The sequence below is a fragment of the Streptomyces galbus genome (assembly GCF_005280195.1).
Classification (GTDB): Bacteria; Actinomycetota; Actinomycetes; order Streptomycetales; family Streptomycetaceae; genus Streptomyces; species Streptomyces galbus.
Map to the genome: position 1 here is coordinate 227375 of NZ_SZPR01000003.1, position 52830 is coordinate 280204.

At 72.8% G+C, this 52830-nt stretch carries 52 protein-coding genes, 1 tRNA gene and 1 pseudogene (1 of these 54 running past the window's edge); 25 read left to right on the top strand and 29 right to left on the bottom strand.

What is annotated here, in order from left to right; genetic code table 11:
• On the top strand, positions 1–300 hold the 3' end of the coding sequence (gene nicT, locus E4U92_RS02465) for a Nickel transporter NicT (protein ID WP_137298559.1). Its footprint begins 783 nt before the window's first position; only the last 300 of its 1083 coding nucleotides appear in the window; its start codon lies off the left edge, out of view; the stop codon is at positions 298–300.
• A 20-nt stretch (positions 301–320) separates the two neighbouring features.
• Here nicT and E4U92_RS02470 read toward each other — a convergent pair whose 3' ends face one another.
• Positions 321–1283, bottom strand: a complete 963-nt coding sequence (locus E4U92_RS02470) for a nucleoside hydrolase (protein WP_137298560.1) — start codon at positions 1281–1283, stop codon at positions 321–323.
• Positions 1284–1363: 80 nt separating this feature from the next.
• Between E4U92_RS02470 and E4U92_RS02475 the strand changes: the two genes are divergently transcribed.
• Positions 1364–3010: a glycoside hydrolase family 13 protein gene (locus tag E4U92_RS02475; RefSeq protein WP_137298561.1), complete on the top strand. Its 1647-nt coding sequence runs from the start codon at positions 1364–1366 to the stop codon at positions 3008–3010.
• 16 nt (positions 3011–3026) lie between these two features.
• On the opposite strand, the gene E4U92_RS02480 is transcribed toward E4U92_RS02475, so the two are convergent.
• Positions 3027–3761 carry a DUF4142 domain-containing protein gene (locus tag E4U92_RS02480; protein ID WP_137298613.1) on the bottom strand — a complete coding sequence of 245 codons (735 nt, stop codon included), beginning with the start codon at positions 3759–3761 and terminating at the stop codon, positions 3027–3029.
• 319 nt (positions 3762–4080) lie between these two features.
• On the opposite strand from E4U92_RS02480, the gene E4U92_RS02485 reads away from it, so the two are divergent.
• The 3 genes from E4U92_RS02485 (at position 4081) to E4U92_RS02495 (ending at position 7423) form a co-directional block, all read left to right on the top strand.
• Positions 4081–5064, top strand: coding sequence for a glycoside hydrolase family 26 protein (locus E4U92_RS02485; protein ID WP_137298562.1), 984 nt, complete (start codon positions 4081–4083; stop codon positions 5062–5064).
• Positions 5065–5184: 120 nt separating this feature from the next.
• Complete coding sequence (locus E4U92_RS37130) at positions 5185–5940, top strand: M23 family metallopeptidase (RefSeq protein WP_137298563.1); 756 nt, start codon at positions 5185–5187, stop codon at positions 5938–5940.
• A gap of 145 nt (positions 5941–6085) precedes the next feature.
• On the top strand, positions 6086–7423 hold the full coding sequence (locus E4U92_RS02495) for a COG1361 family protein (protein ID WP_174863651.1): 1338 nt from the start codon (positions 6086–6088) through the stop codon (positions 7421–7423).
• Between the two features lie 60 nt (positions 7424–7483).
• On the opposite strand, the gene E4U92_RS02500 is transcribed toward E4U92_RS02495, so the two are convergent.
• Complete coding sequence (locus E4U92_RS02500; RefSeq protein ID WP_229862776.1) at positions 7484–9142, bottom strand: lysyl oxidase family protein; 1659 nt, start codon at positions 9140–9142, stop codon at positions 7484–7486.
• Between the two features lie 291 nt (positions 9143–9433).
• Between E4U92_RS02500 and E4U92_RS02505 the strand changes: the two genes are divergently transcribed.
• Positions 9434–11563 (top strand): TerD family protein, encoded by a 2130-nt coding sequence (locus tag E4U92_RS02505; protein ID WP_174863655.1) that lies wholly within the window; start codon positions 9434–9436, stop codon positions 11561–11563.
• A gap of 96 nt (positions 11564–11659) precedes the next feature.
• Here the strand turns inward: E4U92_RS02505 and E4U92_RS02510 are convergent, their stop codons facing one another.
• The 4 genes from E4U92_RS02510 to E4U92_RS02525 form a co-directional block, all read right to left on the bottom strand.
• Positions 11660–13003, bottom strand: coding sequence for a hypothetical protein (locus tag E4U92_RS02510; RefSeq protein ID WP_137298566.1), 1344 nt, complete (start codon positions 13001–13003; stop codon positions 11660–11662).
• The gene (locus E4U92_RS02515) at positions 13000–13713 is read right to left on the bottom strand and encodes a class I SAM-dependent methyltransferase (RefSeq protein ID WP_137298615.1); all 714 of its coding nucleotides are present in this window, start codon (positions 13711–13713) and stop codon (positions 13000–13002) included. Before E4U92_RS02515 ends, E4U92_RS02510 begins: the two co-directional genes overlap by 4 nt.
• Before the next feature lie 64 nt (positions 13714–13777).
• Positions 13778–14470: a TIGR04282 family arsenosugar biosynthesis glycosyltransferase gene (locus E4U92_RS02520; RefSeq protein ID WP_137298567.1), complete on the bottom strand. Its 693-nt coding sequence runs from the start codon at positions 14468–14470 to the stop codon at positions 13778–13780.
• Positions 14467–15180 (bottom strand): glycosyltransferase family 2 protein, encoded by a 714-nt coding sequence (locus E4U92_RS02525; RefSeq protein WP_137298568.1) that lies wholly within the window; start codon positions 15178–15180, stop codon positions 14467–14469. Before E4U92_RS02525 ends, E4U92_RS02520 begins: the two co-directional genes overlap by 4 nt.
• 111 nt (positions 15181–15291) lie before the next feature.
• Between E4U92_RS02525 and E4U92_RS02530 the strand changes: the two genes are divergently transcribed.
• Together E4U92_RS02530 and E4U92_RS02535 are read left to right on the top strand one after the other, a co-directional pair.
• Entirely contained in the window at positions 15292–16131 is an 840-nt protein-coding gene (locus E4U92_RS02530) for a response regulator transcription factor (RefSeq protein ID WP_229862777.1), read from the top strand.
• 3 nt (positions 16132–16134) lie between these two features.
• A complete protein-coding gene (locus E4U92_RS02535) occupies positions 16135–17244 on the top strand; it encodes a sensor histidine kinase (RefSeq protein ID WP_137298569.1) in 1110 nt (369 codons plus the stop codon).
• Between the two features lie 15 nt (positions 17245–17259).
• Here the strand turns inward: E4U92_RS02535 and E4U92_RS02540 are convergent, their stop codons facing one another.
• The gene (locus E4U92_RS02540) at positions 17260–17565 is read right to left on the bottom strand and encodes a hypothetical protein (RefSeq protein WP_137298570.1); all 306 of its coding nucleotides are present in this window, start codon (positions 17563–17565) and stop codon (positions 17260–17262) included.
• Positions 17566–17657: 92 nt separating this feature from the next.
• Entirely contained in the window at positions 17658–19235 is a 1578-nt protein-coding gene (locus E4U92_RS02545; protein WP_137298571.1) for a CBM35 domain-containing protein, read from the bottom strand.
• A gap of 398 nt (positions 19236–19633) precedes the next feature.
• Here E4U92_RS02545 and E4U92_RS02550 point away from each other — a divergent pair, with 398 nt between their 5' ends.
• Both E4U92_RS02550 and E4U92_RS02555 read left to right on the top strand, forming a co-directional pair.
• Positions 19634–20083 carry a luciferase domain-containing protein gene (locus E4U92_RS02550; RefSeq protein WP_137298572.1) on the top strand — a complete coding sequence of 150 codons (450 nt, stop codon included), beginning with the start codon at positions 19634–19636 and terminating at the stop codon, positions 20081–20083.
• A gap of 103 nt (positions 20084–20186) precedes the next feature.
• Complete coding sequence (locus tag E4U92_RS02555) at positions 20187–20969, top strand: SDR family NAD(P)-dependent oxidoreductase (RefSeq protein WP_137298573.1); 783 nt, start codon at positions 20187–20189, stop codon at positions 20967–20969.
• A gap of 28 nt (positions 20970–20997) precedes the next feature.
• Here the strand turns inward: E4U92_RS02555 and E4U92_RS02560 are convergent, their stop codons facing one another.
• Entirely contained in the window at positions 20998–21996 is a 999-nt protein-coding gene (locus tag E4U92_RS02560) for an SCO2400 family protein (RefSeq protein ID WP_137298574.1), read from the bottom strand.
• 349 nt (positions 21997–22345) lie between these two features.
• Here E4U92_RS02560 and E4U92_RS02565 point away from each other — a divergent pair, with 349 nt between their 5' ends.
• The 3 genes from E4U92_RS02565 to E4U92_RS02575 all read left to right on the top strand — a co-directional run bounded on the left by E4U92_RS02565 (position 22346) and on the right by E4U92_RS02575 (position 24582).
• Positions 22346–23119, top strand: a complete 774-nt coding sequence (locus E4U92_RS02565; RefSeq protein WP_137298575.1) for a VOC family protein — start codon at positions 22346–22348, stop codon at positions 23117–23119.
• A gap of 64 nt (positions 23120–23183) precedes the next feature.
• A complete protein-coding gene (locus tag E4U92_RS02570; protein ID WP_137298576.1) occupies positions 23184–23921 on the top strand; it encodes a YqjF family protein in 738 nt (245 codons plus the stop codon).
• Positions 23869–24582 (top strand): hypothetical protein, encoded by a 714-nt coding sequence (locus E4U92_RS02575; protein ID WP_229862778.1) that lies wholly within the window; start codon positions 23869–23871, stop codon positions 24580–24582. The genes E4U92_RS02570 and E4U92_RS02575 overlap by 53 nt, the downstream gene beginning before the upstream one ends.
• 294 nt (positions 24583–24876) lie before the next feature.
• On the opposite strand, the gene E4U92_RS02580 is transcribed toward E4U92_RS02575, so the two are convergent.
• A complete protein-coding gene (locus tag E4U92_RS02580; protein ID WP_373311554.1) occupies positions 24877–25977 on the bottom strand; it encodes a carboxylate-amine ligase in 1101 nt (366 codons plus the stop codon).
• A 172-nt stretch (positions 25978–26149) separates the two neighbouring features.
• Here E4U92_RS02580 and sigJ point away from each other — a divergent pair, with 172 nt between their 5' ends.
• Together sigJ and E4U92_RS02590 are read left to right on the top strand one after the other, a co-directional pair.
• Positions 26150–27094, top strand: coding sequence for an RNA polymerase sigma factor SigJ (sigJ, locus tag E4U92_RS02585; protein ID WP_137298577.1), 945 nt, complete (start codon positions 26150–26152; stop codon positions 27092–27094).
• A gap of 121 nt (positions 27095–27215) precedes the next feature.
• On the top strand, positions 27216–28412 hold the full coding sequence (locus E4U92_RS02590; protein ID WP_137298578.1) for an NAD(P)/FAD-dependent oxidoreductase: 1197 nt from the start codon (positions 27216–27218) through the stop codon (positions 28410–28412).
• Positions 28413–28496: 84 nt separating this feature from the next.
• Here E4U92_RS02590 and E4U92_RS02595 read toward each other — a convergent pair whose 3' ends face one another.
• From E4U92_RS02595 to E4U92_RS02605, 3 genes are all read right to left on the bottom strand, one after another.
• A complete protein-coding gene (locus tag E4U92_RS02595) occupies positions 28497–28787 on the bottom strand; it encodes an SCO5918 family protein (protein ID WP_137298579.1) in 291 nt (96 codons plus the stop codon).
• Between the two features lie 82 nt (positions 28788–28869).
• Positions 28870–30375, bottom strand: a complete 1506-nt coding sequence (locus E4U92_RS02600) for a DEAD/DEAH box helicase (protein WP_137298580.1) — start codon at positions 30373–30375, stop codon at positions 28870–28872.
• 195 nt (positions 30376–30570) lie between these two features.
• A complete protein-coding gene (locus tag E4U92_RS02605) occupies positions 30571–30774 on the bottom strand; it encodes a cold-shock protein (protein WP_030379203.1) in 204 nt (67 codons plus the stop codon).
• Positions 30775–31346: 572 nt separating this feature from the next.
• Between E4U92_RS02605 and E4U92_RS02610 the strand changes: the two genes are divergently transcribed.
• Positions 31347–31787 carry a BlaI/MecI/CopY family transcriptional regulator gene (locus E4U92_RS02610; protein ID WP_137298581.1) on the top strand — a complete coding sequence of 147 codons (441 nt, stop codon included), beginning with the start codon at positions 31347–31349 and terminating at the stop codon, positions 31785–31787.
• A gap of 6 nt (positions 31788–31793) precedes the next feature.
• The gene (locus E4U92_RS02615; RefSeq protein WP_137298582.1) at positions 31794–32726 is read left to right on the top strand and encodes a M56 family metallopeptidase; all 933 of its coding nucleotides are present in this window, start codon (positions 31794–31796) and stop codon (positions 32724–32726) included.
• Between the two features lie 42 nt (positions 32727–32768).
• On the opposite strand, the gene E4U92_RS02620 is transcribed toward E4U92_RS02615, so the two are convergent.
• The 4 genes from E4U92_RS02620 to E4U92_RS02635 form a co-directional block, all read right to left on the bottom strand.
• Positions 32769–33224, bottom strand: coding sequence for a tellurite resistance TerB family protein (locus tag E4U92_RS02620; RefSeq protein ID WP_067242240.1), 456 nt, complete (start codon positions 33222–33224; stop codon positions 32769–32771).
• 117 nt (positions 33225–33341) lie between these two features.
• The gene (locus E4U92_RS02625) at positions 33342–34115 is read right to left on the bottom strand and encodes a polysaccharide deacetylase family protein (RefSeq protein WP_137298583.1); all 774 of its coding nucleotides are present in this window, start codon (positions 34113–34115) and stop codon (positions 33342–33344) included.
• A gap of 144 nt (positions 34116–34259) precedes the next feature.
• Entirely contained in the window at positions 34260–34790 is a 531-nt protein-coding gene (locus tag E4U92_RS02630) for a hypothetical protein (RefSeq protein ID WP_137298584.1), read from the bottom strand.
• A 70-nt stretch (positions 34791–34860) separates the two neighbouring features.
• Entirely contained in the window at positions 34861–36306 is a 1446-nt protein-coding gene (locus E4U92_RS02635) for a helix-turn-helix domain-containing protein (protein WP_137298585.1), read from the bottom strand.
• 188 nt (positions 36307–36494) lie between these two features.
• Between E4U92_RS02635 and E4U92_RS02640 the strand changes: the two genes are divergently transcribed.
• On the top strand, positions 36495–37259 hold the full coding sequence (locus tag E4U92_RS02640; protein ID WP_137298586.1) for a DUF4232 domain-containing protein: 765 nt from the start codon (positions 36495–36497) through the stop codon (positions 37257–37259).
• A 41-nt stretch (positions 37260–37300) separates the two neighbouring features.
• Here the strand turns inward: E4U92_RS02640 and E4U92_RS02645 are convergent, their stop codons facing one another.
• The 6 genes from E4U92_RS02645 to E4U92_RS35770 form a co-directional block, all read right to left on the bottom strand.
• Positions 37301–37666: a MerR family transcriptional regulator gene (locus E4U92_RS02645; RefSeq protein ID WP_137298587.1), complete on the bottom strand. Its 366-nt coding sequence runs from the start codon at positions 37664–37666 to the stop codon at positions 37301–37303.
• 497 nt (positions 37667–38163) lie between these two features.
• Entirely contained in the window at positions 38164–38361 is a 198-nt protein-coding gene (locus tag E4U92_RS02650; RefSeq protein ID WP_229862794.1) for a hypothetical protein, read from the bottom strand.
• 238 nt (positions 38362–38599) lie between these two features.
• Positions 38600–38803 (bottom strand): cold-shock protein, encoded by a 204-nt coding sequence (locus tag E4U92_RS02655; protein ID WP_067242263.1) that lies wholly within the window; start codon positions 38801–38803, stop codon positions 38600–38602.
• Positions 38804–39066: 263 nt separating this feature from the next.
• The gene (locus E4U92_RS02660; protein WP_137298588.1) at positions 39067–39291 is read right to left on the bottom strand and encodes a S1 domain-containing protein; all 225 of its coding nucleotides are present in this window, start codon (positions 39289–39291) and stop codon (positions 39067–39069) included.
• A 163-nt stretch (positions 39292–39454) separates the two neighbouring features.
• The gene (locus tag E4U92_RS02665) at positions 39455–40021 is read right to left on the bottom strand and encodes a Uma2 family endonuclease (RefSeq protein ID WP_137298589.1); all 567 of its coding nucleotides are present in this window, start codon (positions 40019–40021) and stop codon (positions 39455–39457) included.
• 193 nt (positions 40022–40214) lie between these two features.
• Positions 40215–40358: a hypothetical protein gene (locus tag E4U92_RS35770; RefSeq protein ID WP_168725017.1), complete on the bottom strand. Its 144-nt coding sequence runs from the start codon at positions 40356–40358 to the stop codon at positions 40215–40217.
• 186 nt (positions 40359–40544) lie between these two features.
• Here E4U92_RS35770 and E4U92_RS02670 point away from each other — a divergent pair, with 186 nt between their 5' ends.
• Positions 40545–43289, top strand: a complete 2745-nt coding sequence (locus tag E4U92_RS02670) for a tetratricopeptide repeat protein (protein ID WP_137298590.1) — start codon at positions 40545–40547, stop codon at positions 43287–43289.
• A gap of 664 nt (positions 43290–43953) precedes the next feature.
• Here the strand turns inward: E4U92_RS02670 and E4U92_RS02675 are convergent.
• Entirely contained in the window at positions 43954–44538 is a 585-nt protein-coding gene (locus E4U92_RS02675) for a hypothetical protein (RefSeq protein WP_137298591.1), read from the bottom strand.
• A gap of 67 nt (positions 44539–44605) precedes the next feature.
• Here E4U92_RS02675 and E4U92_RS02680 point away from each other — a divergent pair, with 67 nt between their 5' ends.
• Both E4U92_RS02680 and E4U92_RS02685 read left to right on the top strand, forming a co-directional pair.
• A complete protein-coding gene (locus tag E4U92_RS02680; protein ID WP_137298592.1) occupies positions 44606–46915 on the top strand; it encodes a hypothetical protein in 2310 nt (769 codons plus the stop codon).
• On the top strand, positions 46912–47670 hold the full coding sequence (locus E4U92_RS02685) for a hypothetical protein (protein ID WP_137298593.1): 759 nt from the start codon (positions 46912–46914) through the stop codon (positions 47668–47670). Before E4U92_RS02680 ends, E4U92_RS02685 begins: the two co-directional genes overlap by 4 nt.
• A gap of 396 nt (positions 47671–48066) precedes the next feature.
• On the opposite strand, the gene E4U92_RS02690 is transcribed toward E4U92_RS02685, so the two are convergent.
• Positions 48067–48140 (bottom strand) — tRNA-Gly (locus E4U92_RS02690).
• Positions 48141–48707: 567 nt separating this feature from the next.
• Here E4U92_RS02690 and dcd point away from each other — a divergent pair.
• On the top strand, positions 48708–49283 hold the full coding sequence (gene dcd / locus E4U92_RS02695; RefSeq protein ID WP_067242275.1) for a dCTP deaminase: 576 nt from the start codon (positions 48708–48710) through the stop codon (positions 49281–49283).
• Positions 49284–49290: 7 nt separating this feature from the next.
• Complete coding sequence (locus E4U92_RS02700; protein ID WP_137298594.1) at positions 49291–49800, top strand: phosphoribosyltransferase; 510 nt, start codon at positions 49291–49293, stop codon at positions 49798–49800.
• A 40-nt stretch (positions 49801–49840) separates the two neighbouring features.
• Here E4U92_RS02700 and E4U92_RS02705 read toward each other — a convergent pair whose 3' ends face one another.
• On the bottom strand, positions 49841–50317 hold the full coding sequence (locus E4U92_RS02705) for an ArsI/CadI family heavy metal resistance metalloenzyme (protein WP_137298595.1): 477 nt from the start codon (positions 50315–50317) through the stop codon (positions 49841–49843).
• A gap of 111 nt (positions 50318–50428) precedes the next feature.
• Between E4U92_RS02705 and E4U92_RS02710 the strand changes: the two genes are divergently transcribed.
• Positions 50429–50848, top strand: coding sequence for an ArsR/SmtB family transcription factor (locus E4U92_RS02710; protein ID WP_229862798.1), 420 nt, complete (start codon positions 50429–50431; stop codon positions 50846–50848).
• On the top strand, positions 50845–51357 hold the full coding sequence (locus E4U92_RS02715; RefSeq protein WP_137298596.1) for a GNAT family N-acetyltransferase: 513 nt from the start codon (positions 50845–50847) through the stop codon (positions 51355–51357). Before E4U92_RS02710 ends, E4U92_RS02715 begins: the two co-directional genes overlap by 4 nt.
• Before the next feature lie 105 nt (positions 51358–51462).
• Here E4U92_RS02715 and E4U92_RS02720 read toward each other — a convergent pair whose 3' ends face one another.
• Positions 51463–52479, bottom strand: coding sequence for a Yip1 family protein (locus E4U92_RS02720; RefSeq protein WP_137298597.1), 1017 nt, complete (start codon positions 52477–52479; stop codon positions 51463–51465).
• A 106-nt stretch (positions 52480–52585) separates the two neighbouring features.
• A pseudogene (locus tag E4U92_RS02725) lies at positions 52586–52830 on the bottom strand (Fe-S oxidoreductase); the annotation flags it as partial.

Genomic DNA, 52830 nt, shown 5'->3' on the forward strand with positions numbered 1-52830 from the left:
AACTTCGCCTACCAGTGGGCCTTCTCCAACCCGGTGCGCAAGGTGTTCTACAACCTCACCATCACCGGGCTGTCCATCGCGGTCGCCTTCGTCATCGGCACCATCGAACTGGTCGGCGTCCTGCACGAGAAGCTCGACCTGACCGACGCGGTCACCACCTGGATCGCCGACATCGACCTCGACCACGTCGGCTACCTCATCGCGGGCCTGTTCGTCGTCGTGTGGGCGGCGGCGGTGGCGTACTGGAAGCTCGCCAAGGTCGAACAGCGCTGGACGCCGCGCCCGGCGGACACGGCCTGAGCGCCGAGCCCCGAGCGGCGCTACGGGCCCTCCACCGTCGCCAGGTACAGCTTCACGTAGCGGTCCACGTCGACGTCCAGGGCCACGTCCACCAGGGCGGGGGTGCGCGACGCGCCGTGGATCTCGGACTCGCCGGGGCGGGGGCGGCGGTCCACGACCGTCTGGCCGCGGGTCGGACCGGGGGCCAGGGAGACCTCCACCGGGAGCAGCCGGGTGGTGATGCCCTGCGGGTCGGCGACCGCGCAGACCGCGCCCGCGTCGCCCAGGCCGCCCGCGTCGTCCTCCGCGGCGGGGGAGGCCGGGCGGTGGGCGAGCAGGTCGCCGGCCAGGCGGGCACCGGGTTCCGCACTCGCGCGCAGCCGCCGTACGTCCGCGCCGGGCACCACGACCCGGGTGAACACGTCCAGGCCGTACATCGTGATCGGCACCCCGGCCGTGAGCAGGACCGCGGCCGCCTCCGGGTCGTGCCAGACGTTGAACTCGGCGACGGGCGTGGCGTTCCCGGTGGCCACCGCGCCGCCCATGAAGACGATCCGCCCGATGTTGCGGACCACCTCGGGGTGGGTGCGCAGCAGCAGCGCGATGTTCGTCAGCGGCGCCGTGGGGACGAGGGTGACCGGGCGGGGGCTGGACAGGATGGCGTGGCGCAGCAGCGTCACCGCGTCCGTGTCGGCCGCCCGGCGGGTCGGCGCGGGCAGGCCCAGGTCGCCCATGCCGTCGCTGCCGTGCACGTGCCGGGCCACCCGCACCGGCTCGATCAGCGGCCGCTCGGCACCCCGCGCGACGGGGACCTGCGGGGCACCGGCCTGCTCCAGCACGGTCAGGGTGTTGCGCACGACGCCGTCGACGTCGGTGTTCCCGGCGACACAGGTCACCGCCCGCAGGTCCAGCCCCGGGTGCCGGACGGCGAACAGCAGCGCCAAGGCGTCGTCGACCCCCGTGTCACAGTCGATCACCACCGGAACGGTCTCCGCACCAGCCATGTCACCACGCTCCTCCGGCTCACCTCCGAGGGTAGGCGCCGGGGGGTTCACTTTCCCGGCAAGCTGGACACCCTTTCCTCGTGACCGATCTCTCCACGAGGAACCCCGACTGGTGGCGACAGTCCGTCGTCTACCAGGTGTACCCGCGCAGCTTCGCCGACGCCGACGGGGACGGCCTGGGCGACCTGCGGGGCGTCACCGAACGCCTGGCCCACCTCGCCGCGCTCGGCGTGGACGCGCTGTGGCTCAGCCCCTTCTACCCCTCCGAGCTCGCCGACGGCGGCTACGACGTCATCGACCACCGGGACGTCGACCCGCGCCTGGGCAGCCTCGACGACTTCGACGCGCTCACCGCCGAGGCGCACCGGCTCGGCCTGAAGGTCGTCGTCGACCTGGTCCCCAACCACACCTCGCACCGCCACGCCTGGTTCCAGGAGGCCCTGGCCGCGGGCCCCGGCTCGGCGGCCCGCGCGCGGTACGTGTTCCGCGACGGGCGCGGCGCGCACGGCGAACTCCCGCCCAGCGACTGGCAGTCCGTGTTCGGCGGCAGCGCCTGGCAGCGGGTGCCGGACGGCCAGTGGTACCTGCACCTGTTCGCCGCCGAACAGCCCGACCTCGACTGGTCGAACGAGGAGGTCCGCGAGGACGCCCGCACCACGCTGCGGTTCTGGTCGGACCGGGGCGTGGACGGCTTCCGCGTCGACGTGGCGCACGCGCTCGTGAAGGACCTCGCCGAGCCGCTGCGCGACCTCGGCACGCTGCCCGCGACCGGCGAGGAGGCCCTGCCCCTGGTCCCGCCCGGCAGCCACCCCTACTGGGACCGGGACGAGGTGCACGCCGTCTACCGCGACTGGCGCCGCGTCCTCGACTCCTACGACCCCCCGCGCACCGCGGTCGCGGAGGCGTGGGTGCCCGTCGAGCGGCGCGCGCTGTACGCCCGCCCGGACGAACTGGGCCAGGCGTTCAACTTCGAGTACCTGCAGGCCCCGTGGGACGCCGAGGCGCTGCGCGCGGTCATCACCGGGTCGCTGCGCAGCGCGCGCGAGGCGGGGGCGTCGGCCACCTGGGTGCTGTCCAACCACGACGTCGTACGGCACGCGTCCCGGCTGATGCTGCCGCCCGGCACCGACGAGAACACCTGGCTGCTGTCCGGCGGCCACGCCCCGCGCGTCGATCCGGGGGCCGGGCTGCGGCGGGCGCGGGCGGCGACCCTGCTGATGCTGGCGCTGCCCGGCTCCGCGTACCTCTACCAGGGCGAGGAACTGGGCCTGCCCGAGGTCGCCGACCTGCCGGTGGAGGTGCTCCAGGACCCGGTGTGGGAGCAGACCGGACACGTGCGCAAGGGCCGCGACGGCTGCCGGGTGCCGCTGCCGTGGACGACGGACGGCCCGTCGTACGGCTTCGGCGCGGGCGGGGCGTGGCTGCCGCAGCCGTCGTCCTTCGCGGCGTACGCCGTCCAGGCCCAGGACGGGGTGGAGGGCTCGACCCTGGAGCTGTACCGCAGGGCGCTGCGGCTGCGGCGCAAGCTGCTGCAGGGCGAGGAACTGACCTGGGCGCCGGACGCGCCGGACGCGGTGCTGTCCTTCGCGCGCGGTGACGGCTGGCGGTGCGTGACCAACCTCGGCGCCGACGCCGTACGGCTGCCCGCGGGCGAGGTGCTGCTGGCCAGCACCCCGCTGGACGACGAGGGCGTCCTGCCGCCGGACACCACGGTCTGGCTCGCGTAGGCCGTGGCGCCCTTGCTCACCCCACCGTGGGGGCGGGGGCCGGCGCGGCGCCGCCGGCGAGGCGGTCGATGTCCACCGGGGTGGACGTGGCGGTCGGCGGCGGGGTGAGCACGACGGGGGGCTGACCGGCGGCCGGGGGCGGCGGGGTCAGGTCGGACTTGGGCAGCTTGGGCGGGGTGGTCTGCTGGAAGAGGGTCTGGTCGAAGTCGACCAGACCGGTCTGCTCCATCACCGTGATGTGGTCCAGGACCGTGTCGTTGGCCTGGTCGGCGAGCGCGCGGACCAGGGAGTTCTTGGTGGTGGAGCGGATCTTCGCGACGGTGTTGAAGATCGAACCGTGCGTCATCCGCAGGATGTTGGCGAAGTCCTTGTCGAACTGCTGGCCCTTGGCGTCGGAGGCGAGCTGGTTGACGAAGCCGACCTGCTGGGGGCTGGCGATGTTGGGCAGAGTGATGTTCAGCATCGGCGCGATCTTGCGGCAGGTGGTGTCCAGCGCCGAGTGCCCGTCGATCAGGTGCTGGCTGGCCGTGATGACGCCCTTGCTGGTGCCCTTCTGCACACCCATCTGCCCCACCGGGTACTCCCACAGCCCGGCCGCCCGCACCTTCACCACGAAGTCCCGGTCGGACTCGGTCAGGGGCCCCCACTGGGTGGTGGCGATGACCCGGTCCGGCGCGCTGGACACGGTGGTGATCCCGAGCATCGACGGATAGGCCAGTGCGACGAGGGTGACGCTCAGGGCTCCCCCCACGAAAAGAGTCCCCAGGGTGTTACGCGAAAGTCGCACCGTGCCTCCTGCCCGGCCGGGTTCATCGGACACCCACAGATACGCAGCGGAGCCCGAGTCGTCTCGACCCGATCCGCAGTTTTCTGCCGGCGGTGGCACGAAAGCACCCAGGCCGAGGCGTTGACCTGAACGAGTCGGGGGGGTGGGCGGTCCTGGGTTCGGGGCGTGGCCCGCGACCGGTTACTGCGGCACCACCCTGGAGGACAAGCGCATGACCGCCGTCTTCTTCTGGATGGCCTGAGCGGCGCCGTGCCGTGGGGGGCGGGCGGGGCGTTGAGCACGCGTGCGCGGTCCTCTTCCTCTTGTCGCCCTGTGCCTGCTGCTGCTCGTCGGGGTCCTGTCCTGCGGGGCGCCGGAGCCCGGGCCGCCGCCTCCCGCCCCGGGCTCCGGCGCCCCGCCCGCCTTCGGCGCCTATCTCGGGTACGGGGGCGACGGAGCGCGGCGGACCTCGGGGTTCGGTGCGTGGACGGGGGCGGCCGCCCCGCGGGTCGGGCGGGCCTACCTGCCCGGCGACCAGTGGCCCGCCATCGAGGGCGCGTCCGCCGACCTGGAGCCGTGGGCCCGGTGGCGCGCGGCACGGCGGGACCGGCTGTTCGTGCTGAACGTGCCGCTGCTGGAACGCACCGAGGACCACCTCCCCGACACCACCGTCCGCACCGAGCTGCGCACGGGCGCGCGCGGGGCGTACGACGGGCACTTCCGCGCCCTCGCCCGCCGGCTCGTGGGCCTCGGCCTCGCCGACACCGTGCTGGTCCTCGGCTGGGAGATGAACGGTGTGACCTACACCCACCGCTGTGCCCCGGACCCGGCCGCCTGGAAGGCGTACTGGCGGCGGATCGTCGACGCCATGCGCTCGGTACCCGGCCAGCGCTTCCGCTTCGAGTTCACCCCCACCCGCGGCCGCGACGCCGTCCCCTGGCCGCGCTGCTACCCCGGCGACTCCCACGTCGACATCATCGGCATGGACGCCTACGACGCCCCCCGCGGCCTGTCGTTCGCGGAGCAGCTCCGCGAGCCGTACGGCCTGTGGGACCACGTCCGGTTCGCCCGCGCGCACGGCAAGCCGATCGCGTACCCGGAGTGGGGCCTGTTCGAGAACGGCGACGACCCGGCGTACGTGCGCGGCATGCTGCTGTGGATGACCGCCCAGCGGCCCCTGTACCAGACCATCACCGACTACTGCCCGCACGGCGTCTGGCGCTGCCCGGACAACCCGCGCTCGTCCGCCGCCTACCGCGAGCTGCTGCGCACGGCGACGGCGCCCTGAGCGCCCCGCCCGCCGCTGCGCGCCCCCGCCCGTCCCCGCCCTCGGCCGATCGGAGGAACCCCGCGGCGCGTACGGACCGCCGTACCGCCCCGCGCCCCCGCCCGGCCGGAAGATCCGACAATGCGACGAGTACTCCGCGCCCCCCTGACCCTCCTGCTCGTGGCGCTCGCCGCCTTCCCCGCGGCGGCGGCCCCCGCCGGGCACACCGCAGGGCTGGTCGCCCGCGACGTCCGCGCCCACGAGGAGGCCCGCGCCCGCGTCGAGGACCTGCGGGAGGCCGACGCCCCGCCCGGCGAGGTGCGCGACGCCGAACGGCACCGGATGGACGTCCGCAGCCGCCTGTGGGACCTGCTGTGGGCGGTGGAGCGCGGCCTCGGGGACCCGGTGGCCGTCGACCCCGCCGGGCGGGCCGGGCACTGCCCCCTCGGCCGGCGCAGCACCCCGCCCCCGGACGCCGGCGAGGACGACGCCTGGGCCGCGCCCACCACGGGCTACCGGCTCACCGCCGGGTACGCCGAGCGCGGACGGCACTGGAAGCACCGGCACACCGGGCAGGACTTCGCGGTCGGCTCCGGCACCCCCGTGCGCGCGGTCGGCCCCGGCACGGTCCGCGTCACCACCTGCGGCGACGGCTTCGGCAACCAGGTGATCGTCCGGCACCGCGACGGCTACTTCACCCAGTACGCCCACCTGTCGCGCATCGACGTCCGCAAGGGCCAGAAGGTGCGCGCCGGCCAGCTCCTCGGCCTGTCCGGCGCCACCGGCAACGTCACCGGCCCGCACCTGCACTTCGAGGTCCGCATCACCCCGTACATCGGATCGGCGGTGCCGCCCCTGCCGTGGCTCGCCCGCAAGGGCGTGCACCCCGAGCAGTGATCCGCCCCGGCTTCCCCGCCCCCAATGGAAGATCAAAAAAGACGGTAAGGGACCTACAACCATCCCTCCCGGCGGATCGTCCAACTGCCGCCCGGTGCGGGTCGGCGCACCGGGGTCCCTTCCGTTCTGTCCCCTGGGGGAAGTCATGAGTTCTGTCTCCGTCGGGCGCCTGCTGCGCCGCGGGGTGTGCGCCTCGGCCGTCGGGGCGCTCGTCGTCACCGGGCTCGTCACCGGGCTCGGCGGGGTCGCCGTCGCCGACGAGGCGCAGAGCGACCAGCTCTGGATCCAGGCGCCGTACGAGCAGGCGGTCCTCGTCGCCCCGGACGGCGGCACCGCCCCGTACCGTTCGCTGGCCCTCGGCCTCTACCACGACAACAGCAACTTCACCGTGACCGACGGCCGGCTGACCGTCGACGTCTCCGGCCTGGCCGGGGTCGCCGAGGTCGAGTGGCCCGCCGCCTGCACGCCCGACGCCGCCGGCACGGTCGCCGTGTGCGACACCGGTGACGTGCCCACCCGGCCCGGCCCCCAGGTGGAGCTGAAGCTGCGGGGCGCGCCCGGCGCCGCCGCGGGTGCCCAGGGCACCCTCGCGTACGCGGCCACCGCGACCGGCGGCCCCGACGGCACGCTCACCGCCCCGGAGGGCAGCGCGGAGACGTTCGTGACCCTCGGCTCGGGTCCCGACCTGGGCGTCCCCGCCCCGCAGGACGTCACCCACGCCACCCCGGGCACCACGCTCACCGCGCCGTTCGCCGTCACCAACACCGGCAACGAGACCGCCCACGGCTTCACCGTGCGCATGTCGACGTCGTACGGCCTGGACCTGCTCACGCAGTTCCCGCAGTGCGCGGCCAAGGACCCGGTCGAGGGCTGGTACATGAAGGAGGTGGACTGCACGTTCGACACCGACGTCGCGCCGGGCGCGACCGTGCAGCTTCCCGGACAGGTCCGGCTCGCCGTGAACAAGGCCGCGCTGTACGACCGTTTCGACATCGAGGTCGAGCCGGGCGGCGGGGCCACCGACCTGTCCGGTGCGGACAACTACCGCGCGTGGAGCGTCCAGGCCGACAACACCGCCGACTTCCGGGTGCGCGGCACAGAGGTGCGCGCGGCGGCCGGCACGACCGTCGACGCCACGTTCCGCTTCGTCAACCGCGGACCGGCCTGGGTCGCCCACGTGTTCTCCGGGGACGCGCCCGCGCTCGTCGACTTCACCGTCCCCGAGGGGACGACCGCGGTCGGCGTGCCCGACCTGTGCCAGCCGCAGTCGGCGGGCGCCGCCCGCTACACCTGCTACCTGCCGTCCGCGGCCTACCCGGGCCTGAAGGCCGACTACACGTTCAAGCTGCGCGTCGACCGGGTCGTCCCGAACGCGACCGGCACGGTCGTCGCCCACCCGGAGCGCGGCGCCTCCACCCCGTTCGAGTTCGACCCGAAGGCGGCCAACAACACCGCCCGGGTGGTCGTGAACCCGAGCGCCTGACACGCCCGTCGGAGCCGGGCGGGGGCGGGCCGCGACGGACCCGCCCCCACCCCGCTCCTCCTACGGGGCGTCGATGAGGTCGTACGGCGGGACCTGCACCGTGCGGGCGCCGGGCGTGCCGCCCAGGACCACCTTGCGCAGGGAGACGTTGTTCTTCAGGTCCGTCTCCTGGAGGCGGTGGGCCGGGTTGGCCTTGACCTCGATGTAGTACGTGCCGTTCGGCAGGTCCGTGATGTCGAAGGACTGGCCGGGACGGTACTGGGTGTAGGTGTCACCGGAGCCGACGTCGAGCACCTCGCGCACGGAGATGGAGTTCTGCTGGCCGCACGCGGTCGACAGGTCCGTGTTGTACGGGTGCCAGTTGGCGTTGCGCACCGTGTAGTCGATGGCGTCGGTGTTTGCGAGGCAGAACGCCTCCTTGCCGCTGCGCACCTGGCGGGTGCGGTCGGCGCTGAGCAGCCGGTAGCTGGCGAAGTCCGTGAAGTGCCAGTGCTCGTGGCCGATGCGCGGGTCCCACTCCATGGTGCCGGTGGGCGCGTAGCCGACCTGCTTGCCGTGGGCGTCGTAGAAGTACTGGTAGGCGTCCATCAGGTCGGCGCCCGGCTTGCGGAAGCCGTCCACGACGAGCGGGGCGGGGCCCGCGTTCCAGACGTTGGCGCTGAACGCCAGGTAGTCCTTGCCGGGTACGTCGCCGTCCTCGCCGTCGGTGACCGCGATGTCCCAGGCCGGCAGCGAACGCAGGTCCGGCTTGGGCACGTTCGCGGGGACGCCCGCGCGGCCGGTGGGCCGCCGGCCGGCGGCTTCCAGGGCCGGGGCGACACGTGAGCCGTCGGTGTGGCCGAGCCCGTCGCCGACGTGGTGGGCGAGCCCGCGGGCCTCCAGGGCGTGCGACAGGGCGCCCGGGGTGGGGGCGTCGGCGCCGCGCGGCCCGAAGTGGTGGGCTGCGTGACCCGCGCCCGCGCTGGGCCGGGAGTGCTGGGCGTGCGGGCCGGACAGGGCCGACGTGCCGCCACCGGTCTGGCGGACGGTCACCCTGATCGTCGGGCGGTCGTCCGGGATGCCGAACAGGTCGCGGTACTTCTTGGCGACCGACACCGTGGCGGTGTACTCGCCGACGGGCAGGTCGACCGGCTTGTCGTAGTCGACGGTGCTGGAGTTGGCCGCCCAGCCCTTCTCGACGCCCCATACGGAGCCGAGGGTGAACGGGTTGGTGGAGCAGCTCTCCGGGTAGTGCGAGGTGGCCGGGGCGTCCGGACGCAGGCGTCCGGAGGCGTTGTTGGGGCAGAAGGCGCCCTTGCTCCGCGTCACCTCCTGCCCGGCCGCGTTCTTCACGGACACCTCCAGGAAGCCCGGCAGCCCGGAGAAGTCCTTGACGAGCCCGGCGGGCAGCGTCCTGGTGGTGGTGTGCGTCCCGTTGCGCAGGATCTGCCGCGCGACGACCGGGTCCTTGTACGACGCGCGCGTCACGTTCAGTTCCAGCGGCGCGCCGTCCACCGTGACGTACGTGCCGAGGTCGAGGTAGACCCCGGGTTCCCCCTCCCACCGGTCGAGGGTCACGGCCTTCGACGCGGCGATCAGCTTGAGCTTCGGTGTCCCGGCCGGGCTCGCCGGCGCCGCACCGGCACCGGGGGCGGCCCCGGCGACGGTGACGACGGTGAGCACGGCCGCCGCGGCGAACGCCGCGCACGTCAGGGCCTTGCGGTCTGGCTGACTGGTCATCGGTTCCTCGTCTGCGAGTGCCATGGTCAGTGGCATCGGACTGGACAGCCCACACCCCCGGCCGACAGGAACGACGCACCCCAGCGCGCCCCGACCGCGACTGTGAACATCCTGTGAGAGGGGCGAAGGGCGGGCGGGGGTTGCCTGTCGGGGCGGATGTCCACCGGGAGCAGGGGGCGCCGACTATGGTGATCCCGTGTGGAAAGTGTGTGCGGGGTCACACACGCGTGGTACGGCGGGCGGGCGGGGGCCGTCTTCGTCGTCGGGCTGCTTGGGGGGCTTGTGTACGAGATGGTCAAGGGCGCCAACGTGGGGTTGGCGACGCTCAGCGACAACGTCGACGCGGTGATCGTGAGCCTCGGGTGGGCGAGCCCCACCGGTGAGGGCGACGCGGACGTGTCCGTGCTGCTGCTCGACGCGAGCGGCAAGGTCCGCAGCGACGCGGACTTCTACTTCTACAACCACCCGGTCGCGGCCGACGGCAGCGTGCACCTGCTGGGCAAACAGCCCGCGGGGGAGGGCAGCGAGGACCGCATCGGCTTCGACCTGACCGCCGTCCCGGCCGGGATCGAACGGGTGGTCATCGCCGCGAGCCGCTACGGGGGAGCCCGGTTCGGCGAACTCGAGGACCTGCGGGTGACGTTGGCCGACGGGTCGGGCGAGGAGCTGCTGCGGTTCTCGATCGACGACGCGGGGTCGGTGAGCGCGTTCATCTTCGGCGAGCTGTACCGGCGCGGCGAGGAGTGGAAGTTCCGCGCGGTCGGCCAGGGCTACGACAACGGCCTGGCGGGGCTGGCGACGGACTTCGGGGTGGACATCGACGACGCCGATGACGCGGCCGACGCGGCCGACGGTGCGGACGACGCGGACGGCGCGGAGGGCGCTGACGCCGGTGCTGCTTCCGGCGCCCCCGTCGCCGTGGAGGACACCGCCGGGAGCACGGTCGAGGCGGAATCGCCGGCCGGCGGGGAGCCGTTGCCCGCCGTACCGGCCCCCCGGCGGCCCGAGGAGCAGGGCGGGGCACGGGACGCCGTAGGGGGCGAGCCGCAGGGCGCGGCGGGGAGCGAGCCGCGCAAGGCCGCCCGGCCCCGCACCGCCCGGCGCAAGGTGACCCTGCCGAAGACGGCACGCGCGTCCCTCGCGGAGAACGAGTCCTGGCGGCCGGCCCGGCTCTTCCCCGTGTCGGCGCTCAAGAGCGACCGCGACCGCGAGACGCGGGCCACGTCGGTCCTGCTGTCGGTGATGGCGCAGGTGCCGGAGTTCGGGCGGCGGCTCACGGCGGGCTTCGGCGCCCCGGCCGGCCGGATGGAGACGTTCACCGAGGTGTCCCTGCCGCACGGTGACACCCCGCGCCGGCCCGACGGCGTCCTGCGCGTCGAGCGGGCCGGCAAGCTGTGGACGGCGCTCGTCGAGACCAAGACCAACGGCAACGCCCTGCGGGCCGAACAGGTGCAGGCGTACATGGACATCGCCGCGCGCCGCGGTTACGAGGCCGTCGTCACGCTCTCCAACGACGTGGCCCTGGAAGGCAGTCCACTGGTCGACGTGAAGACCGACGGCCGCCGCAAGCACAAGGTGGCCCTGTGGCACCTGTCCTGGGCCGAGGTCGCGCACCAGGCGCAGATGCTGATCCGCCACGAGGGCGTCGGCAACAGCGCCCACGCCTGGCTGCTCCAGGAGCTGCTGCACTACCTCCAGCACGAGAACTCCGGGTGCCACGGCTTCCAGAACATGGGCGCCGCCTGGGTGCCCGTGCGCAAGGGCATCGACGACGAGACCCTGTGCCAGGGCGACCCGCGGACGCTGGAGGTCGTCGAGAGCTGGGAGCGGCTCATCCGCCAGGTCTGCCTGGGCCTCGGCGGCGAGCTCGGCCAGAAGGTGCTGCCGGTGCGGCGCGCCCGGCGCGGCACCGACCCCGGGGTGCGCCGGGCCCGGATGGCCGACGAGCTGTGCCGGGACGGCAGGCTGCACGCGGAGGTGCTGATCGAGGGCGCCCCGGGCGTCCTGACCGTCGCCGCGGACCTGCGCACCGGCAAGCTGCGCACCTCCATCGAGGTCCCGGCGCCCGAGCAGGGCTACCCGCTCAACTGGGCCAAGCGGCTGGTGCGACGGCTGGCCGAGGCACCGGCCGACCTGCACGTGGAGACCCTGGTCGAGGGCGAGGGCGGCGGGCCGCGCGGCACCCTGGAGCGGCTGCGCCCCGAGCCGGCGGACCTGCTGCCGAAGAACGGCGCCCGGATCACCGGGTTCCGGCTGTCCCTGTTCAAGAGCATGGGCAGCAGCCGCGGCAACGCGGAGACCGGCTTCATCCGCAGCGTCGACGACGCCGTGCACCGTTTCCACGACGGTGTGGTGGTCCACCTGGACCGGCCCGCGGGGCGCAGGTCCGCGGCCGCGGCGCCGGCGGTCGCGGCGGGCTGAGCCGGCGGGTCCCGCCTCCCGGTGGACGGAACCGGGAGGCGGGTCCGTGGATCGCGCCGGTTCGTCCACAGGGTGTGGACAACTGTTCGGGTCGGGTCACCAGCCCGTCAGCAGGGTGTGGTTGAGCAGGAGGGCGAGGGCCGCCTGGGCGGTCAGCCAGGGCCGGGGGCGGGGGAGGAAGGCGCAGCAGGGCAGGAGCCACAGGGCGAACGGGAGCCAGATGCGTTCCGTCTCGGCCTTGCTCATGCCCGACAGGTCCGCGACCAGCAGCGCGGCCAGCGCCGCCGCGACCAGGACGGCCAGCCGGCGGTCGGCTCCCGGCGCCGGGTGCCGCAGGGCCGTACCGCCGCGGCTCAGGCCCGCCGCCGTCGCCGGGCCCGTGATCAGCGCCGTGCAGGCCAGGTTGGCCCACACCCAGTAGCCGTACGGGCGGACGCCGCCCGCCCCCTCGTAGTAGCGGGTGACCAGCAGCCGGTACGCCTCCCACCAGTCGAAGCCGGCCACCGTGAACGCCGTGGGCACCACCGCCAGGCCCGCCAGGAACAGCACCGCCCGAGGCACGGGACGCGCCCGCGCGCCCCGCCCGCCCAGCACCACCACGGCCGCGCCGATCAGCGCGTACAGCGTCAGGCCGTACGACAGGTAGCAGGTCAGGCCGAAGAGCAGGCCGGAGAGGGCGGCGTACGGCAGCGACCGGCGCGCGGGGCCGCCGGTCACCGCCAGGGCCAGGCAGGCCACCGCCCACGCCGCCACCGCCGCGAAGTACGCGTCCGCCGACACCCCCTGCCACACCGCGGCGGGCGCCAGCACCAGGAAAGGCGCCGCCCGCCGGGCCAGGGACTCACCGGTCAGGGCCCGTACCGCCACCAGCACCGCCGCGCCCGCCGTCGCGCCGGTCACCACGCACCACGCGGCCGCCCAGCCGCCGCCCCCGAGGCCGGCCCGGTCCAGGAGCACGAACGTGAGCGTCGAGCCGGGCGGGTGACCGGCGACGTGGGCGGGCCAGTTGTCGGGCGAGTGCAGCAGGATGTGCCGGCTGAAGCCGGCCAGCGCGGCCGGGATGTCGTCGAAGCGGCCGACGGCACGCAGGTACTCGTTCCGCGTGGTGAGCCGGCCCGCCACGCCCCGCTGCCAGCCGTCCACCAGGGCCAGCGAGAAGATCCAGGCCGTCGCCGTCGCCCAGACCGCCGCGAGCAGGGCGGGCCAGCGCAGCCGCGCGGCCAGGACGGGACCGTGGACGACCACCGCCGCCGCGAGGACCACGGCCGCCGGGGTGCCGGGGCCGACGTGCGGGTCCCAGGTCGCCAGCAGCGGCGGCCAGTTCACCCGCAGCCGGTCCTGGATCGGCCGGCCGGCCAGCACCGCCGCGACGACGAGCAGCACGGCCGCGGCGACGGCGTACGCGTCCCGGCGCCCGGCGCGGACCGGGCGGCCGGTCACCGTGCTCTCCGTCCGCCGGCCGGTGCCGCCCCGCTGCGCAGGGCCGCGAACCGGCGGTCGTCCGCCGTCCACACACCGGCCGGGTCCCAGCCGCGGGCGTACCGCAGCAGGGCCGCCGTCCCCAACCGCGCCCAGGGGAACGGCGGTTCGGTCTGCCGTACGTCGCCGACGCCGACGACGTGCACGTGCGTGCGCTCGTCCACGTCCACCGGCGCGGTCTCGGCGATCAGCAGCCCCCCGGGGCGCAGCAGCCGGGCCACCCGGTCGAGCAGGGTCCGCGGGTCGCCGCCTATGCCGAGGTTGCCGTCCATCAGCAGCACCGTGTCCCAACGCCCCTCCGCGGGCAGCGGGTCGAACACGGAACGGCGCAGCGCCTGCCCGCCGAGCCGCACGGTGTGGGCCACGGCGGCCGGGCTGACGTCGATGCCGAGGACGGTACGGCCGCGCGCCGCGAGTTCCGCGACCAGCCGGCCGGGGCCGCAGCCCACGTCCAGCACCGCGCCCTCGCAGCGGTCCAGCACCGCCCGGTCGACCGCGTTCGCCCGCGCGCACCAGCGTTCGACGTCCAGCGGCAGCAGCCAGCCGTCGGCCCGGCGCAGGAACAGCGGCCCGCGTCCGGTGCGCAGGGCGGTGGCGTACGGGTCGGAGGCGGACCACGCCCCCGGGACCCCCGGGCCGGCCTGTGCCGTCGCCGGGTCGTGGGCCGCCACCTCCGTCGCCGTACCGCTGCCGCCGCCGCTCACGCCGCCCCCTCCCTCGTCGTACAGCCGCCGCTCACGACCGCACCCCCGGCCCGGACGCGGCCAGTCGCCGCGCGAAGCGGCCCGTCGGGGCCAGGGCGGCGACCTCCGCCGCGTCGGCCGCCGTGTCCACGTCCCGCAGGCACGGCAGGTCCCGCACCCGCAGTCCCGCCGCCCGCAGCCGCTCGCGCTGTACGGCGCCGGTGACCGGCGTCGACATCGGCACGCCCCGCAGCAGGGCCTCCGCCCGGCCGGGGTCGGCGAGCCCGAGCGCCCAGAAACCGCCGTCGGCGGCGGGCCCGAACCAGGCGTCGCAGCCGGTGAAGTCCACGCCCAGCAGCTCGGGGGTGACCTGCGGGGTGTCCATGCCGATCAGCAGGGCCGGTCCCGGCCGGTGCGCGAAGGCGGCGGCGAGGCGGGCGTCGAGCCCTCCGCCGCACTGCGGCACGACGTCGATGCCGGGCGGCAGCCACGGGCCGCGGGAGCCGTCGAGCACCAGGACACGGTGGGCGGCGGGCGTGGCGGCCACGGTGCGCAGGGTGTCGGCGAGGGCGGCCTCGGCGAGGGCGGCGGCCTCCTGCGGCGAGTACGGCGGGGTGAGGCGGGTCTTGACGCGGCCGGGACGCGGCTCCTTGGCGATGACCAGGAGGGTGGCGAGGGGGGTGGCGAGGGGGGTGGTGGGGGCGGCGGGGAGGCCGGCGGGGCGGGCGTCCCGCGCGGTCGTCATGAGCGGTCCGCCGGGTGTGCCGGCGCCGGCTCCGTGACGCGCCGCGGCGCCTCCCCGAGCACCCCGCTCATGTCCCGCACCGCCTGCCAGGTGCCGGTCACCTTGGAGGCGCCGGTGCGCGGGCGGTACGGCACGTCGTGCTCGGTGATCCGCCAGCCCGCGTCGGCGGCGCGCACCACCATCTGCAGGGGGTAGCCGCTGCGGCGGTCGGTCAGGCCGAGGGCGAGCAGCGGCTCGCGGCGGGCGGCGCGCAGCGGACCGAGGTCGTGCAGGCGCAGGCCGGTGCGGCGGCGCAGCAGGCGGGTGAGGGCGAGGTTGCCGGCCCGGGCGTGCGGCGGCCAGGCGCGCCGGGACTGCGGGCGGCGCCGGCCGAGCGCCAGGTCGGCCGCGCCGGAGCGCACCTCGTGGACGAAGGGCACGAGCAGGGCGGGGTCGAGGGAGGCGTCGCAGTCGCAGAAGCAGACCACGTCGGCGGTCGCGGCGCTCAGCCCGGCGTGGCAGGCGGCGCCGAAGCCGCGCCGGGCCTCGGGCACGACCGTCGCGCCGAGGGCGCGGGCGAGGTCCGCCGAGCCGTCGGTGGAGCCGTTGTCCACGACGAGCGCGCGCCAGCCTGCGGGGACGCGGGCGAGGACCCAGGGGAGGGCCTCGGCCTCGTTCAGGCAGGGGAGCACGACGTCGACGCCTTGCGGCGGTGGTGGGGTCGTCGTCACGCTCTCACCCTACGAACGGGAAACGGGCATTCCGGGCGGCCGCTCCTTACGAAACGCGGACGTCGGCGCCGGGCCCGCGCCGCTCGCCGGGCCCGGTGCGAGGCTGGTGGCATGCAGCAGTCCCACGAGCGGCCGGAGCCGGCCGGCCCCGGGCGGCCCGCTCACGCCGGCGCCGCCCCCGCGCGTCCCGCCCCCGCGCATCCCGCTCCCGCCGGTCCCACCTCCCCCGCTCCCGCCCCCTCCCGTCCCGCCCGCATCCTCGTCGTCGACGACGACCCGACCGTCGCCGAGGTGGTCACCGGGTACCTGGACCGCGCCGGCTACGTCGTCGACCGGGCCGGTGACGGCCCCGCGGCGCTCGCGCGGGCCGCCGGGCACCGCCCCGACCTGGTGGTGCTCGACCTGATGCTGCCCGGCATGGACGGCCTGGAGGTGTGCCGGCGGATGCGCGCGGACAGCGGCCCGGTGCCGGTCATCATGCTCACCGCCCGCGGCGACGAGGACGACCGCATCCTGGGCCTGGAGGTCGGCGCCGACGACTACGTCACCAAGCCGTTCAGCCCCCGCGAACTGGTCCTGCGCGTCGAGTCGGTGCTGCGCCGCACCCGCCCCCGCGCAGACACCGGCCCGCTGGGCGCGGCGGGCCTCACGATCGACCCGGCGGCCCGCCGCGCCACCAAGAACGGCACGGAACTGGCGCTCACGCTGCGCGAGTTCGACCTGCTGGCGTTCTTCCTGCGGCACCCGGGGCGGGCGTTCGGGCGCGAGGACCTGATGCGCGAGGTGTGGGGCTGGGACTTCGGTGACCTGTCCACGGTCACCGTGCACGTACGGCGGCTGCGCGGCAAGGTCGAGGACGACCCGGCCCGGCCCCGGCTGATCCAGACGGTGTGGGGCGTCGGCTACCGCTTCGACCCCTCCGCCACCGACCCCGCCGAGCGGGAGGTCTGACCGGTGCGCGACACCCTCCTCATCGCCCTGTACGCCTTCGCCGGCGCCGCCCTGACCGGTCTCGCCGGGGCCGCCGTGCTGCGCGGCATCCGCCGCCGCTCGCTCACCGCGTCGCTCGCCGTCGTCACGGCGGTCGGGGTGGTCGCGATGCTCGCCGGGACGCTGGCCGTGGCGTGGGCGATGTTCCTGTCCCCGCACGACCTGAAGGTCGTCACCACGGTGGTCGCCATGGCCGCCGCGGTGTCCCTGGCCACCGCGCTGCTGCTGGGCCGCTGGGTGGTGGCCCGCAGCCGTGAACTCACCGTCGCCGCCCGCTCGTTCGGCGACGGCGGCGCCTTCGCCCCGCCCGTGCAGCCCGGCACCGCCGAACTGGACGCGCTCAGCCGGGAACTGGCCGCCACCAGTGCCCGGCTCGCCGAATCCCGGGAGCGGGAACGGGCGTTGGAGACGTCCCGGCGGGAACTGGTCGCCTGGATCTCGCACGACCTGCGCACCCCGCTGGCCGGACTGCGCGCCATGTCGGAGGCGCTGGAGGACGGCGTCGCCGCCGACCCCGACCGCTACCTCAAGCAGATCCGCACCGAGGTCGAACGGCTCAACGACATGGTCGGCGACCTCTTCGAGCTGTCCCGCATCCACGCGGGCACCCTCCCGCTGAGCCCGTCCCGGATCTCCCTGTACGACCTGGTCGGCGACGCCCTCGCGGGGGCCGACCCGCTCGCCCGGGAGCACGGCGTCCGGCTGGTCGGCGCCCACGTGGAACCGGTCCCGGTGGAGGTCGACGGCCGGGAGATGAGCCGGGTGCTGGGGAACCTGCTGGTCAACGCGATCCGCCGGACGCCCGCCGACGGCACGGTCGCGGTGGCCGCCGAACGCTCCCCGGACGGCGTGGTGCTGTCGGTGACCGACGGCTGCGGCGGCATCCCGCCCGAGGACCTGCCGCGCGTCTTCGACACCGGCTGGCGCGGCAGCGACGCCCGCACCCCGCCCGCCGGGGCGGGCCTGGGCCTGGCGATCGTCCGCGGCATCGTCGAGGCCCACCGGGGCCGGGCCGGCGTGCGCAACGTCCCCGGCGGCTGCCGCTTCGAGGTGACCCTGCCGGTGGCGCCGTAGGGGAGCGGGCGGGGTTCAGGGGGAGGGCACGGCGGGCTGCGCGTGGCGGAAGAGCGTGAGCAGGACCAGCAGCACCGTGAGCAGCCCGAGGAAACGGGCCGCGCGCCGGACCCTGGCCGCCGGGTCGAGCTGCCGCCAGGCGGGACCGGCCGCGGGCTCCTCGGGACACCACACCTCGCCGACGGTGTCGTCCACGCCCGCGCCGGACGCCCGCTCACGGGCCGACGGCTCGCGCGGTGCCGAGCGGCGTATGGCCTCCTCGCTGTCGCGGAGGAACTTCCCCCACTCCGCCTCCGGTACGACCGGCTCCCTCGCGGTCACTGCCCTCGTCCTCCCGTCCGCAACGGCGTCGTCGATGTCTGCCTGTCAGGACGACGGGGGGCGGGAACGCGTTCCCGCCCCCGGTCAGAAGGTCACAGAGTCACCGGACTGCCGCCGAAGGTGACCACGAGGTGGCCGTCCGATGTGAACGACCAGCCGAGGGCGCCCGCGTAGGAGGAGCAGCGGGAGCCGTTCGTGCCGGTCCAGAACTGGTTGGTCGCGTCGGCGTCGCCGACGGTCTTGTCGTGGGAGCCGCTGACGGCGAAGCGGCAGGAGGTGTTGGAGCGGAAGACCGACGTTCCGGCGTCCCAGGAGAAGTTGCGCTGGGCGTTGTCGACACCGACGTTGCTCGTCACGGTCATCGCGCCCGGGTTGCTGTTGTAGGTGAACCCGTGCTTGCCGTTGCGGTAGGCGAGGCTGTGCCGGACCACGTGGTCGACCGCGATGCCGTCGCCGCCGAGCTTGTAGCCGTTGCGGTCGCCGTTGGCGTTCACGGTGCCGTCGGAGAGCGTGCCGTTGTTGTACGACAGCGAGTACTCGACGGTCACCGGGCCGATCGCGCCCGTGTCGGTCTTGGTGTAGAGGTCCCAGCCGTCGTCGATGTTGTGGTGCGAGACGGCGTAGCGGAAGACGTTCCCGGTGCCGGTGGTGAGCTTGGCCGCGAAGCCGTCGGCGTCCTCGCCGTCGGAGTCGGCGTTGTCGTGCGACTCCGCGCTCAGGACGAGGTTGTCGGACGGCCACTGACTGCTGGGCGTGGTCGAGGCGATGCGCCCGAGCTGCAGGCCGGTGTCGCGGTTGTAGCGGGTCACGGTCCGCTCGATCACGTTGTGGCTGCCGCCGACGTAGATGCCGTTGTCCCCGGCGCGCTGGACGACGAGGCCGAGGACGCGCCAGTACGACGCGTTGAGCTGCAGGCCGCGGCTGGACGGACTCTCCGTCTGCGCCGAGAAGTCGAGGACCGGTGTCTCACCCGGGTACGCCGACAGCGTGGTCCGCGCCGAGGAGGTGCCGCTGCTGCTCTCCGGGACGGTGATCGTGGACGCGTAGGAGTAGGTCCCGCCGCGCAGGTAGATCGTGCCGCCCGGGGCGATCCGGCTGATCGCCGACGGCAGCGTGGTGGGCGCCGCCTGGGTGCCCGCCGCGCCGTCCGTGCCGCCCGGCGCCACGTACAGCGCGCCGCTCGTCGGCGGGGTGGTGGTGCCGCTGGTCTCGACGTCCAGGTAGTCGACGTTCGGCAGGCCGCCGGAGGTGGTCGGGTTCAGGCGGACGGTGTTGACGCCCGCGTTCAGCGGCACGGTGAGGGTCTTGGTGGCCCAGGCCGACCACGCCCCGGTCCCCTCGAACGACGGTGTCTGCACCGTCGTGCCGTTGACGACCACTGCGGCCGGGCGGGCCGTCGTCGAGCCGTTGGCGAAGCGCACCGCGAGCGTGCCCGTGCCGGTGCTCGCCGCGGTGACCGTGAACTGTGCGGACCCGCTGGTGGAGTTGGTGCCGTTGCAGAAGCCGGAGCCGGAGTAGCCGGCCCAGTCCGAGTCGATGGTGCCGTTGCAGACCGCGGGGGAGTTCTCGGCCTCGTAGCGCTGGGACGCGGCCTGCGCGGAGGGGCCGGACAGGGCGACGAGTGCGCCGGCCAGGAGGCCGACGGACGCGATGACTGGTCGCAGGTGCATCGTTCGTCTCCAGAGGTGGTGAGTACGGCTGGGTGGGGTGGTGCCGTGGGGTGGTGCCGTGTGGTGGTGCCGTGCCGGGGTGCGACCGCGGGGGTTGCGGGGTGCGGGTTGCAGGTCGCGGGTCAGTCACGGGCCCCCGGGGCGGTGCGTTCGGGTGCGTGAACGCGGGGCGGGCCGCGTTCTGGAGCTGCGCTGAAGCGGGTGCGTGACTTCGCTGTGAAAGCGCTTTCTCCGGACCGTAGAGCTGCTGCTCTGAACGCGTCAAGAGACATGTACGTGATGGATGTTCATGACCATGAACAATTGGGTCGCATGGCCGCCCGCCCCCGAACCTCACGTCCAGGTTACGGAACTCTCAATCCCCGGTGGCCGCGAGATGAGGGGGTGACGATGGGGTCATGACCCCGGCCCAGCGCGCCCTCGCCCAGCTCGAAGCCTGGCCCGACCTCACCGAGGGTCCGGCCGCCTGCGGGACAGGACGGGCGCTGCGCACCCCGCGCGCGGAGATCGTCCACTTCCACACCGACCACGAGGTGGACCTGCACCTCACCGGCGGTGCCATCCGGCGCATCGCCGCCGACCTGCGCGCCTCGACGGCGATCCGTCTGCTGCCCGGCTCCCGCTGGGTGACCGTACGGCTCGACTGCGAGGCCGACCAGCACCTGCTGATGAGCCTGGTCAGCATGGCCCTGAAGGCCCACCAGGGCCCCCCGGCCCAGCCGCTCGGCGCGGTCCCCGGACAGGCCACCGCCGAGCGGTCCGCCCAGGACCGGCCCGCCCCGCTGCCCACGCCGGAGTGCAACCTGCGGCGCGTCATGCTGGTGCCGCGGGACGCGCCGCTGGGCTGAGGCGGCGTCGGCGGGGCGCGCACGCGGCACCGGTTGTCCCGGGCCCCCCGAACACCCTCGCCCCAGGTGCGGCCGCACCCCGTGCGTCTCCTAGGGTGCGCTCATGACCACCTCGCAGGCGTACCTCTCCGAACTGTTCTCGCTCGACGGCCGGGTCGCCCTGGTGACCGGGGGCAGCTCCGGCATCGGGCGGGGCGTCGCGGAGGCGCTGGCGCGGGCCGGGGCGCGGGTCGTGATCGTGGCCCGCAGGGAGGCCGAACTGGCGAAGACCGTCGCCGAGTTGGAGGCCCTGGGCGCACGCGCGGCCTGGGTGAGCGCCGACCTGGGCACGCGGGCCGGGGTGCGCGCGGCGGCCGAGGAGGCGGTCGGCGCCTTCGGGGAACCCGACATCCTCGTCAACAGCGCCGGGGTCAACCTCCGCCCCCCGATGGGCGAGGTGGGCGACGACGTCTGGGACACCACCCTGGCCGTCAACCTGGAGGCGCCCTTCCTGCTCGGCGAGCGGTTCGGCCCCGGCATGGCCGAGCGGGGCTTCGGGCGGATCATCCACATCAGCTCCCAGCAGGCCCACCGCGCCTTCGTGCAGAGCGGTGTCTACGGCGTCTCCAAGGGCGGGCTCGAGTCGCTGGCCCGCTCCCAGGCCGAGGCGTGGTCGCCGTACGGCGTCACCAGCAACACCCTCGTGCCCGGGTTCGTGATGACGCCGCTCAACGCCCGCCTGTCGGCCGACCCCGAGAGGGTCGCCGCCCTCGCCGCCCGCACCATGGTCGGCCGCAACGGCCTCGCGGAGGACTTCGCCGGGGCGGCGGTGTTCCTGGCGAGCCGGGCCTCCGCCTACGTCACCGGGCAGTCCCTCTTCGTGGACGGCGGGCTCTCCGTCCACTGAGGCGGAGCCGCGCGCGAGCGAGCCCCGCTCAGCCCAGGCACACCACCAGCAGGCAGAGACGGGCCGGCTGGCTCGGGGAGGTGGTCCCCGGTGCCTGGGGTGCCTGGGGTGCCGGATCGGCGGGAGCCGGGGCTTGGGGTGCCGGCGCCTGGGGCGCCGGCTCGGTCGTCGCCGGCTGGTCGGCCGGGCTCGTGCGAGGGGCCTCGCCGGTCATCGGCACGGTGGCGGCCGTCGTCGGCCCGGAGGCGGCCGAGCCGACCTGGCGCGGCCGGCCCGCGGAGTCCGGGCGGGCCGCGGCCGGGAGCGCCGTGGGGGCGCCTGCCGGAGTGCCCGCGGCCGGCGCCTGCGTACGGGGCAGGGTGCGGGCCGGGACCGAGGCCGTGGGTGCGGCGGGCGCCGGACCGCCGGCGCCCTCGTCCAGCACCTGTCCGCGTGCCGCGCCCATCGCCCGGTCGTCCGGCGCCGCTGCCGCCTGGGTGCGGTCGGGTGCGTGCCGGTCCAGGGAGGCGAGCGTCAGGCCACCGCCGACGAGCGCCACGGCCGTCGCGACCACGGCGCGCCGCTGGCTCTTCTTCCAGCGCACCCGCTGGCGGCGCCGCGCGGCACGGCCCTGCGGGGCGGACGGCGCGTCGCGGACGTCACCGGGCCGCGGGCCGGCGGCTCCCGCCACCGCCCCGGCACGGCAGGGGACACCGGCGAGGTCCGTGCGGTCGGCGCCGTTCGCCTGGTCTGCGTCGTTGACGTGGTCCGCGTCGCTCGTACGGTCCGCGTCGCTCGTACGGTCCGCGTGGTCCTCGTGCCAGGACGGGGGGAGGACGGACCCGCGCCCGCGCGTCACGTCGTCCCAGGCGCCCCGGGGACCGGATCCTCCCGCAGCCCCCACGCCACCCATGGCCCCCACGCCGCCCGCCGCGAACGGCCGGCGGCCCTCCGTGCCGGGCGGGGCGATGTCCGGGGCGTAGGCGCCGCACCCGGGGCACACCAGGGCGCCGTTGAGGTGCCGACGACACGCGGAGCAGTAGTCCATCTGCGGTCTTCCTGGTTCGACTGCGCCCTGGGCCCACCGGGTCCAGGGCCTGGTCCCGCTCGCACGGGGGGTCGAGCGGCCAGTCACGCTAACGGGGCTTTCGCAAGGCTGTGTGCAGCGTGTGTGGCGCTCCTGAGCGGATTCCGGGCGGCTCGCGTGGACCGGGCCGGGACCGCTGCGGACCGTCCCGCCCCGCGCACGCACCGTCGCCGCCCGGCCGCCGCCCGCTCCCGCGCCCGCTCCCCGCCACGGGTGAAACCCCCGCACCACGCGGGCCGGTCGACCGTGTCGTCGCGCCGCCGTCGGCATAGTGGCGGGCGTCCCCGCCTCCGACCGGCAGGAGAACCCCATGCTCGGCACCCGTTTCCGCACCGGCTCCCCCGTCTGGATCGACCTCGGCAGCCCGGACCCCGGCGCGGCGGCCGCGTTCTACTCCGCCGTCTTCGGGTGGACGTACGAGCCCGCCGGGCCGGAGGGCGGCGGGTACGGCGTCTTCCGCAAGGGCGACCGGACGGTCGGCGCCGTCGGCCGGCTGACCGAGCGGGGCGCGCGGTCGGCGTGGATGACGTACTTCCGCAGCGACGACGTCGAGGCGACCGCCCGGGAGGTGGTCGCGGCGGGCGGCACGGTCCGGGCCGAGCCGATGAGCATGGGCGACTCCTCGATGGCGCAGTTCACCGACCCGCAGGGCGCGCAGTTCGCCGTGCTGAAGTCGGATCAGGGCCTGGAGCGGGCGGCCGAGGACGACACGCTGCTGTGGGTCGAGCTGCACACCGAGGACCCGGAGGCCGCGATCCACTTCTACAGCGGGCTGTTCGGCTGGCGCTCGGAGGTCATGCAGGCGCCGGGGATGACGTACCGGGTGCTCAGCCTCGCGGAGGGCGACCGGCAGCAGACGGCGTTCGGCGGCGTGGCCGAGCACCGGGGCGAACCGGAGGGCGTGCGCTGGGTGCCGTACTTCGCCGTCGCCGACGCGGACGCCTCGGCCGACCTGGTGCGCCGCCACGGCGGAACGGTGGTGATGCCCGCCTCCGACGTGCCCGAGGTGGGCCGCATCGCCTGGCTCGCGGACCCCTCCCAGGCGGTCTTCGCGGTCCTCAGGCCCACCCCGCGCCAGGGCTGACACGGGCGGCCGGCCTCCGCCGCGCCCGCCGTTTCTCCCGGGGGGCGCCGGGAACCCGGCGGGCGTGGTGGCCTACGGAGCCGAGCAGCGGGTGCTGGTCCCCGCCCTGCGTGCCGGGTGGATGCGGCAGACGTTCGTCCACTGGGCGTACCCGCCCGAGACGGTGCAGGCCCTGCTGCCCCGCGGCCTCGTCGTGGACACCTACGAGGGCGTGGCCTGGGTGGGCTTCACCCCCTTCGTCATGACGGACGTGCGGCCCGCCGCGGTGCCGTCCTCGGCGCCCGGGCTGCCGTCCTTCGCGGAGACCAACCTGCGGACCTACGTGCGGCGGCGCACGGACGGGCCGGACGGGCCGGACGGGCTGTGGTTCCTGAGCCTGGAGGTGGCCTGCCCGCTGATGCTGGGCGCACGGGCCGTGGGCGCCCCGTACCACCCGGGGAGCCTGTCCGTCGCCAGGGCCGGGGACGCCCTCGCGTACGAGGGCAGGCGCTGGGGCGGCGGCGCCTCCTACCGGCTGGTCGTACGGCCCGGCGACCCGATCCGGCCCGCCGAGCGGGACGTGTGGCTCACCTCCCGCTGGCGCGCGTACACCCGCCGGCTCGGCCTGCTGTGGGAGACCCCCGTGGAGCACGAGCCCTGGCCGCTCGCCGAGGCGTCCGTCGAGGCGCTGGAGGAGACCCTGACCGGGGCGGCGGGGCTGCCCGCGCCCGCCTCGGCACCGCTGGTGCACTTCTCGGAGGGGGTGCGGCATGTACGGTTCGGCCCGTCCCGGCCCGTCGGCCCGGCAGCGGGCCCGAGGTGAGCGCGGACGCCGGCGCCTGCGGTTCGACGGCTGGATCGCGGGGCTCGGCTTCTCCGGCGGCACCCGGGTCGTGCTGGGGCACTGGCCCCTCTCGCCGCTCGGACCGTTCAGCGACGTGATGGTCGAACGGCCCGACGGGGAACGGCTGCTGCTCGCACCCTCGCGCCGGGTCGCCGACTTCGTCGCGGCCACGTACGTCTTCGACACCGTGCGGATCGTGCCCGTCGAGGTCGAGGTCGAGGTCGAGCCCGAGGTCGAGGCCGGGGCCGGGGCCGGGACGGGCGCGGGCGAACGGGTCTGGTCGGCCGCGGCCGGGCCCCTCGCCCTGCGCTTCGCGGTGGGCCGGCGGGGCGGCCTGGGCCTGCTGCTGCGGGCGGTACCGGCGTCGCTCGCGACACGTCCGGCGTGGTGCGCCCTGACCGACGGACCGGCCCGGCTGCTGCCGGGCGGGGTGCGCACCCGCGGCAGCGCGGGCGGGGGACGCCGGGAGTGGTACGGGGTACGGGACCTGCACGCGATCGCCACCGCGTCGGCGTCGTACGAGGACCAGGACCTCGGCACCCTCACCCCCGTGACCCCACCGGTCCGCTTCGGCTTCGGCTCGGTCCCCCGCCGCCCGGGCCTGGCCCGGGTGGTGACCACGGTGGAGCTGGGGGAGTGACGCGTGGGCGGGCGGGGCGTCGATCACCAAGCCCCGATTCGGGCCTCTGGCCAGCCCGGCCTCAGCCCCGGCCCTGGCCTCGACCCCGGCTCGGCCCCCGGCCCCGGCCTCGGCCAGCCCGGCTCGGCCCCCGGTCCTGGCCTCAGCTCCGGCCAGGCCCCAGGGGCCAGGCCCCGGCCTCAGCGCCGGACCGCCTCAACCGGGGCCCCGGCCTCAGTTCCGGCCCTCGCACCCACCCCCAAGCCGGCGCAGCGCCCGCCCCCCGCTCAGCGCAGCGCCCCGCCCCCGGTCAGGTCACGGCAGCACCCCCGTATCCGTGACCAGGTCCACCACCCCCGCCGGACCGCCCCGGGTCAGCGCCTCGCGCTGCCGGTCCGCGCCGGTGCCCTCCTGGAACAGGCGGTGCACCAGGGACGTCACCTCGCGGGTGTCGCCGGCCGCCTCCAGCGCCGGTTCCACGTGCTCCAGCAGCCGGGACACCGCGTCCCCCGCCCGGCAGCGCCGCCCCTCCGGGTCGACCAGCTCCGCGCCGAGGCCGTGCCGGGCCGCCTGCCACATGGCCACCTGCAGCAGCTCCGGCGGGGCGTCCGGCGCCGGCCGCCCGGCCGCTGCCTCCCGCTCCGCCGTCTCCACCAGGGCGCGCACCAGCCCGGCGAACATCACCGCGTCCTCGGTGCGCAGCTGTACGTCCATGCAGCGCACCTCGACGGTGGGGCAGCGCTCGGACAGCCGGGCCTGCCAGTAGAGCTGCCCGGTGTCGGCGATCACGCCGGTCTCCAGCAGCCGGCCGATGCGCCGGTCGTAGTCGGTGTCGTCGGTGAAGGCCGGCGGGATGCCGCTGACCGGCCAGCGGTCGAAGACGACCGTGCGCCAGCTCGCGAACCCGGTGTCGTGCCCCTCCCACAGGGGCGAGTTCGCCGCCATGGCGGTCAGCACCGGCAGCCAGACGCGGATCCGGTTCAGCACCTGCACGCCGACGTGCCGGCCGGGCACCGCCACGTGCACGTGCATGCCGTTGACGAGCTGCTCGGCGACCAGTTGCGGCGCCTGCCGTTCCAGCGCCCGGTAGCGGGGCAGCTCGGTGACGGTGACCGGCGCCCCCTTCGGCAGGGGCGGGGTGCCGCTCGCCACCACGCGGCAGCCGTGCGCCGCCGCGGCCTGGGCGACCGCGTGCCGCAGCCGCAGCAGGTGGCCGCCGACCTCCTCCAGCGCGCCGCAGATCGGGGTGACCACCTCCACCTGTGCCTGCAGCAGCTCGGCCTGGATCTCCTGCGGCGCGACGAAGGGCTCCAGGCCGGCCGCGGAGCGCACCTTCTCCGCGTGCGGGGCCAGGAGCCCGGTGGTCGCGTCCATCAGGAGGTACTCCTCTTCGACCCCCACGGTTCTCGTCATCATCGAAGGTCCTGTCCTCCTCGCGGATGCGGAGGACGAGTGCGGCATTCGGGGCGATCCCAAACGTCCCGGCCGTTCCCCGCCCCCGCCGGGCCGTACGAGGACAGCAGGCCCCCGCCCCCGCCGGCACCCGCTCCCCGCGCCGCCCCGACCGGCGCGGACTAGGATCGCGCTCATGGCGACGACCGTCAGTGACGTGGAACGGTTCGAGGCGTCCAGGGGGCGGCTGGAGGCCATCGCGTACCGGCTGCTCGGGTCCGCGAGCGAGGCCGAGGACGTCGTGCAGGAGACGTACCTGCGCTGGCAGGCGGCGGACCCCGGCCGCATCGAGGTCCCCGAGGCATGGCTGACCAAGGTCCTCACCAACCTGTGCCTGAACCAGCTCACCTCGGCCCGCGCCCGGCGCGAGACCTACGTCGGCGAGTGGCTCCCCGAGCCCCTCCTGGCCGGCGACCCGATGCTCGGCCCCGCCGACACCGTCGAACAGCGCGAGTCGGTGTCGTACGCGGTGCTGACCGTCCTGGAGCGGCTGTCGCCCAACGAGCGGGCGGTGTACGTGCTGCGGGAGGCGTTCGACTACCCGCACCGGGAGATCGCCGAGATCCTCGACCTCACCGAGGCCGCCAGCCAGCAGATCTTCCACCGCGCGAAGAAGCACGTGGCCGAGGGCCGGGCCCGCGCCGAGGTCGACGAGTCCGCGGCCCGGAAGATCGTCGACGAGTTCCTCGCGGCGGCGACCAGCGGCCGGACCGAGCCGCTGGTGCGGCTGCTCACCCAGGACGCGGTCGCGGTCGGCGACGGCGGCGGTGTCGTCCCGGCCCGCGCCAAGGCGTTCCGGGGCGCGCTCGCCGTGGCGACGTTCCTGCGCGGCCTGTTCAAGCCCGGCAAGGCCAAGCGCGCCCTGGTCGGCGGCTCGCCCGGCATGTACGCGACGACCGCCAACGGCGGCCCGGCCCTGGTCGCCGTGCTCGACGGCCGGGTCATCGGCGTCATGTGCATGGAGGTGACGCCGGACGGCATCGCCGCGTTCCGGAGCCAGGTCAACCCCGTCAAGCTCGAGCGGGCGACCCGCGCCTGGACGGCCGAGGACCACGGGGAGCCCCTGCTCACGGCGTTCTGAGGCCGGCGGAGCGCCGGCCTACGATGATGTGACCTGCTTCACACCGGCTCGCTGTCAGGAATCGGCGCGCCGTCCGGTTCAAGGGGGGAACCGCCACCACGGACCAGACAGGAGCACCGACATGCAGCACCGCATCGTCGTCCTCGGAGCCGGATACGCCGGAGCCATCGCCGCCGGGCGGCTCGCCAAGCGCCTGCGCCGCGAAGACGTCTCCGTCACCCTCGTCAACGCCGAGCCCGACTTCGTCGAGCGGGTGCGGATGCACCAGCTCGCCACCGGCCACGACCTCCCGCCCCGGCCGCTCGCCGAGATGTTCGAGGGCACCGGTGTCGACATCAGGGTCGCCCGGGTCACCGCGGTGGACGCCGACCGCAAGACCGTCACCGTCACCACCGCCGACGGCCCCGGCGAACTGCCGTACGACACCCTCGTCTACGCCCTCGGCAGCCACTGGGACGACCAGGGCGTCCCCGGCGCCGCCGAGCACGCCTACGAGCTGGCCGGCCGCGCCGGAGCGCTGCGGCTGCGCGACCGCCTGGCCGCGCTGGAGGCCGGGCGGCCCGTCGTGGTCGTGGGCGGCGGCCTGACCGGCCTGGAGACCGTGACGGAGATCGCCGAGGCGCGCCCGGACCTCGACGTCGCCCTCGTGACCAGTACCGGTCTCGGCGACTGGCTGTCCGAGAAGGGCCGCCGGCACCTGAAGGACGTCCTCGGCCGGCTGGGCGTCACGGTGCACGAGAACGCCGCCGTCGTCGCCGTCGAGGCCGACCTCGTCCTCACCGACGACGGCACGGTCCTGCCGTCCGCCGCGACCGTGTGCACCACCGGCTTCACCGTCCACCCGATCGCGCGGGCCACCACCCTGGAGGTCACCGACACCGGCCGGATCGTGGTCGACGGGACGATGCGCTCGGTCTCCCACCCGGACGTCTACGCCGTCGGCGACGCGGCCCACGCGATGGGCCCCGGCGACAAGCCGCTGCGCATGTCGTGCGCCTCGGCCACCCCCACCGCCTGGCAGGCCGCCGACGCCATCGCGGCCCGTCTGACCGGCGGCAAGCAGAAGGACGCCCCGCTGCGCTACTTCAACCAGTGCGTCTCGCTGGGCCGCAAGGACGGCCTCATCCAGTACGTCACCGCCGACGACCGCGCCGTCCCGCGCGCCCTGACGGGACGCGTCGCGGCCGTCTACAAGGAGCTGATCTGCAAGGGCGCGGCCTGGAGCGTCTCCCACCCGACCCTCGGCATGCCGACCCGGCGCCGCCCCGTCGTGGAACAGCCGTCGTCCGACGCCGTCCCGGCCGGGGCCGCGGCGTGAGCCGTGGCACGGAAGCCACCGCCTGAGCCGTGGAACGACGGAGCCCCGGCACCCTCAGGGTGCCGGGGCTCCACGCCGGAGGGACTACCAGCCCCAGCCCTCGGCGGACGCCTCGCCGGCCGGCGCGGCGGCCGGGGTGGCCGCGGCGTCGTGGCAGGTGAAGCCGAGCCGGGTCAGCGCCCGCTGCATCTCGGCGGCGGTGAAGTCGCGCCGGTCCTGCCGGGTGACGACCTCGCCGACCTGCTTGACGGGGTAGACCTGGCTCCCGACGGTCACGCACGTGCCGACGGCCGGCTCGGGCGTGACGTCCCGCATCGAGTGCTCGACCTCGCTCTTGGTCAGGTCGAAGGGGAACCGGGCGATGACACAGCGCATGACGCCTCCACGGGAGTACGGGAAGGAAGGACCCCGGCCGGGACCGGGGCCGCGAGAGGGAGCTGGAGCAGCAGGGGGCGGGTCAGCGGTCGTCCCGCGGCGCGGAACGCCGGGGACGCGACGCGCCCCGTCGGCCGCGGCTGCGCCCGCTTCCCGATCCGGTGCCCGTCCCCGCACGCCGCTGACCGGCCGGCGGGGCCGCCGGGGCCGGGACGGGGACGGTGACGGGCACGCCGGACGGGGTCCGCGCGCCGGTGATGCGGCCGAGTTCCGCCTCGCCGGGCCGCACCCGGGCGCTGCTGGGCGTGATGCCGGCGTCGGCCATCAGCCGGTCCATCGCGCGCCGCTGGTGCGGCAGCACGAGGGTGACGACGGTGCCGGACTCGCCGGCCCGCGCCGTACGGCCGCCGCGGTGCAGGTAGTCCTTGTGGTCGCCGGGCGGGTCGACGTTCAGGACCAGGTCGAGGCCCTCGACGTGGATGCCGCGGGCGGCGACGTTGGTCGCGACCAGCGCCGTGACCTGGCCGTCCTTGAACTGGGCGAGCGTGCGGTTGCGCTGCGGCTGGGACTTGCCGCCGTGCAGCGCCGAGGCGCGCACGCCCACGGACAGCAGGTGCTTGGCCATCTTGTCCACCGCGTGCTTGGTGTCCAGGAACATGATCACGCGGCCCTCGCGGGCGGCGATCTCGGTGGCCGTGGCGTGCTTGTCCGTGTCGTGCACGTGGAGCAGGTGGTGCTCCATGGTGGTGACGCTGCCGGCGGAGGAGTCCACCGAGTGCACGACCGGGTCGTGCAGGTAGCGGCGCACCAGCAGGTCGATGTTCCGGTCGAGGGTGGCCGAGAACAGCAGCCGCTGCCCGCCCGGCGCGACCTGGTCGAGCAGCGCGGTCACCTGCGGCATGAAGCCCATGTCGGCCATCTGGTCGGCCTCGTCCAGCACAGTGGTGCCGACCTGGTCGAGCCGGCAGTCGCCGCGCTCGATGAGGTCCTTGAGGCGGCCGGGCGTGGCGACGACGACCTCGGCGCCGGTGCGCAGGGCACCCGCCTGGCGGCCGATCGACATGCCGCCCACCACGGTGGTGAGCCGCAGCCGCAGCGCGCGGGCGTACGGGGTGAGCGCGTCGGTGACCTGCTGGGCGAGCTCGCGGGTGGGGACGAGGACGAGCGCGAGCGGCTGGCGGGGCTGGGCCCGCTGTCCGTCGAGGCGGGCCAGGACGGGCAGCCCGAAGGCGAGCGTCTTGCCGGAGCCGGTGCGGCCACGGCCGAGGACGTCCCGGCCGGCCAGCGCGTTCGGCAGGGTGGCCGCCTGGATGGGGAACGGCACGCTGACGCCCTCGGCGTCCAGCGCGGTGAGCAGCCGTGCGGGCATGTCGAGTTCGGCGAACGCCTCGACGGGCGGCAGCGGCGGGGTGATGGTCTCCGGCAGGGCGAATTCCTGCGGCCGCTGGGCCGGGCCCGAGCCGCGGCCCCGGTCGCCCTGGCCCTTGCGCCCGTTGGGGCGTCCGGTGCCGGCGGTGGGACGGGAACCGCGGTGCTGCGAGTCCTGTGAGCGGAAACGATTGCCACGCGCGGGGCGGGCGCGGTTCATGGGGGAACCTTCCTCGATGCGGCACGTATCGAGGGAATTCCTCCGGGGGCGTGGTGACGCGACGCTCGACCGCACGAGGATTCACAAGAATGAGCCGAAAGAAAATCCGGGAATGAGCGGGGGCCCGCACCCCGAGAGCGCGGGCCCCAGCCACATGTGATGTCGCGGGCCGGTGGCCCGCGTTACGCGTCAGCGTCAGGCAGGAACGATGTTCTCGGCCTGCGGGCCCTTCTGGCCCTGCGTGACGTCGAAGGTAACCTTCTGGCCTTCCTGAAGCTCACGGAAGCCGGACGTGGCGATGTTCGAGTAGTGGGCGAACACGTCAGCGCCGCCACCGTCCTGCTCGATGAAGCCGAAGCCCTTTTCCGAGTTGAACCACTTCACGGTGCCAGATGCCATGTTGAATCTCCCTTGGGGGGCAGTACCGGACTCCGCACTTTACGGAATCCGCGTCGCCGCGATGATCACCCCTCCGGAAGAATCCGGAAAGCACTGCAAAGACTTGAATCTCTGGCAACCAAAACTGCAACAGTTATCACGCTAACACAGGTCACCGGCAGGCGGCCATGCGTTTCCTCCGCGCCCGGATATTCTGATCCCCTCGCACACCGCAAATCTGTATCGGCCGCATCAGATATTCGCCCCGTCCGACGCCACCCTCCGGGCCCCCGCTTCCCGGCCTGGCCGCCCCGGCGGGCCGTTTCCCCGGCCGGACGCCGCACAACTGGCGGCGGAGACGGCGTCGGTAGTGGGCCGGCGAGCCGTGCGGTGGGCTGCGCCACACGCGGCCATCTGCACGCGTCACTGCAGATTTTCTTCCGCGCCCACGCCACTCCCGTGCCACTCCCCGCGCTACTCCCGGCCCCTCGGCCGTTCGGGTCTCTACGATGACCGCTCACGGGACCGGTCCCGCGCGGGACGCGACGCGGCTGGGGCGAGACACCCCCTGAGGCGGAAGAGGTGGAGCGAGGGTGACGGACGACCGGGAGCCCGGCCGGCGCGACCGGCGGCAGCGTCCCCGGCGCCGGGCCCAGGGCGAGCTGGAGGGGCTGGTCCTGGCGGCGCTGCGGGAGGCCGACGGCCCGGCGACGGCGGGCTGGGTGCAGGAACGCCTCGGCGGTGACCTCGCCTACACCACCGTGATCACCATCCTCACGCGGCTGCTGGCCAAGGGCGCGGTGACCCGGGAGCGGGCGGGCCGGTCCTTCGCCTGGACGCCGGTGTCCGACCAGGCGGGCCTCGCCGCGCACAAGATGCGCAAGCTGCTGGACGGCGAGAGCGACCGGGAGGCGGTTCTCGCCAGCTTCGTCACCTCCCTGGACGCCGGCGACGAACGCCTCCTGCGGGAACTGCTGGAGCGCGCGAGGCCCGAGGGGCGAGAGGGGCCAGTGGGGCCCGAGGGGGAGGACTGAGGCGGCGTGGGCGTGTTCGTCTTCCTCCCGCTGGTCCTGCCGCTGACGGCGTGGCCGGTCGCCCGGCTCGCCGCGCAGCACCTGCACCCCCGCACGGCCACCCGGCTGCTCACCGCGCTGGCGGCCGTCATGGCGACGTGCAGCACGGTGTGCCTCGCGCTGCTCATGGTGGTGGGCACCGCCCAACTGCCCGGCAACCCGCTGCCCGACGGCTGGTCCGACCCCGAGGTCCGCGCGGCGGTGCCGTACGACGAGGTGGCCGGCCGGGCGGCCGTGCCCGCGCTGCTGGTCGTGCTCGCCGCGTGCGCGGTGACCCTCCGGCGCCACCGGCGGGTGCGCCGCCGGGGCCACGCGGCTCTGGCCGGCCTGCCGGGCACCGAGGTCGCCGTGCTGCCCGACTCCGAGCCCTACGCGTACGCGCTGCCGGGCGGGCCGCGCGGCCGGATCGTCGTGACGACGGCCCTGCTCACGCACCTCGGACCGGCCGAGCGCCGCGCGCTGTTCGCCCATGAGCGCGCGCACCTGACGGCCCGTCACCACCGGTACCTGCTCACCGTGCGGCTGGCCGCACGCGCCAACCCGTTCCTGCGCCCCCTGCGGGCCGCGGTGGCCTACACGACGGAGCGCTGGGCGGACGAGGCGGCGGCCGAGGCGGTCGGCAGCCGCCGTGCCGTGGCCCGCGCGATCGGCAGGGCGGCGCTGGTCTCCCGGGGCACGCCCGGGCCGACGCTCGCGGGCCTGGCCGCACCGGGTCCGGTGCCGCGCCGGGTCGCCGCGCTCCTCGCCCCGGCCCCGGTGACGCGGGCCTGGCCGTCGGCGTTCACGGCCGTGGGCCTCGCGGCCTGGACGGCGGCCGCGGGGACGGCCGTGTCGGCCATGTCGTCCGCGAACTCCGCCGTCACCCTGGCACTCGTCCTGCGGGCGGCGACACCCCTGTAGGCCCCGGGGCGGGGGCCGTGGACAGGGATGCCGCCGAACCGGTCAGAGGTCGAACTCGTGCGGCGGCAGGTCGAGCGTGAAGCACGCCTCGCGGACGACGGCCTGCTCGGTCTTGTCGAAGTCGCCGTCGGCGCCGCCGATGACGATGCCGATCTGGATGACGGCCCGCGCCTCGGCGGGCTTCTTCTTCGCCTTGGCGACCTCCTGCAACACGCTGACCTTGCCGAAGGCGAAGTCGGCGGTCAGCTTGTCGAGGTTCGCCTCGAAGCGGCGGCGCAGGTCGTCGGCGTCGAAGTTCTGCAACACCTCGTTGGTGGCGATCAGTTGGGCCACGCGCTGCCGCTCGGCCGGGTCGATCGTGCCGTCGGCGGCGGCGACCAGGGCGCACATCGCCATGCTCGCATCGCGGAAGGCGCCGCTCTTCAGGTCGTTCTTCTTCGCCACGAGCTGGGTCTGCATCGTCGACGCGGACTCCTTGATGCGGTCCCACAGGGCCATGAGAACTCCATGTGTGTGCGTTGTCATCAGATCTACAGCACCGTAGAAACTAGCGACGCGGCGGATAAGTTCCTGGCTCCGCGGGCGTACGACACCTCACCGCCGTCCCGCGCCGTCTCACCGCACCGGGAAACCGAACGAGTAGCCCTGGTCCGTGAGCCAGGGCAGCACCCGGCGCAGCGCCTCGACGGTCTGGGAGCGGTCGCCGCCCGCGTCGTGGAAGAGGACCGTCGGCCCGTTCGCCACCTCCCGCTGCACGGTGGCGACGATGGCGTCCGTGCCCGGCCGCTCGAAGTCCTTGGTGTCGACGTTCCAGCCCAGCGGTCGCATGCCCCGCGAGGCGGCGAGCGTACGGCTGTACGGCGTGAACGCGCCGCCGGGCGCCCGGTAGTACATCGGCCGGACACCCCCGGACGCCTCGGTGATCATGCGCTCGGCGTCGAGGACCTGCTGCTTTTGGTACGCCTCGGACTGCTTGTCCATGCTGGTGTCGTGCGACACCGAGTGGTCGCACAGCCGGTGCCCCTCGGCGACGACCCGCTTCACCAGGTCGGGGTGGGCCTGCGCCTGCGCGCCCACCATGCAGAAGGTGGCCTTCACGCCGTACTCCCGCAGCACGTCGAGCACTTGGGGGGTCCAGCGCGGGTCGGGCCCGTCGTCGATGGTGATGTTGACACCCCGCGGGCCCCGGTCGGAGGCGTGCGCGATGCTCACGTCCACGGCCTTGACCTCACTGACCGGCGTGGCGGACGCGGCGGCCGTCGACGGACCGCCCCCCGCGGCACCGGCCTGCGCCGCCCACACCGACGCCCCGGCGGCGACCAGCGTCACCCCGAGCGCCGCACCGACGACCTTGCCGTACCAGCCCCGCCTGCCCCCGTGCCGCGCCATCCCCGCCCCGCCTTCCCGCAGTTGCCCCGTCTGTTCGAACGACCACACGGCAGGACGACAACGGAGCCCGCGAGGATCCGCCCGTTACGGACTACGGACAATTCCGGGGAACTGCGGGAACAACTCGACGGGCGCCGACCCGCCTCACACGCAGCACCGGCAGTACAGGTGGGCCCCCGCCGCGCGCGCCCGGCCGGCCAGGCGTACGAAGGTGACCACCGTGTCCTCGGCGTCGCGCGGATCGGCGAAGTGCAGCTCCTCGATCCCGCCCCACCGGGCCGCCACGCCGGGTACCGCGTCCTCGGGAAGCGCGGCGAGCACGTCCCGCCAACGGTCGGGGAGCTGCTGGAGTATCAGCCCGGTGTCCCACGCGGAGCCGGGCCCGTCGGGCCCGCCCGGCGGGTACGGCACGTCGGGCCAGACCAGCTCGGGCCCGTCCGCCGGACCGCCGTCGACCGAGGAGCCCTGCACGGCGGCCCTCGTCGCGGAGGCCCCCTCCGCGAAGCCGACCAGTTGCGCGAGCACCACGTCCGGGTCGATCCCCTTGGCGTCGATCCAGTCCGCGCCCGCGTCCTCCAGCGACGTCCCGCTCAGCCAGTCGCCGCCCGGACCGATGGCCAGCTCCACCGCCGTCGCACCGTCGGCCGCGTGGAAGTAGTCGCACAGCACGCCCATGTCGCTCCCCCGATCCCCCCGGTCAAGCCCTGGGAAAAGTAGAGCAGACGGCACTGACAACGCCCCGCGGTCAGCCGCCCTCGCGCTTGATCCACTCCCCGCCGCCCAGCGGGTAGTCGTAGCCCGGGCGGCCCGTGGCGGCGCTGGTGCGGAACGGCGTACCGGAGTTGTCGATGTGGACCGTCCCCCGGCGGTTCCCGCTGGACCAGTCAAGGGTGAGGTCCCAGCGCACGTCGTGGGCGTCGGTGCGGGCGGTCACGTAGAAGACCTCGGGATCGGACTCGCTGACCTTGTAGGGGAAGGGACGCTGGCCGTTCTTCACGCCGACCGTGGGACTGCCGGCGTCGAGGTCGATGTCGAACCTCTTGGTCCCCACGCCACCGCCGCAGCCGACGCCCATCGAGTAGTCGTTCCAGGCGAGCGGCGCGCCCTTGCTGAGCACCCGCACGTGCAGCGCCTCCAGGACAACGGTGTCCGCACCCGTGCCCTGCACGGTGAGCGCGATCTCCTGCTCCCCCGAGGACACCGCCCCGTACGCGGCCGCCCAGCGCACGGCGTCCTGCTCGCCCGCCGGCGGACCCACCTGCTCCGGTTCGCTGTCGACGAGGAAGTGCTGGCTGCACGGGCTGTCGTAGACGTACGGCCGGGTGCCGACGGTGAGCGGGACGGCACCGGTGCCGCGGTCGTCGCCGCGCGGGGCGGCCCCGCCGGCGTCCTCCGGCGCACGGGAGCGGGCCGCACCGGGGGAGGCGGACGGGGAAGGCTTCGGCCGCTTGGCGCTCGGAGACGGGGAGGCGGTCACCTTCCCGCCGTCCGGCGTCGCGGTGGTAGCGGGTGCGGTCGCCCCGGCCACCGCCTGGCGACCGCCCCCGTCGTCGTCCCCGCCGCCGACCAGCGGAGGAACGACGAGGACGGCGGCCCCGAGCACCACGACACCGGCGACGCAGGCGGCCGCCAGCACGGTGCGGCGCCGGCGGCGGGGCGGGGAGACGTCGCGCGCAACGTCGGAGACGACGGGACCGGTGGGGCCGGTGGGGCCGGCGGCGTGGTGGGCCGTGCCCGGGCTGACGGTCCCCCGCGTATCGGCGGCCGCCGATGCCGGGACGGCGCCCTGCCCGCCGAGGGGCGCATCACCGGTCCCGGCCGCCCCCTCCGATGCCGCAGCCACCGCCCCCTCGGCTGCCGGAGCCGCCTCCTCGTCCCCGGCGGCAGTGGCCGGCGCCGGGGCAGCCGGCTGCTCCCGCTCCCCCTTGTTCCCGCGCGCGGCGTCCGCCAGGATCCAGCGCCGGTGCAGCTCGACCAGTTCCTCCGGCGTCGCCCTGCAGACGCGGGCGAGGCGCTCCACGGGCGCGTAGTCGACGGGCACGGCGGTGCCGTTGCAGTAGCGGTGCAGCGTCGAGGTGCTCATGTGCATCCGCTTGGCGAGCGCTCCGTAACTCAGCCCCGAGCGGTCCTTCAGCTCGCGCAGCAACCGCGCGAACGCCTCCGTCGCCCCGGCCCCTGTTGCCCCCGGCACCGCGTTCCCCCGTCCCCTCGTGTCCCGGCACAGCGTTCCAGGACGTTGGTATTTCCCCAGCTCAGAGCCCGTTTCACCGTTCCGGCGTCCCGAACTCCCCGCTGGTCGTGGCGGGTGGGACAGAACGCCGCACAAGCTTCGGTCATCCAATCACCACGGCAACCCGAACACCGAAGGGGCTCAGCCACATGTCCAGCTTCCGCACCGCCCGCACCCCCCGCGTCCGTCTCGTCGGCGCCGCCGCGACCGTCGTGGTCGCCGCCCTCTCCCTGACCGCCTGCAACGACGGAACGGGCGTCCACAGCGAGGGACGGGCGACCGGCACCGCGACGACCGCGGCCCCGAGCACCACTCCCGCTTCGCCCCCGCAGGACAAGCCCTCGGCCGGCACGGGCCAGGACTCGGGCACGGACGCCTCGGCCCCGGCGACGAAGGGCCCGGCGGGCAAGGCACCGGCGGGCAAGGACTCCGCGTCGAAGGCGCCGGGCGCGTCCGGGGCGAACGGCGGGGCCGGGGGGTCCGGCACGCCGGTCACCTGCGAGGGGTCGGTCACCAGGACGACCGCCGCTCCGCTGACCCGTCCCGTCAACCACATGCTGCTCACGGTGACCAACACCGGCAGCAGGACGTGCTTCCTCTACGGCTACCCGGCGGTCCGCTTCGGCGGAGCCCAGGCCGTGCCCCCGGTCATCGAGGACTCGCAGCCGCAGGCGGTGGTCACGCTGGAGCCTGGCCAGTCCGGCTACGCCTCGGTGAATCTGGCCGCCACCGACGGCAGCGGCGCGAACGGCCACACGGTGAACTCGCTGACCGTCTACTTCCAGGGCCGCTCCGGCAGCGGGAGCGTCGGCACGGGCGCCCACCCGTCCCTCCCCGCGAAGGGCGTCTACGTCGACGACTCGCTCAAGGTCACGTACTGGCAGCAGTCGATGGACGACGCGGTGAGCTGGTAGTCCTCACGGCCGGACGGGGCGGCCGGGCCGGCGGGTGGTCCTCAGCGGGAGCTCGCACCGGAGCCGGAGCTGGAGCTGCCCGCCGGCGATCCGCTGGCGGCGCGGCGGTACTCGGCGTTGATGCGCTGCGCCTCCTCGAGCTGGTCCTCCAGGATGACGATGCGACACGCGGCCTCGATCGGAGTCCCCTTGTCGACGAGCTCCCGGGCACGTGCGGCGATCCGCAGCTGGTAGCGGGAGTACCTGCGGTGCCCACCCTCCGAACGGAGCGGCGTGATCAGACGGGCCTCGCCGATGGCACGCAGGAACGCCGGAGTGGTGCCGAGCATCTCGGCCGCCCGGCCCATCGTGTACGCCGGATAGTCGTCGTCGTCCAGACGATCATTCAGAGGGTTGTCCGATGTCATGTCACCTCGCTGTGCAACGCGTCGAGGGGCCTTGGTGCCGTACGGCACCAAGGCCCCGAAGGAAATTCAACACCATCTGTCGGCCCTAGTGCGGTGCCGACCTTCTGTTTCCGCTACCCGGCCCGGCAGGGCGGAGCGGGGGATCGCAGCTGCGTGACCGGGGACCACCATCCAATCCGGGGTCTTGCGGTACCCGGGCCGCACGTTCGCGGACCGGGCGATCCTGATGGCGTCTGCTCCTCCATTTCTTCCGAACGGACTGCTGACCTGCGTACTTGTCTTCAGCCACCCGCCAGTTCATGTCTGGCGGATCTCGTTCGACCGTTGTCTACGTCGACAACCATACCCCGCCCGGCGACGAAAAACTACATCGGCAACGACAGATTTCACTCGTCCGACGGACAGGGAACCGGACCGTCCGCCGACACGCCAGTGGGCCCTGCCGACGCGCGTCGGCAGGGCCCACTGGGTCTGTGAGGGCGGTCACCCGCCCGGTGTCATGCGGCCATGGCCACGGCGGCCCCACCGTCGAGGACGTCCCGCAGCCGGACGCGGTCCGTGTACGCGGCACTCTCCCGAAGGCCGGCGAGCTGGGCCAGGGAAACGCATCCCGTGTTCTCGTCGTCCCCGTCGCAGATGGCCAGGTGCTCGACCCGGGCCCCGGCCATGACGGCCAGGGCGACTTCGACGGTCATGTCGTCACTCACCCGCAACGGGATCTCCTCAGGAACGAAAGGGAAAACGGAAAACGGCAGTAATGCGGCACTGGCGCAAAAGGGCGATGCATCAGCAATGCGGCCGTACCACAATGCGGCAATAACAGGGCGCGACCGAGAAGGAAAAGCCCGGCCCCTGGCGCCGCAACAGAGAACGAGCCGGGCCCGCACCCCTGGGTGCGGGCCCGGCTCGCAAGTACGCGTGAGCGCGGGTGGGTCAGGCGGGAACGATGTTCTCCGCGGTCAGACCCTTCTGGCCCTGCGCGATGTCGAACGACACCTTCTGGCCTTCGAGCAGCTCACGGAAGCCCGAGGAGGCGATGTTCGAGTAGTGGGCGAAGACGTCGGCGCCGCCGCCGTCCTGCTCGATGAAGCCGAAGCCCTTTTCCGCGTTGAACCACTTCACGGTGCCAGTAGCCATGTTGTTTCTCCTCCGGAGACGGTTTCAGGAACGCACCCTGTGTGCATTCCGTGTCGCCGTGATGATCAGCCGTCGGAAAAACCTTCTGGCAACCACACCTGCAACTGACACCGACAGTAGCACGTCGCCCCCGGGGCTGCACGCTGTGTAATTCTTGCCCAGTTGTCGACCCAGTAATAGTCACTATGCCCGGCGCGAATTTCTCACATGACGGCAACAGATTTCATCGGAGGCCCTGTCCCGTCGTCCTGCACGGCCGCGGGTCAGGCCGGCCGGGGCGTGATCGCCACCGCCCGGTAGTCGTACCCGTCCTGCTGGAAGCCGGGTGCCTCCCACTCGAGGTCGACCCGCTGCCCCGGCGACAGCGTGCGGAACCCGTGCGCCTGGATGTGGGAGTAGTGGCCCCAGCACCCCCCGGGCGTCTCGGGGGAGTCGAGCACGCCCCACCCTTCCTCGTCCCACCACTGACGCACAGATGCAGTCACCATGCGGGAACCCTACGGCTCCCCGCCACGGTGGTCGCCGGGAAAAACAAAAGGCCCGGGTCCGAGACCTGGGCCTTCACTCTGGAGCGGGTGACGAGCATCGAACTCGCGCTCTCAGCTTGGGAAGCGACGGCGCTCGGGTGGTACCCCTCGCGCTGCGGCCGGTTCAGATCTGGCCGAAATCGATCTCCGCTGCGAAGGGAGCGGTGATCTTCAGGGTGCCGGCGTACACGTCCCCTTCGCGGTAGGTCCTCGTCGCGGGATCGAGCAGGTACGTGTACACCAGCGGTGTGCCCGTCGCGGCCTGCTCGATCCGCCAATAGAAGCCGATTCCGGCCTTGGCGTACTGGTCCACCTTCACGATCCGGTCGGTGGTCTCCGAGCCCGGCGAGACCACCTCGACCACGAGCAGTACGTGCTCCGGACGGGTGGGCGTGATGTCGATCGTGTCCGCACGGTAGACGATGACGTCGGGGCGACGATTGGTCAGCGGGACGTCCTGGAGCCGGACGTCGAAATCCGTGTCGGCGTTCCAGTCGGGGCCGGCCGCGGCGTCCAGGGCGTTCGCCAGGAGCCGGGCGAGCCGATTGTGCCGCTTGGATGCGCTGGGGCTCACGACGACCATTCCGTCCACGATCTCGATGCCGGCGCACTGCTCCTCGGACCACGAGTCGTACTCCTCCGCCGTGATCTGCTCGTGCATCCACGCCGGGGCCACCATCTCGGCAGTCACGACACACCTCCCGGACACTGTGCGGCGGGCCCGATCCCGCTGCGCCCAGGGTACTGATTCCCACGCGCCGGGGCGGCTCGGAGACCTCGGACGCCTAGACGCTTTCCCCTGCCGAGGAGAAGCGGCGTGCGGTGCTCATGGAGCACCGGGCTCGCCCCACCACACTGGCGCTTCGCGCTGGCCCGCGATTCGTTCAGCGGCTCTGCCACCACACGAGGCCGCAGCCGACCACCGCAGAGCCCGCAGCCGTGGCGACGCCGCGTACGGCGGCGAACAGGGCGGCGTGCCCCAGACGACGAACGGTTCGCTGCCGCTTCCGTTCCGTGAGCTTGCGCATCGGGATCTCCTCCGGTCATCTCGTCGCTGCTGCGAGCTGGCGGTCCGAGTGTTGTGGGGTGACGTGGAAGAGACCCGGCCGGGCGGGAGGACCGGGCGTTTCCCGTTCTACGCTGCTGGCCGAGGAGGTGCCCGCTGCACCCGCTGCGGGCGGTCCCGGGCGCGGCGGCCAAGAGGGGGAGCGCGGGTGACAACACGGTCTCGGGAGGCGCGACTGCTCTACGAGCAGTTGCGCGCACTGGAGCAACAGGCGCGGGAGGCCCGCAGCCGAGCCGGCTGCCGGTACTCGCGGCGGGAGGTGGTCCAGGCGCTCGCCAAGCCTCCGTACGGGAGGAGAATCGGCGACCAGCGGATCAGCGACTGGGTACCGACAAGGGACAAGGAACCGAAGGTCCCGAGCGACAGGAGCAGCGACGACGTTCTGGCGCTGGTGCGGCTGTGGAGTTCCTGGGCGGGTGAGAGTGTCAACGAGCGTCACTGGCGCAACCTGCTGGAGCAGGCGCAACCGGTGCGGGTCCTGCGCACGGTGCCGGCCGGCCCAGGACGGCCGGTCCGTGAGTTCACCGATCCGTTCACGCTGGCAGTGCACGAGGCCATCGACGGCGATGGCGCGTCGGGGTTGCCGTTGCTTCCCCTCTACGTCGAACGGCAGCACGACCGGTGGCTGGCCGACGTGGTGAACGGTCTCGTCGCGCGGTCCGCCGGACAGCCAGGCGGCGTATTAGCCGTCCTCGTCGGTGAATCATCGACCGGCAAGACGAGGGCGTGCTGGGAAGCGCTCAACCTGCTCCCTCCGGACTGGCAGCTCGTACTTCCTCTGGTACCGAGCCCCACCGAAGCACTGATCGCCGCATTGGCCGAGATAACTCCCCGCACCGTCCTGTGGCTCGACGAGATCCACCGTTTCCTGAGCGGGGACCGGGGCGAGCAGGCAGCTGCCCACCTGCGAGAAGTACTCAGCGACCCGCGGCGGGGACCGCTGCTCGTCCTGGGCACGACCTGGCCGGACCTGTGGGCGGATCTGGTGAAGCCGCGCGAGGACGGCGACCGAGGAGATCCGCACGCACAGGCCCGTGCCCTCCTCACCGGGAAGCACTTCCGGGTGCCGGACACCTTCGAGGACACGGACGTGCCCGAGCTGCGGCGTCGCGCCGCTGCGGACGGCCGGCTCAAGGAAGCGCTGGAACAGGGCGAGCCGGGGCGGATCACGCAGTACCTCGCGGGCGGTCGAGCACTCATCCACCGGTATGAGACCGCCACGGCTCTTCAGAGGGCCTTGATCGAGTCGGCCATGGATGTCCGCCGTCTCGGGCACGACACGCCCTTTCCGCGCATACTTCTCGAGGCATCGATCCGCCACTACCTCTCCGCCCACCAGTACGACTTGGTGGCGGACGGTGACATCGAGCACGCACTCGCGGAACTCAGCCAGCCGTCGCGTGGAATCCGGGGTCCCCTCACGCCCGTCACCTTCCGTGGACCGGGCGGACCTCGTGTCCTCACCGACGACGTCAGACTCGCGGACTACCTGGACCAGCACGGCAGGAAGGAAAGGCGCACCAAGGCACCGCCGGCGGGGCTGTGGGACGCGCTGGTGGACCACGCCGCGCGGGATTCCCTCATTGCGTTGGCCGGGGCGGCCAGGGACAGGGGCCACCTGAGGATCGCCCTGCGTCTGCTCGCGGCAGGGGTGGAAGCGGGGGTGCCGGGCGCTGCCGTGGCAGGGGCTCAGTTTCTTGAGGAAGAGGAGAGACCGGAAGAGGCACTGCTGTGGTGCCTGCCTCTCGCGGAAGCCGGGAACATCGCGGCCATGGAGCAGGTGGCCTCCCTCGTGGAGGCGACCCGGCCGGACGTCGCCGTGGCCTGGCACAAGAAGGCCGCCGAAGCGGGAGGAACTTATGGCTGGCTCCTCGCCGGCATGCTCCTGTGCAGGGCTGGAGCATTCGCGGACGCGGAGCTCTGCTTCAGGCGTGCGGCCCATGCCGGCGTGCACGGTGGACATGGAGAACTGGCTCACCTGCTGCAGAAGGCGGGGCGGACGGAGGAAGCACTCGTCCACCTCCAGCAAGAGGCCGAGGCAAGCGGTGGATACGCGGTGGCGGAGACGGCCGCCCTGATGCGGCAGCGCGGTGACAACGGACTCACCGTCCTGGCGTGGCTGCTGTTCCGTGCAGCGGAAGAAGGCAGCAAGGACTGGGTCGGTATCCCTTGGGCAGAGCACGCGTTGATCCGGCACCTGGCCATGGACGCCGTCCTCCGCACCCGATTGTGGAGCCTTGTCGATGACGAGGGACAGGACAGCGCGGCGCGACGCTATGTGAGCGCACTGCTGGGTTACGTGGAGGGGCTCGCCAAGGGCGACTGTCGGGAGAAGGACACGGACACGCCAGAGGCGCTCAGGCAGCAGGGCCGCCTGACGGAAGCACTCGTGCTGTACCGGAAAGAGGCTGACACCGGGCGACGGGACGCGGTGGCGCAGGTCGCCGCCCTGTACGAGCAACTGGGAAGGCCGTCGGAGGCGCTCGCCTGGTACCGGCGTGCGGTGGCAGGAGGTGATCCTGAGGTCATCCCGCAGCTGGCTCGCCTGATGACGGCAGCCGTGGGGCCGGACGCGACCTTCGACTGGCTGAAGTCGTGCGCGGACCGTCACGGCGAGAAGGACTACCCGGATCAGCGGTCCGCCGTGGCCGAGCTGCTCCGGATCGCGGGTCGCACCGACGAGGCGCTCACCTGGCTCCGCCGCGCTTCGTGGACCGGCGACCCGTACGCCTGGCGTCAGTACGCTGAACTGCTGGAAGCGGCCGGTCGCACGGAGGACGCTCAGGACTTGCGGCGGTACGGCTGGGAGCCCAACGGTGAGATCTCGAAACCGTGGAGTGCGGCCCCGCCGGTAGTTCAGCGGCTGGGCCACGCCCGAACAGCCGAAGACTGATGCGGAGCCTGCCGGTGTTGGGTCACCATCACCACGCAGCCAACAAAAACTCCGTCGGATGACGTGTCAAACCCGTGCGTCAGACTCCTGCTCATGTCCAGCGCTCTTGGCTTGAGAAGTGACGGCGCCTGAACGCACGCATGGCTTCTGGCCTGCGCATTCATGCTTCGGTCCGTGTCTCGGAGGGGCGGTCTCGCACCGGACCCAGCTACGGGGGGCAGTCGAGGCCGAGCGGGCAAGGGAAGCGTGACGGTCCGAGTTTGGCAGGGTTCTGACGAGCTGCTCGGCAGGGACCCTGCTGGCTATGTCGTGCAGCCCTGTTGGTGGTGCAATCGCTGTCAATAGTTGAGTTCCGGTCGATCCACATAGAAGAGGGGCATAGTCCCAGAAACGTTCTTGCTGCCCACGAGGGGGCGTCCAGCAAGGACTGAACGTGCTTACATACGCAGGTCATGGCCGGATTCCCAGCAGGTATGGGTCATTTCGCAGAGCACGTTCCGCTTTCCACCTCGGCGTCACGTTTAGGTCATCTCTAGTCATTGACCCTTTTCGCGGGCCGTGATCATCGCATTCTGGATGCATGCGCCTCCATACCGTGACTTATGGGTGCGGAGGGGATCACGAGGGGGGATTGACGTTGACCGATGCATTCGGGTTCCCAGTGTTAGCCACTTCGGCTCTTACCCAGGCCATCGGGTTCCTGTACCGCCGTGCCGAGGTGGTTCTCGACCGGCGGGCAGCGCGTCGGAACGTCGACGAAGAGCGCCCACCGGAGGTGGTGCCCGCCGTGGTCGCCGGCGACCCAGGGAACCCTCTGGACTTCGAACTGGAGCGTTTGACTGCTGAGCGGGCCGAACGCCTGGACTCCCTCGTGGAGCTGCTGGGTCTCTATGCCGAGAACGAGCAGCTCATCGATGGTCAGGACGAGCGGTTGCGTCGCAACCTCGGCCGGCTGCGGGCCGTTCTCGAAGACGTCTACGGGCGGCGCATCACCTTCGTCGGTGAGGAACGACCGGCCAGTGGTGTCCGAGTGGTGGCGCGTGCCGGAGATGTGCATGGCAAGGCCACTGGCTTCAGGGGTGGTCGTGTGTCTCGCCTCGCGAATGTCGAGGTCGAGCACGACGTCGAAGTTGTGCACCCGGGCGGAGAGGCGACCGGGGCTGTGATCGACAACCTCCTTTAGCCGTCGGTTTCCGAGGTCCGCGACTCGAACGATCACCCAAAGGGGGACGAACGTGGATTCCGCCACGCCTGGCGATCACTCCAGCTCTGACTGGCCGGACCAGCCGCGCCACGGTGGCGGTTGGCGTACGCCCGTGCCAGCCCCGCAGGGCGACCTGGCCGACAGGAGGTGGGGAGAGCGAGACCCTGCTGGTCAACAGGAAAGGGAATCGCCGGAGGCCCGTCAAGATGAGGGCGAGAGCGCCGTCTGCGCCGAGACCGCGCACGGCGACTCTGGCAGCGATGTTGTTCCTTCGCGGGAAGCGGCTGGCGCAGAAGACGACCCGGCCATTCAGCACATGCGCGGCGTCCTTCGTGCGGCCGTCGCCGAGCTGCGCCAGGAAGCGCTGTTCAACTTCGGCGAGATGAACGCTGTCAAACTGACCGCGATCTTGGGACAGCTGCTCGAACACTCGGAGCTGCCCAGGCGGTATCTCGACACCGTCCGTGCAGTCTTTGCCCCACCCGATGGATACGAGGAAGCGTCCAAGACGCTTGAGAACCCCGGTGCTGTGCTCGTCCTCCTACGCGAGCCGGGCGCAGGGCGGACCTTCACAGCCCACGCTCTCCTGGCTGACTTGCAACTCCGTACCGGAGCCAAAGTGGGTCCCCTGAGCTTCGGCACCTCTGGACGGTTTCCGCTGCACCGCTTGCCGAGGGAAGAGAACGCCGGCTACTTGCTGGAATTGCCCTCGGACGAGGACACCTTCGAGGTCAGCGCGGACTTCGGTGCGTCTCTGTTCGAAATTCAAAGGAATCTTCTCAACCGGTCGTCGCGGTTGATCGTGCTGACGACGCCGGAGCAATGGCAGCGGGTTGGCGGCGACGCACCCGCCGACGTCGTACCGCCGTTGAGGCGACCGGACGGCCGCGCCGTCGCCGAGGCATGGCTCAAGGCCGAGGCGCCCCAAGACCTCGACGTGTCACGCTGGCTTGCTGATCAGCGCATTGCGAATTTGCTGGAAGGGCAGTCACCGTCCGACGTACTGGAGACGGTCGGTCACATTCTCAAGGCTGAACGCTCAACGTCGCTGGCGGACGTCTCGGATTCCGACCCTGACGGCTTTCACGCGAAGGTCCTGAGCGTTGTCCAAGCGCGCACAGCTTGGCGGACGCAGCTGCTGGAGTGGCATAGCAAGAAGGGGCGAACAAGCTTCCAGCGGAACTTCCTGCTCGTCGCGTCGCTGCTCCGGAATGCTTCCGTTGCACACGTTTACGCACAGACAGCCGCCTTGTGCCGTCTCTTTGGGCAACCGGTCTCGCTGCAAGGGCAGGAAGAGCCGGGCGTCGTCGAGATGGTGTCAGAGATCGATGCTGATCTTGATCCGACAAACGACACCATCGAATTTGCTCGCCCTGGATGGGACGACGCTGTCCTCAGTTACTTTTGGATCGACCGTCCCCCAGCGCGCAAGACCTTCCTGTCCTGGATGGCCGAGGCTCCCACGACCAAGACAACGGACTTCCTGGAAACGTTCACTCCTGAAGAGCGGTTGGTGCTGGCCAACCGAGTAGGTGCCTTCGCCGTGCGGTGGGCCACTCATCATCGGAAGCCGGACCCTCTAGAACAGATCATCTCGGCCTGGCAGAAGGACAGGAACCTCTGGTCGGCGGCTACCGACCTGATCTCTGCCGCTGCCCTTCACCCAACGATGGGCCGGTTCGTACATGAGCTCCTGCTGCGGTGGTCCAAGGCAAGCAACACTCCGGAACTGCAGAAGCTGACCGTGGAAGTGTGCGCGGGCGAGTTCGGGCGGCGAAACACTGCCAAGGCGTTGCTCCGTCTCGGATACGCCGCGGGCTCAATGGAGTCTGAAGTGCAGAAGGCAGTCGGCGCAGCCGTACGAACGATCTGGTCCGACCCCTCGGCCCGCAAGAGTCTGTTCGCCTCGATCACCAAATGGTGTGCACCGAACTCCGACCGCATGGCATCCGGCCGGCGCTCATTCGCAGCGCTCGCAACGCTAGCCTCACAGGGCTATGAGCCCAAAGACAGGGTGCCTTCACTGCTCCTGAGAGACAAGGAAGAGGGAGGATTCCAGCCCTCGTACGAGGACTTGTCCATCTGCTGGGGTGCGCTTCTTCTGTCGACTGAAGCTGACGAGGAGGCGCCCACAGAGGCTGTGAACCTCTGGATGGACGCGGCTCACGGGAACCCCAGCCTTCAGCACCTGATCTTCGGAGTACTCCGCGGAGCCGTCAGCACGGAAGACTCAGCACTAGGACGCCGACTGCGACATCGGCTGCGTGATCTCCTGTACGCCTGGCAGCCCTCGCCTGCGCCGAGCGTCGATGCGGACCGGGTACGGCTGCGGCACGAACTGGTGGACCTTCTGGATCACGACCGCAGCCGATCCGTCGCCAAGTATCACCCGAGAGCATCCCATCGCTGGGACGAGGCGTGAGCCCACTCATGCGCCGAGGTGACGCCAAGGGTCGGAAAGCCGAACGACCTACATGGGTCCGCGAGTTCCGTGACTTCCTCGACAGTAGAGACGACGAACTGACCTTCACCGCCACGATGCGAGTCGAATGGTGCCGTCCTGTTGATGCGTCGAGTACTACGACTGCCTACGACGATGCAGGACGCCAAGTGCGGCTGGTGGCACAAAGCATGGCCAAACAGCGCAGCGTTCTGCGTGCGGAGGCCACGGAGCAGGACATCAACTACGAGCTGCGGCGGCGAACGCCGTGGCTGACAGAGGGCATCGAGATCCAGCGGGCTCAGGTCTCGCTACATGTAGACGACCACACACGCTCCAGCGCTGAGCGCATGGCTCAGCTGCGCCGCGAGACAGCTCTCGAGGACATGGCGCGACAGCAGACCGCAGCCCGGATCAGATTCATGCTTGACGAAGTCCTGCGCACGCCGGCAACTGCCCGGCTCTACCTGGCGCTGGAACAGAACGCGCAGCACGGTGCTCTGCCACCGGGCACCGACATCAACGAGATCGTCCGGGAAACCCAGCAATGGCATCCCCAGGCGCAATGGGTGGTGATTGCCCAGCTCTTGCACACGTTTCTCACCAACCTCAGTGCGGAAGACCGAGGCGACCTTCTGCGTACGGTCCGCGGGATGTTCGAGGAGTACGGGGAGAAGGAGCTGGCAGAGCAGCTTCCCGTCACACTTCACGAAGCCCCACAGGGGAGGCCCGCGTGAAGGGCGGAAACGAATTTGGGCTCACCGTGCTCCGCTGCCTGTTATCCCCGTTTACTAGCTGGCGCGCATTCCAGATCATGCGGAATGATCGAGAGAGCATCAGCTTCGACGTGGCCTGGCGGCGCGCGAGGCTAGGGCGGCACCCTGACGAGGCTCCCTATCTCCGACATGGTCACGGAGGTGCAGCGCCGGGCTTGGTATCCAAGCGTGAGCTGAGCAGCGACCACCCTGACACGGCCTAGCGATGGCGAGGCCCTTTGCTTCGGCGACTGGCCCTCCGTTTGCCGACCTCGTGACCCAGGTCACCGGAAAGGCTTGGGGCACGCAGAGGGCACGGAACCCCCGGAATGGTCTAGACATTGAAAACCCTCAGGGTCATGACCTGGGGATTTCGCATGGAGCGGGTGACGAGAATCGAACTCGCGCTCTCAGCTTGGGAAGCTGATGTTCTACCATTAAACTACACCCGCGCAAGACGCCGACCGGAGCCGGTGTCGAACTGCGTGGTCACTGTACCAAACCCCGGGCCCCCGGCGCTGAAAGCCGTGGGGCCCGCGTGCGTTTGCGGGGCCGGAACGGTGGTATCCGGCTGCGGTGGGCCCGAGTTGGGGCGTACGGTGGAGGGGTTGGAGAGGGTCTTCCCGGGGTCGGAGTGCCGCCTGGAGGGGCGTCCGGTCCGTCCCGTAATGTGGCTTTCGTCGTCACGGCATCCCAGCCAGACGTGACGCGGCTCTTGGGGAAGGGACTCTAGGACTTGATGGAAAGCACCGTCGTCCGCTGTGCCGATGGACACGTGTTCAACACCGCTTCGTTCCCGATGCAGCAGGCCGAGCGACTCGGTCCCGGACGCCTCGTCCGGTGCCCCCGCTGCGCCCGGCTCCGCAGCGTCGTGCCCGTCTCGGTCGCGCTGCAGAAGCAGTAACGGGAGCGGCGGCACCACCAGTCGCAGCGGAAGTCGTACCACCAGGCGGTACGCACACACGGCGCGCGGCTCGTCCGGTTGGGGCGAGTCCGCGCGCCTTGCGTATCCTCGGGGCGTGCTTCTCTCAGACAAGGACATCCGGGCCGAGATCGACGCCGGGCGCGTGCGGATCGATCCCTACGACGAATCCATGGTGCAGCCCAGCAGCGTCGACGTGCGCCTCGACCGGTATTTCCGTGTGTTCGAGAACCACCGGTACCCGCACATCGACCCCTCCGTCGAGCAGGCGGACCTGACCCGGCTCGTCGAGCCGGAGGGCGACGAGCCGTTCATCCTGCACCCCGGCGAGTTCGTCCTGGCCTCCACCTACGAGGTCATCACCCTGCCCGACGACCTAGCCTCCCGTCTGGAGGGCAAGAGCTCGCTCGGGCGGCTCGGGCTCGTGACCCACTCCACCGCCGGGTTCATCGACCCCGGCTTCAGCGGCCACGTGACCCTGGAGCTGTCCAACCTCGCCACGCTCCCCATCAAGCTGTGGCCCGGGATGAAGATCGGCCAGCTCTGCATGTTCCGGCTGAGCTCGCCGGCCGAGCACCCGTACGGCAGCGAGCGGTACGGGTCCCGGTATCAGGGGCAGCGCGGACCCACCGCCTCCCGGTCCTACCTCAACTTCCACCGGACGCAGGTGTGACGGCCCTATGAGCGATGTGCGTGAGAACCTGACCTACGAGCGCTTCGGCACCGCCGTCCGCGAGCTCGCCCAGACCATCGCCGACGACGGCTACGAGCCCGACATCGTGCTGAGCATCGCCCGCGGCGGCGTCTTCGTCGCCGGCGGCCTCGCCTACGCCCTCGACTGCAAGAACCTGCACCTGGTCAACGTCGAGTTCTACACCGGCGTCGGGACCACCCTCGAGATGCCGGTCATGCTCGCCCCGGTCCCGAACCTGATCGACTTCTCCGACAAGCGGGTCCTCATCACCGACGACGTCGCCGACACCGGCAAGACGCTCAAGCTGGTGCGCGACTTCTGCCTGGAGACGGTCGCCGAGGTGCGCAGCGCCGTCATCTACGAGAAGTCCCACTCCCTGGTGAAGTGCGAGTACGTCTGGAAGCGCACGGACGACTGGATCAACTTCCCGTGGAGTGTCCTGCCCCCGGTCCACAGGTCGGGCGAGGCGCCGAAGGAGAACAAGGAAGCGCTCTGAGCCGCCGGGGGCGCTCGGGCACCTCACTGGGCCGTCGGCCTCACCGGCCGCAGGCGCAGTCGGCCGCGGCCGGGGCCTCCTCGGTGCTCTGGCCGGCGCAGCATCCGTCGCCGGTGGCCGACTGAGGGTCGGCGCTCGTGCCGAGGGTGCCGGCGTCGGCCTTCACGACGTAGACCTCCCAGGGCTCCTGGCCGGGGCCGTGGACCCACACCTTGTCCTGGAGGGCGTAGCAGCAGGACGTGTCGTTCTCCTCGAAGGTGGCCAGACCGGCGTTCTTGAGCCGGGTGGTGGCGGCGTGGACCTGGTCGGTCGACCCGACCTCGACGCCGAGGTGGTCCAGGCGGGTCTCCTCGCCGGGGGCGCCCTCGATGAGGACGAGCTTGAGCGGGGGTTCGGTGAGGGCGAAGTTGGCGTAGCCCTCGCGCCGCTTGGCCGGTCCGGCGCCGAACAGCTTCGAGTAGAAGGTGATCGACGCTTCCAGGTCGCTGACGCGCAGGGCGAGTTGGGCACGGGACATGGCGGTCTCCCATCCGGTGGCGCTGCACCGTCCTGCCGCACAGCGCCTGTCTTCATCGACGTTTGTCGATGCAAGATTGCGCGCTCGATCGAAGGCTGTCAATATAGACGTATGTCTAATCAAGAGCGGGTGGTGCTCGACCGGGGCGACGGCGCCGGGGCGTGCTGCTCCGGCCTGCTGACCGCCCCCGTGGACGAGGCCCAGGCCGTGGAGTTGGCCAAGGTGTTCAAAGCGCTGGGCGACCCCGTGCGGCTGCGCCTGCTCTCGATGATCGCCTCCCGGGCGGGCGGCGAAGTCTGCGTCTGTGACCTGACCCCCGCCTTCGACCTGTCCCAGCCGACGATCTCCCACCACCTGAAGCTGCTGCGGCAGGCGGGACTGATCGACTGTGAACGGCGCGGCACCTGGGTCTACTACTGGCTCGTCCCGGAGACGACCGACCGGCTCGCCGCCCTCCTGGCCCGCCCGGTCTCTGAACAGGAGCGCGTCCGTGGCCTGGTCGGCGAGATCGCACCGGTGGGCCGAGCATGACCACGGGCGCGACCGGTGACCACCGCATCGTCCCGCTGGGCGCCGAGCACGCCGAGCAGGTCCTGGCGATCTACCGACTCGGCATCGACGAAGGCAACGCCACGTTCGAGACCACCGCTCCGACCTGGCCGCAGTTCGACGCCGCCAAGCTCCCGGACCACCGGTACGTCGCCCTCCACGACTCGGGCGAGGTGCTCGGCTGGGTCGCCGCCGTCCCGGTCTCCGACCGGTGCGTGTACGCCGGCGTCGTCGAACACTCGGTGTACGTCCACCCCGAGGCGCGCGGCCGGAGGGTCGGCTCGGCGCTCCTGCGGGCCTTGATCGGATCGACCGAGGCCGCGGGCATCTGGACGATCCAGTCCGGCATCTTCCCGGAGAACACCAGCAGCCTCGCGCTGCACCGGCGGGCCGGGTTCCGCGTCATCGGCACCCGTGAACGCATCGGACGGCACCACGGCGTATGGCGCGACGTCGTCCTGCTCGAACGCCGCAGTCCTGTCGTCGTGTAGAGCAGCCGACGCACGCCGGCGAGCTCGTGGTTCAGGAGGGTCGTACCAGCTAGGTGGGGCGCCGGGCCAGGGGCGGTGCGGTCCCGCCCCCCGCCCGACCCACCGTCAGAACGTCCCCAGCTTCACGATCGACAGCAGGGCGATCAGCTGGATCGACGCCGCACCGAGGGCCTTCGGCCACGGCAGGTCGTGGGAGCGGCTCACCATCATGGTGAGGAGCGCGCCCGCCGCGACCCACGTCGCCCAGCCCAGCAGCTGCACGAACGTCGCGTCGCCGCCCAGGAACATCGCCACGACCAGCCGCGGCGCGTCCGTGAGCGACATGATCAGCATGGACAGGCCGACCGTGGGCTGCCAGGCCCCGTCGCCGCCGAGCTGGCGGGCCAGGGTGTGGGTGACCACGCCGAGCACGAAGGCGCTGAGCACCATCGCCACGGCCGTGGTCAGCACGATCGGGACGGCGTTGGACAGCGTCGCGTGGATCGCGTCCTCGCGGGCCCCGTCGAAGCCGAACACCGCCAGCAGGCCGTACAGGAACGTCACGACCAGGGCCGGGCCCCACATCGCGTAGTCCCGCATCCGCAGGAAGGTCGGCGCGGGCGCCAGCACGATGCCCCGCAGCAGGTCCTTCCAGTGCAGCCGCGGCCCGACCGGGCCCGAGGGGGGCGTCGAGCCCGCGTAGTACGTCTGGCCGCGCGTGTAGTCCTGCCCGCCCGGCCCGTACGGCGCCGCCTGCTCGTCGATCGAGAACGCCTGGGTGTGGCCCGGGTTGTTGGCCGCGTACGGGTCCTGCGGGGCGTGCGGAGGGTAGGCGTCGCCGCCGAAGTACTCCGGCTCCTCGCCGCCCCGGCCGCCGTAGCCGCCGCCGTGACCACCGCCGTTGTACGGCGGCTGTCCGTCGCCCCCGCGGTACTGCGGCGGCGCGGGCGGGTAGCCGTACGACGGCCCCTGGGGCGCCTGCTGCCCGTACGGAGGGTGTTGCGGTCGCGTTTGCGGGGTCCGGCCTTCCCGGCCGCCGCGTCCGATCCTGAATCCAGCCACGTCATCGAACGTACCCGTTCCCACGGACGGACGGGCCCGGCCCCCGGCCGCTGCGGGGCCTTTGCGGCCGACCTGTGACATCCCCTAAGGGACTTCCCGGAACGTCCTCGCCTCCCACGACACGACCGCCCCCGCACCCTTCACAGGGCGCGGGGGCGGTCGGCGGTCGGTCGGCCGGTGCCGTCGGTTACTTCACCGGCTCCGGTTCCGGCGCGGTCTCCGGCTCCGGGGTCTCCTCCGGGTCGGCGGGGGTCTTGACGGAGTCGAGCAGGAGCTGGGCGACGTCGACGACCTGGACGGTCTCCTTGGCCTTGCCCTCGTTCTTCTTGCCGTTGACGGAGTCGGTGAGCATGACCAGGCAGAACGGGCAGGCGGTGGAGACGATGTCGGGGTTGAGCGACAGTGCCTCATCGACGCGTTCGTTGTTGATGC

What these genes read in the sequence shown, in the direction of transcription:
- E4U92_RS02555 (WP_137298573.1), top strand. Translation starts at nt 20,187, where the DNA reads ATGACCACCTCGCAGGCGTACCTCTCCGAACTGTTCTCGCTCGACGGC.
- E4U92_RS02605 (WP_030379203.1), bottom strand. Translation starts at nt 30,774, where the DNA reads ATGGCATCTGGCACCGTGAAGTGGTTCAACTCGGAAAAGGGCTTCGGC.
- E4U92_RS02595 (WP_137298579.1), bottom strand. Translation starts at nt 28,787, where the DNA reads ATGCGCTGTGTCATCGCCCGGTTCCCCTTCGACCTGACCAAGAGCGAG.
- E4U92_RS02710 (WP_229862798.1), top strand. Translation starts at nt 50,429, where the DNA reads ATGTCTAATCAAGAGCGGGTGGTGCTCGACCGGGGCGACGGCGCCGGG.
- E4U92_RS02620 (WP_067242240.1), bottom strand. Translation starts at nt 33,224, where the DNA reads ATGGCCCTGTGGGACCGCATCAAGGAGTCCGCGTCGACGATGCAGACC.
- E4U92_RS37130 (WP_137298563.1), top strand. Translation starts at nt 5,185, where the DNA reads ATGCGACGAGTACTCCGCGCCCCCCTGACCCTCCTGCTCGTGGCGCTC.
- sigJ (WP_137298577.1), top strand. Translation starts at nt 26,150, where the DNA reads ATGGCGACGACCGTCAGTGACGTGGAACGGTTCGAGGCGTCCAGGGGG.
- E4U92_RS02470 (WP_137298560.1), bottom strand. Translation starts at nt 1,283, where the DNA reads ATGGCTGGTGCGGAGACCGTTCCGGTGGTGATCGACTGTGACACGGGG.
- E4U92_RS02495 (WP_174863651.1), top strand. Translation starts at nt 6,086, where the DNA reads ATGAGTTCTGTCTCCGTCGGGCGCCTGCTGCGCCGCGGGGTGTGCGCC.
- E4U92_RS02520 (WP_137298567.1), bottom strand. Translation starts at nt 14,470, where the DNA reads ATGACGACCGCGCGGGACGCCCGCCCCGCCGGCCTCCCCGCCGCCCCC.
- E4U92_RS02545 (WP_137298571.1), bottom strand. Translation starts at nt 19,235, where the DNA reads ATGCACCTGCGACCAGTCATCGCGTCCGTCGGCCTCCTGGCCGGCGCA.
- E4U92_RS02580 (WP_373311554.1), bottom strand. Translation starts at nt 25,977, where the DNA reads ATGATGACGAGAACCGTGGGGGTCGAAGAGGAGTACCTCCTGATGGAC.
- E4U92_RS02575 (WP_229862778.1), top strand. Translation starts at nt 23,869, where the DNA reads ATGTACGGTTCGGCCCGTCCCGGCCCGTCGGCCCGGCAGCGGGCCCGA.
- E4U92_RS02645 (WP_137298587.1), bottom strand. Translation starts at nt 37,666, where the DNA reads ATGACATCGGACAACCCTCTGAATGATCGTCTGGACGACGACGACTAT.
- E4U92_RS02705 (WP_137298595.1), bottom strand. Translation starts at nt 50,317, where the DNA reads ATGTCCCGTGCCCAACTCGCCCTGCGCGTCAGCGACCTGGAAGCGTCG.
- E4U92_RS02590 (WP_137298578.1), top strand. Translation starts at nt 27,216, where the DNA reads ATGCAGCACCGCATCGTCGTCCTCGGAGCCGGATACGCCGGAGCCATC.
- E4U92_RS02660 (WP_137298588.1), bottom strand. Translation starts at nt 39,291, where the DNA reads ATGGTGACTGCATCTGTGCGTCAGTGGTGGGACGAGGAAGGGTGGGGC.
- E4U92_RS02550 (WP_137298572.1), top strand. Translation starts at nt 19,634, where the DNA reads ATGACCCCGGCCCAGCGCGCCCTCGCCCAGCTCGAAGCCTGGCCCGAC.
- E4U92_RS02630 (WP_137298584.1), bottom strand. Translation starts at nt 34,790, where the DNA reads ATGGGCGTGCTGTGCGACTACTTCCACGCGGCCGACGGTGCGACGGCG.
- E4U92_RS02600 (WP_137298580.1), bottom strand. Translation starts at nt 30,375, where the DNA reads ATGAACCGCGCCCGCCCCGCGCGTGGCAATCGTTTCCGCTCACAGGAC.
- E4U92_RS02565 (WP_137298575.1), top strand. Translation starts at nt 22,346, where the DNA reads ATGCTCGGCACCCGTTTCCGCACCGGCTCCCCCGTCTGGATCGACCTC.
- E4U92_RS02640 (WP_137298586.1), top strand. Translation starts at nt 36,495, where the DNA reads ATGTCCAGCTTCCGCACCGCCCGCACCCCCCGCGTCCGTCTCGTCGGC.
- E4U92_RS02720 (WP_137298597.1), bottom strand. Translation starts at nt 52,479, where the DNA reads ATGTCACAGGTCGGCCGCAAAGGCCCCGCAGCGGCCGGGGGCCGGGCC.
- E4U92_RS02530 (WP_229862777.1), top strand. Translation starts at nt 15,292, where the DNA reads ATGCAGCAGTCCCACGAGCGGCCGGAGCCGGCCGGCCCCGGGCGGCCC.
- E4U92_RS02505 (WP_174863655.1), top strand. Translation starts at nt 9,434, where the DNA reads ATGGTCAAGGGCGCCAACGTGGGGTTGGCGACGCTCAGCGACAACGTC.
- E4U92_RS02560 (WP_137298574.1), bottom strand. Translation starts at nt 21,996, where the DNA reads ATGGACTACTGCTCCGCGTGTCGTCGGCACCTCAACGGCGCCCTGGTG.
- E4U92_RS02655 (WP_067242263.1), bottom strand. Translation starts at nt 38,803, where the DNA reads ATGGCTACTGGCACCGTGAAGTGGTTCAACGCGGAAAAGGGCTTCGGC.
- E4U92_RS02715 (WP_137298596.1), top strand. Translation starts at nt 50,845, where the DNA reads ATGACCACGGGCGCGACCGGTGACCACCGCATCGTCCCGCTGGGCGCC.
- E4U92_RS02700 (WP_137298594.1), top strand. Translation starts at nt 49,291, where the DNA reads ATGAGCGATGTGCGTGAGAACCTGACCTACGAGCGCTTCGGCACCGCC.
- E4U92_RS35770 (WP_168725017.1), bottom strand. Translation starts at nt 40,358, where the DNA reads ATGCGCAAGCTCACGGAACGGAAGCGGCAGCGAACCGTTCGTCGTCTG.
- E4U92_RS02625 (WP_137298583.1), bottom strand. Translation starts at nt 34,115, where the DNA reads ATGGCGCGGCACGGGGGCAGGCGGGGCTGGTACGGCAAGGTCGTCGGT.
- E4U92_RS02500 (WP_229862776.1), bottom strand. Translation starts at nt 9,142, where the DNA reads ATGACCAGTCAGCCAGACCGCAAGGCCCTGACGTGCGCGGCGTTCGCC.
- E4U92_RS02650 (WP_229862794.1), bottom strand. Translation starts at nt 38,361, where the DNA reads ATGACCGTCGAAGTCGCCCTGGCCGTCATGGCCGGGGCCCGGGTCGAG.